This window comes from Bacillus sp. AM 13(2015) (assembly GCF_001518755.1).
Taxonomy (GTDB): domain Bacteria; phylum Bacillota; class Bacilli; order Bacillales; family Bacillaceae; genus Bacillus; species Bacillus safensis.
In genome coordinates this window covers 1-56,851 of sequence record NZ_LKCP01000091.1, presented here as the reverse complement: position 1 = coordinate 56,851, position 56,851 = coordinate 1, and the positions used below count along the sequence as shown (strand labels likewise).

61 protein-coding genes, 1 other RNA gene, 4 pseudogenes and 1 riboswitch are annotated in these 56,851 nt (G+C 40.9%); of the genes and pseudogenes, 15 read left to right on the top strand and 51 right to left on the bottom strand.

Annotated elements, in window-relative coordinates; all coding sequences use genetic code 11:
* Positions 1-11 precede the first annotated feature (11 nt).
* Positions 12-677, top strand: a complete 666-nt coding sequence (locus AOQ70_RS18005) for a DUF4397 domain-containing protein (RefSeq protein WP_059377792.1) — start codon at positions 12-14, stop codon at positions 675-677.
* 30 nt (positions 678-707) lie between these two features.
* Here AOQ70_RS18005 and ypmT read toward each other — a convergent pair whose 3' ends face one another.
* From ypmT to ilvA, 7 genes are all read right to left on the bottom strand, one after another.
* A complete protein-coding gene (ypmT, locus tag AOQ70_RS18000; RefSeq protein WP_024422723.1) occupies positions 708-905 on the bottom strand; it encodes a protein YpmT in 198 nt (65 codons plus the stop codon).
* 24 nt (positions 906-929) lie between these two features.
* Positions 930-1,496, bottom strand: a complete 567-nt coding sequence (locus tag AOQ70_RS17995; RefSeq protein ID WP_041085768.1) for a YpmS family protein — start codon at positions 1,494-1,496, stop codon at positions 930-932.
* A 10-nt stretch (positions 1,497-1,506) separates the two neighbouring features.
* Positions 1,507-2,268 (bottom strand): SGNH/GDSL hydrolase family protein, encoded by a 762-nt coding sequence (locus AOQ70_RS17990; RefSeq protein WP_058838922.1) that lies wholly within the window; start codon positions 2,266-2,268, stop codon positions 1,507-1,509.
* Between the two features lie 69 nt (positions 2,269-2,337).
* Positions 2,338-2,928: an SCO family protein gene (locus AOQ70_RS17985; RefSeq protein ID WP_058838899.1), complete on the bottom strand. Its 591-nt coding sequence runs from the start codon at positions 2,926-2,928 to the stop codon at positions 2,338-2,340.
* Positions 2,929-2,951: 23 nt separating this feature from the next.
* Positions 2,952-3,794, bottom strand: a complete 843-nt coding sequence (locus tag AOQ70_RS17980; RefSeq protein WP_024428148.1) for a DegV family protein — start codon at positions 3,792-3,794, stop codon at positions 2,952-2,954.
* Positions 3,795-3,981: 187 nt separating this feature from the next.
* The gene (locus AOQ70_RS17975) at positions 3,982-4,233 is read right to left on the bottom strand and encodes a YpmP family protein (protein ID WP_059377786.1); all 252 of its coding nucleotides are present in this window, start codon (positions 4,231-4,233) and stop codon (positions 3,982-3,984) included.
* A 36-nt stretch (positions 4,234-4,269) separates the two neighbouring features.
* Positions 4,270-5,538 (bottom strand): threonine ammonia-lyase IlvA, encoded by a 1,269-nt coding sequence (gene ilvA / locus AOQ70_RS17970; RefSeq protein WP_025093104.1) that lies wholly within the window; start codon positions 5,536-5,538, stop codon positions 4,270-4,272.
* Positions 5,539-5,719: 181 nt separating this feature from the next.
* Here ilvA and AOQ70_RS17965 point away from each other — a divergent pair, with 181 nt between their 5' ends.
* Both AOQ70_RS17965 and trhA read left to right on the top strand, forming a co-directional pair.
* Positions 5,720-6,673 (top strand): sigma 54-interacting transcriptional regulator, encoded by a 954-nt coding sequence (locus AOQ70_RS17965; protein WP_059377783.1) that lies wholly within the window; start codon positions 5,720-5,722, stop codon positions 6,671-6,673.
* Between the two features lie 14 nt (positions 6,674-6,687).
* Positions 6,688-7,326 (top strand): PAQR family membrane homeostasis protein TrhA, encoded by a 639-nt coding sequence (gene trhA, locus AOQ70_RS17960; RefSeq protein ID WP_024428144.1) that lies wholly within the window; start codon positions 6,688-6,690, stop codon positions 7,324-7,326.
* 36 nt (positions 7,327-7,362) lie between these two features.
* Here the strand turns inward: trhA and AOQ70_RS17955 are convergent, their stop codons facing one another.
* The 12 genes from AOQ70_RS17955 to AOQ70_RS17900 all read right to left on the bottom strand — a co-directional run bounded on the left by AOQ70_RS17955 (position 7,363) and on the right by AOQ70_RS17900 (position 18,219).
* A complete protein-coding gene (locus AOQ70_RS17955) occupies positions 7,363-7,986 on the bottom strand; it encodes a lysophospholipid acyltransferase family protein (RefSeq protein ID WP_059377780.1) in 624 nt (207 codons plus the stop codon).
* A gap of 19 nt (positions 7,987-8,005) precedes the next feature.
* Positions 8,006-8,491 carry a type 3 dihydrofolate reductase gene (folA, locus tag AOQ70_RS17950; protein ID WP_059377778.1) on the bottom strand — a complete coding sequence of 162 codons (486 nt, stop codon included), beginning with the start codon at positions 8,489-8,491 and terminating at the stop codon, positions 8,006-8,008.
* A complete protein-coding gene (locus tag AOQ70_RS17945; protein ID WP_041085780.1) occupies positions 8,488-9,282 on the bottom strand; it encodes a thymidylate synthase in 795 nt (264 codons plus the stop codon). The genes folA and AOQ70_RS17945 overlap by 4 nt, the downstream gene beginning before the upstream one ends.
* 103 nt (positions 9,283-9,385) lie before the next feature.
* A complete protein-coding gene (locus tag AOQ70_RS17940) occupies positions 9,386-9,913 on the bottom strand; it encodes a phosphatidylglycerophosphatase A family protein (RefSeq protein WP_047203262.1) in 528 nt (175 codons plus the stop codon).
* Positions 9,914-9,931: 18 nt separating this feature from the next.
* Positions 9,932-10,549, bottom strand: coding sequence for a YpjP family protein (locus tag AOQ70_RS17935; protein ID WP_059377775.1), 618 nt, complete (start codon positions 10,547-10,549; stop codon positions 9,932-9,934).
* A 283-nt stretch (positions 10,550-10,832) separates the two neighbouring features.
* Positions 10,833-11,621, bottom strand: coding sequence for a class I SAM-dependent methyltransferase (locus tag AOQ70_RS17930; RefSeq protein ID WP_059377773.1), 789 nt, complete (start codon positions 11,619-11,621; stop codon positions 10,833-10,835).
* 66 nt (positions 11,622-11,687) lie between these two features.
* A complete protein-coding gene (locus AOQ70_RS17925) occupies positions 11,688-12,122 on the bottom strand; it encodes a BrxA/BrxB family bacilliredoxin (protein ID WP_039179382.1) in 435 nt (144 codons plus the stop codon).
* A gap of 81 nt (positions 12,123-12,203) precedes the next feature.
* Positions 12,204-13,880 carry a dihydroxy-acid dehydratase gene (gene ilvD, locus AOQ70_RS17920; protein WP_024422739.1) on the bottom strand — a complete coding sequence of 559 codons (1,677 nt, stop codon included), beginning with the start codon at positions 13,878-13,880 and terminating at the stop codon, positions 12,204-12,206.
* A 307-nt stretch (positions 13,881-14,187) separates the two neighbouring features.
* A complete protein-coding gene (locus AOQ70_RS17915; protein WP_059377771.1) occupies positions 14,188-15,324 on the bottom strand; it encodes a conserved virulence factor C family protein in 1,137 nt (378 codons plus the stop codon).
* 30 nt (positions 15,325-15,354) lie between these two features.
* A complete protein-coding gene (locus AOQ70_RS17910; RefSeq protein WP_058838891.1) occupies positions 15,355-15,978 on the bottom strand; it encodes an HD domain-containing protein in 624 nt (207 codons plus the stop codon).
* 1 nt (position 15,979) lies between these two features.
* Complete coding sequence (locus tag AOQ70_RS17905; protein ID WP_039179391.1) at positions 15,980-16,462, bottom strand: glutathione peroxidase; 483 nt, start codon at positions 16,460-16,462, stop codon at positions 15,980-15,982.
* Between the two features lie 74 nt (positions 16,463-16,536).
* Positions 16,537-18,219 carry a formate--tetrahydrofolate ligase gene (locus tag AOQ70_RS17900; protein WP_047203256.1) on the bottom strand — a complete coding sequence of 561 codons (1,683 nt, stop codon included), beginning with the start codon at positions 18,217-18,219 and terminating at the stop codon, positions 16,537-16,539.
* A gap of 139 nt (positions 18,220-18,358) precedes the next feature.
* On the opposite strand from AOQ70_RS17900, the pseudogene metA reads away from it, so the two are divergent.
* Together metA and AOQ70_RS17890 are read left to right on the top strand one after the other, a co-directional pair.
* Positions 18,359-19,266, top strand: a pseudogene (metA, locus tag AOQ70_RS17895) (homoserine O-acetyltransferase MetA).
* A 227-nt stretch (positions 19,267-19,493) separates the two neighbouring features.
* Positions 19,494-20,645: a diglucosyl diacylglycerol synthase gene (locus AOQ70_RS17890; RefSeq protein ID WP_024422744.1), complete on the top strand. Its 1,152-nt coding sequence runs from the start codon at positions 19,494-19,496 to the stop codon at positions 20,643-20,645.
* Between the two features lie 33 nt (positions 20,646-20,678).
* Here the strand turns inward: AOQ70_RS17890 and AOQ70_RS17885 are convergent, their stop codons facing one another.
* Complete coding sequence (locus AOQ70_RS17885; RefSeq protein ID WP_059377768.1) at positions 20,679-21,380, bottom strand: AIM24 family protein; 702 nt, start codon at positions 21,378-21,380, stop codon at positions 20,679-20,681.
* Positions 21,381-21,643: 263 nt separating this feature from the next.
* Between AOQ70_RS17885 and cspD the strand changes: the two genes are divergently transcribed.
* Positions 21,644-21,844: a cold-shock protein CspD gene (gene cspD / locus AOQ70_RS17880; protein ID WP_024422747.1), complete on the top strand. Its 201-nt coding sequence runs from the start codon at positions 21,644-21,646 to the stop codon at positions 21,842-21,844.
* Between the two features lie 51 nt (positions 21,845-21,895).
* Here the strand turns inward: cspD and AOQ70_RS17875 are convergent, their stop codons facing one another.
* From AOQ70_RS17875 to AOQ70_RS17865, 3 genes are all read right to left on the bottom strand, one after another.
* Positions 21,896-22,078, bottom strand: coding sequence for a hypothetical protein (locus AOQ70_RS17875; protein ID WP_039179402.1), 183 nt, complete (start codon positions 22,076-22,078; stop codon positions 21,896-21,898).
* A gap of 169 nt (positions 22,079-22,247) precedes the next feature.
* A complete protein-coding gene (locus tag AOQ70_RS17870) occupies positions 22,248-22,430 on the bottom strand; it encodes a zinc-finger domain-containing protein (protein WP_024422748.1) in 183 nt (60 codons plus the stop codon).
* Position 22,431: 1 nt separating this feature from the next.
* Entirely contained in the window at positions 22,432-23,103 is a 672-nt protein-coding gene (locus AOQ70_RS17865; protein ID WP_041085800.1) for a ribonuclease H family protein, read from the bottom strand.
* Between the two features lie 94 nt (positions 23,104-23,197).
* Between AOQ70_RS17865 and AOQ70_RS17860 the strand changes: the two genes are divergently transcribed.
* Genes AOQ70_RS17860 through AOQ70_RS17850 form a run of 3 tightly spaced genes read left to right on the top strand, consistent with a single transcriptional unit; the run spans position 23,198 to position 24,452 of the window.
* Positions 23,198-23,887, top strand: a complete 690-nt coding sequence (locus AOQ70_RS17860) for a queuosine precursor transporter (RefSeq protein ID WP_059377765.1) — start codon at positions 23,198-23,200, stop codon at positions 23,885-23,887.
* 1 nt (position 23,888) lies between these two features.
* Positions 23,889-24,284 carry a reverse transcriptase-like protein gene (locus AOQ70_RS17855; RefSeq protein WP_039179411.1) on the top strand — a complete coding sequence of 132 codons (396 nt, stop codon included), beginning with the start codon at positions 23,889-23,891 and terminating at the stop codon, positions 24,282-24,284.
* Positions 24,285-24,326: 42 nt separating this feature from the next.
* Entirely contained in the window at positions 24,327-24,452 is a 126-nt protein-coding gene (locus tag AOQ70_RS17850) for a hypothetical protein (protein WP_003215584.1), read from the top strand.
* Positions 24,453-24,655: 203 nt separating this feature from the next.
* On the opposite strand, the gene AOQ70_RS17845 is transcribed toward AOQ70_RS17850, so the two are convergent.
* The 8 genes and pseudogenes from AOQ70_RS17845 to AOQ70_RS19825 form a co-directional block, all read right to left on the bottom strand.
* Positions 24,656-25,543: a 5'-3' exonuclease gene (locus AOQ70_RS17845; protein ID WP_058837920.1), complete on the bottom strand. Its 888-nt coding sequence runs from the start codon at positions 25,541-25,543 to the stop codon at positions 24,656-24,658.
* A 277-nt stretch (positions 25,544-25,820) separates the two neighbouring features.
* Entirely contained in the window at positions 25,821-26,084 is a 264-nt protein-coding gene (locus AOQ70_RS17840; RefSeq protein ID WP_041085809.1) for a YpbS family protein, read from the bottom strand.
* Positions 26,085-26,125: 41 nt separating this feature from the next.
* Positions 26,126-29,722 carry a dynamin family protein gene (locus tag AOQ70_RS17835; protein WP_059377760.1) on the bottom strand — a complete coding sequence of 1,199 codons (3,597 nt, stop codon included), beginning with the start codon at positions 29,720-29,722 and terminating at the stop codon, positions 26,126-26,128.
* Positions 29,723-29,853: 131 nt separating this feature from the next.
* Positions 29,854-29,940 carry a Fur-regulated basic protein FbpC gene (locus tag AOQ70_RS19605; RefSeq protein WP_226340839.1) on the bottom strand — a complete coding sequence of 29 codons (87 nt, stop codon included), beginning with the start codon at positions 29,938-29,940 and terminating at the stop codon, positions 29,854-29,856.
* A gap of 85 nt (positions 29,941-30,025) precedes the next feature.
* A complete protein-coding gene (locus AOQ70_RS17830; RefSeq protein ID WP_034623498.1) occupies positions 30,026-30,535 on the bottom strand; it encodes an isoprenylcysteine carboxyl methyltransferase family protein in 510 nt (169 codons plus the stop codon).
* The gene (locus AOQ70_RS17825; protein ID WP_059377758.1) at positions 30,532-31,632 is read right to left on the bottom strand and encodes a type III polyketide synthase; all 1,101 of its coding nucleotides are present in this window, start codon (positions 31,630-31,632) and stop codon (positions 30,532-30,534) included. The genes AOQ70_RS17830 and AOQ70_RS17825 overlap by 4 nt, the downstream gene beginning before the upstream one ends.
* Positions 31,633-31,959: 327 nt before the next feature.
* A pseudogene (locus AOQ70_RS19470) lies at positions 31,960-32,273 on the bottom strand (transposase); the annotation flags it as partial.
* On the bottom strand, positions 32,263-32,424 hold the full coding sequence (locus AOQ70_RS19825) for a hypothetical protein (RefSeq protein WP_186366067.1): 162 nt from the start codon (positions 32,422-32,424) through the stop codon (positions 32,263-32,265). The gene AOQ70_RS19825 and the pseudogene AOQ70_RS19470, both read right to left, overlap by 11 nt.
* 295 nt (positions 32,425-32,719) lie before the next feature.
* Between AOQ70_RS19825 and AOQ70_RS17820 the strand changes: the two genes are divergently transcribed.
* Positions 32,720-33,574 (top strand): polysaccharide deacetylase family protein, encoded by an 855-nt coding sequence (locus tag AOQ70_RS17820; RefSeq protein WP_059377755.1) that lies wholly within the window; start codon positions 32,720-32,722, stop codon positions 33,572-33,574.
* Positions 33,575-33,754: 180 nt separating this feature from the next.
* Here AOQ70_RS17820 and pbuX read toward each other — a convergent pair whose 3' ends face one another.
* From pbuX to AOQ70_RS17765, 12 genes are all read right to left on the bottom strand, one after another.
* The gene (gene pbuX / locus AOQ70_RS17815) at positions 33,755-35,074 is read right to left on the bottom strand and encodes a xanthine permease PbuX (protein ID WP_059377752.1); all 1,320 of its coding nucleotides are present in this window, start codon (positions 35,072-35,074) and stop codon (positions 33,755-33,757) included.
* Complete coding sequence (gene xpt, locus AOQ70_RS17810) at positions 35,071-35,655, bottom strand: xanthine phosphoribosyltransferase (RefSeq protein ID WP_024422759.1); 585 nt, start codon at positions 35,653-35,655, stop codon at positions 35,071-35,073. Before xpt ends, pbuX begins: the two co-directional genes overlap by 4 nt.
* Before the next feature lie 117 nt (positions 35,656-35,772).
* Positions 35,773-35,872: riboswitch (purine riboswitch) on the bottom strand.
* Positions 35,873-36,008: 136 nt separating this feature from the next.
* Positions 36,009-37,514, bottom strand: a complete 1,506-nt coding sequence (locus AOQ70_RS17805) for a carboxypeptidase M32 (RefSeq protein ID WP_058837925.1) — start codon at positions 37,512-37,514, stop codon at positions 36,009-36,011.
* 123 nt (positions 37,515-37,637) lie between these two features.
* Entirely contained in the window at positions 37,638-39,575 is a 1,938-nt protein-coding gene (locus AOQ70_RS17800) for an ATP-dependent DNA helicase (protein ID WP_059377749.1), read from the bottom strand.
* Positions 39,576-39,650: 75 nt separating this feature from the next.
* Entirely contained in the window at positions 39,651-39,848 is a 198-nt protein-coding gene (locus AOQ70_RS17795; RefSeq protein ID WP_024422762.1) for a hypothetical protein, read from the bottom strand.
* 105 nt (positions 39,849-39,953) lie between these two features.
* Complete coding sequence (locus tag AOQ70_RS17790) at positions 39,954-41,108, bottom strand: THUMP domain-containing class I SAM-dependent RNA methyltransferase (protein ID WP_059377746.1); 1,155 nt, start codon at positions 41,106-41,108, stop codon at positions 39,954-39,956.
* 108 nt (positions 41,109-41,216) lie between these two features.
* An RNA gene (rnpB, locus tag AOQ70_RS17785) (RNase P RNA component class B) lies at positions 41,217-41,603 on the bottom strand.
* Positions 41,604-41,663: 60 nt separating this feature from the next.
* Complete coding sequence (gpsB, locus tag AOQ70_RS17780) at positions 41,664-41,969, bottom strand: cell division regulator GpsB (RefSeq protein ID WP_012010336.1); 306 nt, start codon at positions 41,967-41,969, stop codon at positions 41,664-41,666.
* A gap of 75 nt (positions 41,970-42,044) precedes the next feature.
* Complete coding sequence (locus AOQ70_RS17775; protein WP_029706022.1) at positions 42,045-42,587, bottom strand: DUF1273 domain-containing protein; 543 nt, start codon at positions 42,585-42,587, stop codon at positions 42,045-42,047.
* A 48-nt stretch (positions 42,588-42,635) separates the two neighbouring features.
* Positions 42,636-42,875: a CotD family spore coat protein gene (locus AOQ70_RS19465; protein ID WP_073206049.1), complete on the bottom strand. Its 240-nt coding sequence runs from the start codon at positions 42,873-42,875 to the stop codon at positions 42,636-42,638.
* A 316-nt stretch (positions 42,876-43,191) separates the two neighbouring features.
* Positions 43,192-44,439 carry a ribonuclease H-like domain-containing protein gene (locus tag AOQ70_RS17770; RefSeq protein WP_059377743.1) on the bottom strand — a complete coding sequence of 416 codons (1,248 nt, stop codon included), beginning with the start codon at positions 44,437-44,439 and terminating at the stop codon, positions 43,192-43,194.
* A gap of 24 nt (positions 44,440-44,463) precedes the next feature.
* Positions 44,464-46,710 carry a DEAD/DEAH box helicase gene (locus AOQ70_RS17765; protein WP_059377740.1) on the bottom strand — a complete coding sequence of 749 codons (2,247 nt, stop codon included), beginning with the start codon at positions 46,708-46,710 and terminating at the stop codon, positions 44,464-44,466.
* Positions 46,711-46,870: 160 nt separating this feature from the next.
* Between AOQ70_RS17765 and AOQ70_RS17760 the strand changes: the two genes are divergently transcribed.
* Positions 46,871-47,989: an NADH-dependent flavin oxidoreductase gene (locus AOQ70_RS17760; protein ID WP_231730903.1), complete on the top strand. Its 1,119-nt coding sequence runs from the start codon at positions 46,871-46,873 to the stop codon at positions 47,987-47,989.
* Positions 47,990-48,042: 53 nt separating this feature from the next.
* On the opposite strand, the gene AOQ70_RS17755 is transcribed toward AOQ70_RS17760, so the two are convergent.
* The gene (locus AOQ70_RS17755) at positions 48,043-48,549 is read right to left on the bottom strand and encodes a PTS sugar transporter subunit IIA (protein WP_039183169.1); all 507 of its coding nucleotides are present in this window, start codon (positions 48,547-48,549) and stop codon (positions 48,043-48,045) included.
* Positions 48,550-48,718: 169 nt separating this feature from the next.
* On the opposite strand from AOQ70_RS17755, the gene AOQ70_RS17750 reads away from it, so the two are divergent.
* Positions 48,719-49,138 carry an Hsp20/alpha crystallin family protein gene (locus tag AOQ70_RS17750; RefSeq protein ID WP_059377733.1) on the top strand — a complete coding sequence of 140 codons (420 nt, stop codon included), beginning with the start codon at positions 48,719-48,721 and terminating at the stop codon, positions 49,136-49,138.
* 20 nt (positions 49,139-49,158) lie between these two features.
* Here AOQ70_RS17750 and AOQ70_RS17745 read toward each other — a convergent pair whose 3' ends face one another.
* The 3 genes from AOQ70_RS17745 to AOQ70_RS17735 form a co-directional block, all read right to left on the bottom strand.
* Positions 49,159-49,614, bottom strand: coding sequence for a YppG family protein (locus tag AOQ70_RS17745; protein WP_059377729.1), 456 nt, complete (start codon positions 49,612-49,614; stop codon positions 49,159-49,161).
* Between the two features lie 108 nt (positions 49,615-49,722).
* On the bottom strand, positions 49,723-50,103 hold the full coding sequence (locus AOQ70_RS17740; RefSeq protein WP_228280239.1) for a YppE family protein: 381 nt from the start codon (positions 50,101-50,103) through the stop codon (positions 49,723-49,725).
* A gap of 49 nt (positions 50,104-50,152) precedes the next feature.
* Positions 50,153-50,386, bottom strand: coding sequence for a DUF5446 family protein (locus AOQ70_RS17735; protein WP_224928722.1), 234 nt, complete (start codon positions 50,384-50,386; stop codon positions 50,153-50,155).
* A gap of 197 nt (positions 50,387-50,583) precedes the next feature.
* Between AOQ70_RS17735 and sspM the strand changes: the two genes are divergently transcribed.
* Complete coding sequence (sspM, locus tag AOQ70_RS17730; RefSeq protein WP_039179471.1) at positions 50,584-50,688, top strand: acid-soluble spore protein SspM; 105 nt, start codon at positions 50,584-50,586, stop codon at positions 50,686-50,688.
* Between the two features lie 24 nt (positions 50,689-50,712).
* Here the strand turns inward: sspM and AOQ70_RS17725 are convergent, their stop codons facing one another.
* Entirely contained in the window at positions 50,713-51,669 is a 957-nt protein-coding gene (locus AOQ70_RS17725; protein ID WP_059377727.1) for a DUF2515 domain-containing protein, read from the bottom strand.
* Positions 51,670-51,715: 46 nt separating this feature from the next.
* Here AOQ70_RS17725 and recU point away from each other — a divergent pair, with 46 nt between their 5' ends.
* Both recU and AOQ70_RS17715 read left to right on the top strand, forming a co-directional pair.
* Positions 51,716-52,351: a Holliday junction resolvase RecU gene (gene recU, locus AOQ70_RS17720; RefSeq protein WP_058837936.1), complete on the top strand. Its 636-nt coding sequence runs from the start codon at positions 51,716-51,718 to the stop codon at positions 52,349-52,351.
* A 19-nt stretch (positions 52,352-52,370) separates the two neighbouring features.
* A pseudogene (locus tag AOQ70_RS17715) lies at positions 52,371-55,083 on the top strand (PBP1A family penicillin-binding protein).
* A 37-nt stretch (positions 55,084-55,120) separates the two neighbouring features.
* On the opposite strand, the gene AOQ70_RS17710 reads toward AOQ70_RS17715, so the two are convergent.
* The 3 genes and pseudogenes from AOQ70_RS17710 to AOQ70_RS17700 all read right to left on the bottom strand — a co-directional run.
* Entirely contained in the window at positions 55,121-55,630 is a 510-nt protein-coding gene (locus tag AOQ70_RS17710; RefSeq protein WP_059377725.1) for a YpoC family protein, read from the bottom strand.
* Positions 55,627-56,289, bottom strand: coding sequence for an endonuclease III (gene nth, locus AOQ70_RS17705; protein ID WP_024422776.1), 663 nt, complete (start codon positions 56,287-56,289; stop codon positions 55,627-55,629). The genes AOQ70_RS17710 and nth overlap by 4 nt, the downstream gene beginning before the upstream one ends.
* 17 nt (positions 56,290-56,306) lie before the next feature.
* A pseudogene (locus tag AOQ70_RS17700) lies at positions 56,307-56,851 on the bottom strand (DnaD domain-containing protein); the annotation flags it as partial.

The following is a 56,851-nucleotide window of genomic DNA, read 5'->3' as shown; positions in this document are numbered from 1 at the left end:
GGATTGATGACATGCAGCAGCTCTTTTATCATGACTTTCCATATCGGCCATTCACTGCCGCCTATGAGCATCTTCAAAGCAGCCCTTCATCAAAAGCCTTTATTCGATTATTTCACGCTGCACCAGATCTCAGTGAGCTCGCTGTTTATGTGAACCAGAAGCAGCTGATGAAAACAATGCCTTACAGCCATTTGACCGCTTATATGGAGTGGGATGAGGGAATGTATGAAATAGAAGTGTTCAAACTGGCTACAAATGAAAAAATTCTTCATTCTCGCATTCAATTTAAGAGCGGCCAGGTCTATACACTCTGTATCACAGGTGCTCGTGCAGGCTTTGCACTGCTGACTGAGCAGCAGACTACTTTGATCAAACAAGAAGACCTGTCAGCACTTACATTTGTACAGCTGTCTCCGGACCTTCCTTCTATAGATATATATGAACGAGACCAAGGGATCGTATCGAAAGAGCTTGATTATGTAAACAGTACCCACATTCATCATTTCTCCCCGAATAAATATCATTTTGAATTGAAAGCCGCCGGCACTCAAAGTGTACTGCTTGATATCCCCAAAGTTCATTTGCAAACAAAGCGCGCATACCTGATTCTGCTTCATGGATTTGCTAACGGAGAGCCAGAACTTATGGCGAAGGTCGTCTTGTCTCGGCAAATATAAAAAAGAGCCTTTCCCAATGGAAAAGGCTCCTTACGAGACATCTTCAGCTTTTTCTTGCTTTTGAAAATCAAAAGCAAGAATCATCGTGCCTAGAAATAATGCACAGTAGGCAATATTTAAGTAAAACTGATCGATATTTTCTGCTTTTAAAGCATTGGCAGCTGTTATGCCAAAGTACGCAGCAAATAAAAACGACAGTAAACTAAAATATTGATAAACTCGCTTCATGATTTCACTCCTGACTCACACGTTCTATTGCTTTGGATGATAATATGAGAATTCAATTTCATCGTTCTGTAGATCAATTTTGTTCGCTTTGACATACATATCATTCGTCAGCGGCATTTCTGAAAGGCGCACTTCAACCGTTTTTTGATCCGGTTTTACATGAACGAATTCTGGCAGCTCATAGAACTGACCCATGTAGCTTAAAACAAAACTAATTGGAATGCTCAATTGTCCAATTGAAAAGTCATCCACTTTCAAAAGCACATCACCATTATCTTCAACAGTTGGCGTAAATGAGACGTTTGCATCAATCGTTGAAGAGAAAGCTTTAATTGCGCCTGTTACTTTCACATCTTGATCGATCGCTACATGAAAGTCTGGCATATCATTTGATCCTTGATTTTTCAAATAATCATTCACAAAGCTGGTGAGCGATTCTTTTGAGCTGGATATATTAAAAGCATATTCGCTTTTCACTTCTTTGGTTGAAGCGGATTGACCGCCTGGCAGCAGCATTAAAATACCGCAGGCAATCACAATCAATAGATTGATTGCAAGTAAAATAAAAAATAAGCTTTTCCATTTTTTCATCTATTTCACCCTATTCCTTCGGCAGTCCTTCTTTTTTCACTTCGGAGAATAAACGATTTGCCATAAGAGAGTACCCCTTTTGGTTTGGGTGGAAATCATCATCTGCCAGTAATTTTTCATCAGAACCTTCTTCAAATAAGTCTGCTACATTGATCATATCCGCATTGCCGTCTTTTTTGAGTTCCTTTTTGGCAGCGGCATTCCAGTCTTTGACGACTTCATCAATATCTCGCAGCTCAGACAAACTGAACTTAAAAGGATTGTACATGCTGACATACATAATTTTCGCATGGCCATTCTGTTCTCTCAGTTGAGCAAGAATGGTTTTAAAGCGCTCCTCAAAAGGACCCTGCTCTTTTTTAAAAGGAGCAAACGTCAAATTAAGCACATTTTGACGGACAACATGCATGAGATCATTCCCGCCGATTGTAAAGAAAATATAATCAGCGTCTTTCAGTCCGTCCTGCACCTTTTTTTCTTTTAATCTTTTTAACAAATCTACTGTTCTACTGCCTTTAATGGCATAGTTTTTTAATGTGACAGATTGCACGCCGTCGACCGCTTCTATCTTGTCACGGGTCATGCCTGCATAGCCTTTTTTATCTTGATCTCCGATTCCTTCTGTTAAGGAATCTCCAACCGCTGCGATGGTAATATGTTCTTTTACGTTTTGTGTGTCTTCTAGTTTATCCTTTATGCCAGCCTCTTGCGCGGAACATGCAGAAAGAACAAAAGCTAGAGACATCACAATCAAAATCAAACGAGCCTTCAAACGATGATGTCCCTCCTTTTTCTGATTAAAAAAGTGTATCATGTTTTCGCCCATTTGAACATCCTTATGCTAGCTTCGGTTCAGCGTTTTGATGTCCTTGATGATATCATCATAAGGTGTGTTTTGCACGCCATCATAATTTTTCATCACTTTCCCTTCTTGATTAACAAGGAAAAACAGGGACTGATGAATCACTTGGTCTTCATCTTCAGGTTTTTTGACAATGGTCTTAAAGCTTTTCATTGCGAATTTTTCGATTTCTGACTGTGAATACCCCGTGAGAAAATCCCAATTTTTAAAGGACAATGGATAGGCTTTTGCAAATTCTTTTAGCTTTTTCGGTGAATCGACCTCTGGGTCCACACTAAAGGAAATGATATGCGCATCCAATTTTTCTTCTTTTATTCGTTTTTGCAGCTCTGTCATATGAGCGGTCATCGGCGGACAGATCGTTTCACAGCTTGTGAAAATAAAATCTGCTACCCATACTTTCCCCTTCAAATCTTCCAATGACACCTTTTGACCATCTTGGTTTTCAAACTCAAACGGCTCTATTTGATAATTTAACGCATCTTTGATTTGTCCATTTGAACATGAGACTAAAAGAAGCACGCTTATGATCATAAGCGCACCAAGTGAGGCTCCCCTTTTTCTATCCATGATATGCCCATCCCCTTTTTCCATCAATCGGTATAAAAAGTAAAACCTATTGCGCCCTTTCCGGTATGACACGAAATAATCGGTGTTGTGTAGGCGATGTCAATCAGTGCTTCAGGTGTATGATCAAGCAGCGCTTTTTTTAGCTTTTCAGCGAGTTCTAATGCATCTGCATGTGCGATCCCAATGGCTTGAACTGTTTTTCCCTTCACCGCCTGTACATACTGTTTTGTCAGATGACGGACAAGCGCAGAATAGCTTCTCACATTCGCTTCTGGCGTATATACCCCGTCTGTTAAGCTGGCAATTGGTTTGATGTGAAGTAGTGAGCCGATCAGCGCCTTTCCTCTTCCAATTCTGCCGCCTTTGACGAGATTTTCTAATGTATCGATTGTGACATATAGCTTTGTTTGAAGACGGATTTTATCTAATTCTGTGATAATGTCTTCACGGCTTGCACCCTTTTTGGCTAGTTCTGCTGCTTTGATGACTTGAAATCCTAATCCATAGGAAATAAAATTCGAATCAATCACCGTGATGTTTCCATCTACCATTTTCGAAGCGCTTTCAGCAGTTTGAACAGTACCACTCATCCCGCCAGTTAAATGGATACTGATCACTTCACTTCCATCTGCCGTCAGCTTTTCATATAATTCGACGAATTGACCGATCGCAGGTTGAGACGTTTTCGGCAGTTCCTCAGCGGCCTCCATTTTTTCAATAAATTCATCTGGCTGTATATTCACTCGGTCAATATAATCAACTCCAGAAATGGAGATATTGAGCGGAATCACGTGAATGGAAAGATCATTGATTTTCTCTTGCGGAAGGTCCACAGTTGAATCTGTTACAATTTTAATTTGTTTCACTATCGTCTCATCCTTGCTGTCTTAGTCTTTACTTATGATATTACCTTATTTCCTGCACACTTGAAAACAACTGACTTAACGTTTTTGAAATTGTCACATTTTCTTCTTGTCACGAAAAAAATCCTTGCCAAACTGAGCGGCAGCCATTTCAAAATGGCTGCTTCCCCCTTTTGACAAAGATTCCTGCTTACGCATTGTGTTTCAGTGTAGGCTCCTGATAGATCTGTTCATATGTGCTCCACTTGACGTTACGTTTCACATCCTCTCTGAAAGAGTACACAGTTCTCTTTCCATTAGATACATAGACTTTTTTCAAGAAAGCTTCAAGTCTAAAGGTGAGCATGAAACGATACGTCTCATCTCCCTTTAGAACAGGGACTTCTGTTACCTTGATCTGAGCTCCATCCATCCGTCTAAAACATATTGTTTTGAGCAGCACAAACGATCAATCCTCTTTTCCAATTATCTGTTAAGCCTAAATAAATAGGTGGAATAAATCTTGATCTTTATTCACTTCAACATAGTGGAAGCCTTTTTTATCCATCCGTTCAATCAGCGCGGCATAGTCATCTCTTTCTTTCAATTCGATGCCAACAAGCGCAGGGCCTTTGCTTCGGTTATTCTTTTTCGTATATTCAAAGCGTGAGATATCGTCATTTGGTCCTAACACTTCATCTAAAAATTCTCGAAGTGCTCCTGCTCTTTGCGGGAAATTGACAATAAAGTAATGTTGAAGCCCTTCATAGATCATTGAGCGTTCTTTGATTTCCTGCATTCTGCCGATGTCATTATTTCCTCCACTGACAATGCAGACAACATTTTTGCCTTTAATCTCCTCGCGATGGGCATCTAATGCTGCGATCGGCAATGCGCCTGCCGGTTCTGCTACAATCGCACATTGATTATACAGCTCCAAAATTGTTGTACATACTTTCCCTTCTGGTACTAGACTGATTTTATCGACAACAGACTGAAGCGATGTAAACGTCTTTTCGCCAATCCGCTGAACCGCTGCTCCGTCCACAAACTTATCAATCGAATCAAGTGTCACAACCTCGCCCTTCTCATGTGACGCATGCAGTGAAGCTGCGCCAAGCGGTTCGACTGCAATGATTTCGGTTTCTGGTGAGATATTTTTGATATATGTACCAACACCAGATAACAGACCTCCACCTCCGACACTTGCAAATAAAAAGTGAGGCTCCACTTCGATATCGTTTAATATTTCGACAGCAGTCGTTCCTTGTCCTGCCATCACATCCAAATCATCAAACGGATGGATAAATTCGCGCTTTTCTTCATCTCCGCATTTTACGGCTTCATGATACGAATCATCAAACGTATCTCCGGTTAAAATAATTTCAACATATTCTTTTCCGAACAGCTCCACTTGGGATACTTTTTGCCTTGGCGTCGTAGCAGGCATAAAAATTTTCCCGTGGATGCCTAAATATTTACAAGAATAGGCAACACCCTGTGCGTGATTTCCAGCACTTGCACAGACAATGCCATTTTCTAGTTTATCTTTTGGAAGTTGGCTCATTTTATTAAAGGCGCCTCTTAATTTAAAGGAACGAACTACTTGAAGATCCTCTCTTTTTAAGTAGACATTACATTCATATCGTTCAGAAAGTCGCTCATTTTTTTGAAGTGGTGTATGAATGACTACATCCTTCAAATTTTGATGGGCTTTTAAGATGTCTTTCACTTGAATTAGCGTATTTTCTTTGAGCAACGGTTTCATGTACAAGATCCTTTCTCTTTAACCTTATTTAATTTGTCATTATAACATGAATATTCAAAAAATAAACCAATAGATCACGGATCCATCATAAATTTTATAAACTTTTTCGTTTTCCTGTACATTTGTTTTAATTGGGTGTTACAATTGAACCAATTAGAACCACAAAGGAAGGAACCACCTCATGACCACACAATCGTTCACGTCTATTTATGGAGATCATCAAGACATCAAGCATGCCATTCATCTGGCAAAACAATTTTCGAAAAACGAACAGCCGGTCTTAATAACAGGAGACACCGGCACAGGCAAAACACTATTTGCCCAAGAAATGGCGAACGCAGCAATGACACACATGTATTGCCCCATCTTGAATGAAGAAATCTTACAGAAAGCCTTCACAGAAAAAAACAATCAAATTCTTTATTTAGATGAGGTCGCCGCATTAAGTATTCCTATGCAGCACAAGGTCATTCACTTTCTAGAAACATCACCTGCAACAAAAGTAATCGCTTCTTCGTCTTTATCAATAGAGGCACTCAGGGTTTCTTCTACCTTTTTACCCGAGCTGTTTTATCGTTTGAATGTTCTTCATTTGGCCCTTCCGGCTTTAGCTGAACGAAAAACAGACATTCCTGTGTTAACAAATGCTTTCTTTCAAGAGCTGAACATGGCTCCTGACATTGATCCAAGTGTTTGGGAAGCCTTGCAGCAGTATCCATTTGAAGGAAATGTGCAAGAGCTCAAAAATATCGTTCATTACGCTGCATCCATACTCGAGGGCCACACGGTATTTTTACATCATTTACCTCCCTTTGTGTTAGCACCTCTTCCCTCAGCCGTAAAAGGTAAAAAGGAAGAACACCAGCTTACACTAATGGAAAAACAAGAGTTTGTTTTCTTGCTGGAAGCCATTAAATCTCTCAATGAAAAAGGAGAAGCAGCAAGCAGACGCATCTTGTCTGAACTAAGCAAGCAAGGAGACATTCCGCTCACCCCTCAGCAGGTGAGAAACCGCTTAGATGATCTTGAGAAAAAAGCATACGTGACGAAAGGAAAAGGCAGGGCCGGAACGAAGATTACACTTGAAGGTCTTTCATTCCTGAAGTCGCTTGATGGTTATATACCGGTTCAATAAAAGGAGGACATCCATTGTTTACTGTAAAAGAAGAAATTGCAAACGCCATTACACATGGCATTGGTGTTATTTTATCCATACCAGCTATTGTGTTTCTCGTCTTATTCGCTGTTCAATACGGCACCGTCACAGATATTATCAGCTTTTCGATATTTGGTGCATCCATGCTGCTGCTCTATTTAAGTTCAACCTTGCTTCATAGCATTCGGCACAAAAAAACAAAAGATATTTTTGAAATCCTCGACCACTCGGCTATTTATGTATTGATTGCTGGTACATATACACCCTTTTTACTTGGACCACTAAAAGGTGCACTCGGCTATACGCTCCTTGCGATTGTATGGGCGCTTGCTGCTGGTGGGATTGTCTTTAAAATCTTTTTCGTCAAACGCTTTATTATCGTATCTACCCTCGTCTATTTATTAATGGGCTGGATGATTATCATTGCCATCAAACCGCTTTATATCCAATTAACAGGTGCAGGATTTGGACTCTTACTGTTAGGCGGCATATTATATTCAGTCGGAACCATCTTTTATATTTGGCGGAAAATCCCCTATCACCATGCGATTTGGCACAGCTTTGTTCTCGGCGGCAGTGCATCGATGTTCTTCTGTATTTTATTCTATTGCGTAAACATTCCTGCTGCATGAAAAAAACCAGCATCCACTATTCGGATGCTGGTTTTTCTATGCACGCTTTTGTGCGTAATCACTGATCATGACAGGAGCTTTAATATGAATATCGACATTAACAGGACGCATTCTCTTCACGAACTTCCCCATTAAAAGACGATCCGTTCCGCTCGTTTCAATCGGTACAAGCGGACAATCGAATTCTTCAGCAAGCGCCTCTGCAATATGACGATACTCTTCTGAAAGCAGTAGACTCTGCCCAGACATGATTCTTTCCTTTGCTTCTTCTAATAAAACCTCATCCGTTTGATTCTGGTGAATGACCGCCATTTTTTTCAACCATTGTTTTAAAATCGGATACCGAAAGAGCTTCGGCTTTGCCATAAAAGCAACTGGCTGCTCAAGGTGGCCGATCAATAATGTCGTCGTGACTGGATTCAGCTCTTTTGTGACATAAATAACCGGGCAGTCTGGCAGCTTCTTTTGCTGATGAATGGTCATGACTGATCCTGATTGATCAATACATCCCCGGGCAAACCTTTTTGCATGCTCATGAATGAGATGCATTCGTTTCGTATAGGAAATGCGTGGATCCGTTAATTCATGATCGTACAAATGCCTCATACTTTTTAAAAAGGATACAACAACATAAATCGTTAAAAACCAATAACGAAACAACCGTACTCCTCCTACTCACTTATCCTTTTTTGTCATAGACGACAAATTCATAATTGTAGGGGTTCTTTTCGTCACGATGGCCTTTTTCGCGTGATACAATCGTCCATTCGTCTTCATTGTAATACGGGAAATAACGGTCTCCTTCAAACGCATGGTGAATGTGCGTGATATAGAGACGATTCGCATATGGCATCATCTCTTCATACAGCTTAGACCCGCCAATAATAAATAGCTCTGTCTCGCTTTCCGCAATTGCCAAAACGTCAGCAATTGAATGAACAACCTCGCATCCTTCTGCTTTAAAAGAAGAACTTGTGGTCAGCACAATGTTTCGGCGGTTAGGCAGTGCTCGTCCAATCGATTCAAAGGTTTTTCTGCCCATGACAATCGTATGTCCGCCTGTGACTTTTTTAAAATACGCTAAATCTGCTGGTAAATGCCAAGGCATTTGATTATCTTGACCAATGACTCTGTCTTCTCCTGTCGCCACAATCATGGAAATCATACACTGACTTCTCCTTTAATATGCGGATGCGGATCATAGTTCTCAAGCACAAAATCATCAAACGTAAAATCAAAAATGCTCTTTACATCTCTTGTGATGCGAAGCTTAGGAAGCGTGCGTTCCTCACGCTCTAGCTGCATTTTCACCTGTGGAAGATGATTTTGGTAAATATGAGCATCTCCAAGTGTATGAATAAACTCGCCTGGCTCAAGATTTGTGACTTTAGCAATCATCATCGTTAGAAGAGCATATGAAGCGATATTAAATGGCACGCCTAAAAAGATATCTGCCGATCTTTGATATAGCTGGCAGGAAAGCTTCCCGTTTGATACGTAAAATTGAAACAGACAATGACAAGGAGGCAGCGCCATTTGATCAATTTCCCCCGGATTCCAAGCACTGACGATCAGTCTTCTTGAATTCGGGTTGTGCTCAATATCATGGATCAGCTTTGTGATCTGATCCACGGTCTCGCCGTCTCCACTCGCCCATGATCTCCACTGCGCTCCGTACACACGGCCCAGCTCTCCATTTTCATCTGCCCATTCGTTCCAAATCCGAACACCATTTTCTTGAAGATATTTGACATTTGTATCACCTTTTAAAAACCAAAGCAACTCATGAATGATTGATTTCAGGTGTAATTTCTTTGTTGTTAAAAGAGGAAATCCTTCCTGTAAATCAAATCTCATCTGGTAACCGAACGTGCTGATTGTACCTGTACCCGTTCTGTCACCTTTTTCATCCCCGTGCTGTAATACATGACGGCATAACTCTTTGTATTGTTTCATTTTTTTCATCCTTTATTTATGTTCTTGTTGTAGTTTACCTTATTTCTGCTTTTGTTGAAACCAAAAAAACATGCCTGCATGATGAGCAGACATGTTTTTCTTTTTATACTTGATTCACTCGTTCCTGCTCTTCATCTTTAATATCTTGGTGTGAGTGAGCAATGCGGCTTGCAGCTGCTGCGGCAAGTGCAGCGACTAGGTCATCAAGGAAAGTATGCACTTCACCTGGACGGCCCTCATCTAATTCACGAATAATACCAAATTTCTCTTTATCTAAATAACCGAAGTTGGTCAAACCGATTGATCCATATACATTGACAATGGAAAGCGGAATAATCTCATCAATTCCATATAGCGGCTCATCTGTTTCAACTAAGTGCTGTAAAGGTTCTGGCAAAAGTTTTTGTTCTGCCAGCTGATCAAGGGCAAGTCCTGTTAAAACTGCATGGACAATTTCTCTTTTATTCAGCACTTTTTCAACATTTTCAATACAGACACTAAGTGGAAGGTTTGGATGATATTTTTCTTGGAGCTTCAGCACAATGTGTGCGATATCTTCAATTTTCACTCCGCGGTCGTTTAACATTTGTTTTGTAATCTGCACCATTTCGTTCATTGTATATTTTTTCAATTGGCATGACCTCTCCTTCTAGTGGCTCATCCAGCTCGGCGGGGTGTTTTTGTCCCAGTAAATATTACCGAGTTCATGATGCGTCTGGAATCCATCTTCTGCTGTATGGTAATGAAAGTTAAACCAATATCCGCTGTGAGGCGGCTGATCTCTTCTGACATGGAAACGGAGCAAATCTTCTCCGGTCTTGCGGTTGTAAATGTGGAAGATTTTTTCGCCATTTCCACTTGAAGGCTGATCAGTTAAAACAACATCTTGAAATTTTTCGTCATCTTTGAAATTTGTTAAATAGTCGGTTAACACTTGTTCAATCTTCGGCTGAATCTCTTCTCTGTACTCGTCCTCAATGACAGGTGTGATTTTACGGCCAAATTTGAGAAAGGATTGATTTTCTGCATTTGACAGCACCTCTTGCTTATATTGCTCAAAGGGATCTGTCTGCTCTTTGCTTTCCTCTTGCGTTAGTTCCCAGCTGCGCATTTCATCTGATGTATCATAAACAGCTGTATAAGGCGTTTTATCAGATGAAGAAAGTTCAGAAGGCTTGTCTGTCATCAAAGCCGACGGAGGAGAGACTAAACCAAAAGTTGCAATCGTAAAGAGCACAACAAGCGTTTTTCTCATCCACATCTTCATGATATCTAATTCCTTCCATAAGTTATCATACTGCTATTCTAGCATATAATGAATTTTCAGTCATTCAATTTGGCCATCGATTTGAGACTTTCTTTTTCATAATAAAACGTTTACAATGGTAGCAAAGGCGACTAAAATTTGGGAGGAATGGGTATGCTTGAAGGGTTTTTCATTACGGCTTCCTTGCTGACGTTATTTTATTTTGTCTATATGGAGATTACAGATTAAAAGCCCTAAATAAGGGCTTTTTTAGATGATTGACAAGGAATTCAAGAATTGTCTATTAGTGAGGGCTTTTTTCTTTCTCAATATATCCATAATGAAATTGAGCTGTTTTTCGTTTTAAAACGTGAAATTGATAGGAATCTGCTAGAAATCGGGTGCTTTTCCAATGATCTTTTAAAACTACCCTTTTTCTCGCCACTCTCAGTGCTTCTTGGACGGCTATTTCGTGGTCAAAGTGGTGCTCTGCTGCATGACGTAGCGGAGCGATACTTGCAGATTCTTGAATTGTCTCCTCAAACATCGGATCAAAATAGACGACATCAAATGAACCATCAGAGAGCTTCTTTAGCTGCTCGATACTGTCTCCACTTACAACAGATATCCGTTTCATCGCTTCATCTGCCTCTCTTAACCCTGTCTCCCATGTGTTTAGTCCTTCTCGCACTAGCAATGCTGTCATGGGATTCTTTTCGATACCAACGACCCTTCCCTTCGTACCTACTCGCATGCTGGCTGTAATGGCATCTGATCCTAAGCCAAGCGTACAATCCAAAAAGGAATCGCCAGGCTGAAGCTGCGTGGCTTCGATTAAAGGATCCTTTTCTCCGCGCATGAGCCGCTTCACCCTGAACATTGCTGAGCTTGGATGAAAGAAAAACTTTTCACCATTTGGCTGATACCATTCGAATCTTTCTTTCCCCACAACAAGGACGTCTCCTCGTTTTATCGCAAGCTGCTTGACAGATTGTTTGCGCCTCTCTACATACTCGCCGTGTAAATCCTCTGCAAGGGCTTTTGCTGTTTCAATCGTTTGTTCATTTGCTCTAAAGCTTGTTGTGATAAGCATGCGGTTCCTCCATCATGATCATGAAAAAATGCCCTGATTTGATCACAGGACATTTCAACATGTGTATTAGCAATGTTTTTCGAATGCAGATAAGACGTTGTTCATGATGTCTTCCATTTCATGACCTTCAATTTCGTCACGCGGAATAAAATGAACAAGTTCATTTCCTTTTAAAAGTGCCATAGATGGAGACGATGGCTCTTCGCCTGTGAAGTATTCTCTCATTTTTGCCGTTGCTTCCCTGTCCTGGCCAGCAAAAACTGTGACAATTCGATCTGGCGTTTTTTCTGCCTTCATCACAGCTTGTGTAGCAGCTGGGCGTGCTAAGCCGGCAGCGCACCCGCATACAGAATTGACAACCACAAATGTCGTTCCTTCTCTTTCTTGCATCGTTTGTTCTACTTCTTCTTCCGTTGTTAGTTCTTGAAATCCTGCACTTGTCAGCTCTTGACGCATCGGTACAACGAGCTGGCGCATATATTCTTCATATGCCATTGACATAAAAAAGCCCCCTCTATAATCCTTATGTTGTGAATAAAGGATACTATAGAGAGAGCCAATTTTCAAATGTTCGATATCAGATTAAATTTTCATGATTCCGCCTGTATTGGCTGATGTCACAAGTTTTGAATATCTAGCAAGATAACCTGTTTTTACTTTTGGCTCAAAGCCTTTCCAGTTTGCTTTTCTTCTTTCCCATTCTTCCTCTGGAACATCTACGCTTAAAATACGCTGCTCGATATCGACAACAACATGGTCACCATTTTCAACAAAGGCAAGCGGGCCTCCCTCAGCTGCCTCTGGTGAGACGTGTCCAATAGACAATCCGCGAGAAGCGCCGGAAAAACGTCCGTCTGTAATTAAAGCAACCTTTGGTCCAAGTCCCATACCGACGATTTGTGAAGTAGGTGCAAGCATTTCAGGCATGCCAGGTCCGCCTTTAGGTCCTTCGTAGCGAATGATGACAACATGTCCTGCTTCTACTTTTCTATTAATGATGCCTTCAAGGGCTTCTTCTTGGGATTCAAATACGATCGCAGGTCCCTCATGGCGTGTGATCCCGTCTTGTACCCCGCCCGTTTTAATGATGGCTCCATCTGGCGCAAGGTTTCCAAATAAAACGGCTAAGCCGCCTTTTTCAGTAAATGGCTTGTCAATTGGATAGATGACGTTATAATCTTTTACCTCATGTCCCGCAATGTTCTCGCCGAGCGTTTTCGCAGTAACGGTCATTGTATCTAAATGAAGAGCGCCTTCTTTTTTAGACAATTCATTTAGTGCCGCTGTAACGCCGCCTGCTTCATGTAAATCCTCAATATAAACATCTGAAGCTGGAGCAAGTTTCGATAAATGAGGCACACGTTCTGCTACTTCATTGATACGTTCAAGTGAATATTCAACACCTGCTTCATTCGCAATCGCCAATGTGTGAAGAACGGTATTGGTTGAACCACCAAGAGCCATATCTAATGCAAATGCATTATCAATTGCTTTTTCAGTGACAATATCCCGTGGTTTAATATCTTTTTTGATGAGCTCCATGAGTTGTTTTGCAGACTTCTTCGCAAATTCTCTTCGCTCTGGTGATGTCGCCAAAATTGTTCCATTTCCAGGAAGAGCAATCCCGAGTGCTTCTGCCAAACAGTTCATTGAGTTAGCTGTAAACATACCTGAACAAGATCCGCAGGTTGGACAGCCAAACTGCTCTAATTCATTTAATTCCTCTTCATTGATTTTACCTGACTGGTATGCACCAACACCTTCAAATACAGAAGAAAGAGAAATTTTTCTGCCATCACTTGTTCTACCCGCTTCCATCGGTCCGCCGCTCACAAAAACAGTCGGAATATTCACGCGCATCGCTGCCATCATCATTCCTGGTGTGATTTTATCGCAGTTAGGAATACAAACCATTCCATCAAACCAATGAGCAGATACAACGGTTTCTACAGAGTCAGCAATGATTTCACGGCTTGGCAATGAATATCTCATCCCGATATGACCCATGGCAATTCCATCATCGACGCCAATCGTATTGAATTCAAATGGAACGCCGCCAGCTTCACGAATGGCTTCTTTCACAATCTTCCCGAATTCCTGAAGATGGACATGTCCTGGGACAATATCAATATAGGAATTACATACGGCAATAAATGGCTTGCCGAAATCCTCATCCTTTACCCCCGCTGCTCTTAGTAAGCTTCGGTGAGGTGCTCTGTCGATTCCTTGTTTAATCATATTACTGCGTAGTTCTGCCATCTGTTTAAAAAGCCTCCTATACTACAAGTCTTGTTGACTGCATGATTTTGAGTTGATTTTATTTTACAAATTTTCTGTTTATTTAGCCACCTATGAATGACTGATGACTAACATGGCTGCTGAAGCAAGCGCTCAGCAAGGTTCGTGTCATAAAATCTGACCTCCAATATTCTATATTGGTACTACTATATAGAGTTTTTTCGCATATTTCAACAATATTCAAAATAATTTTTCTAAAAAAATTTTTCTGTCTATCTTTTTTAGAAAAACAAGCTGCTTTTCATTGGCAGCTTGTTCATTTTTCTCATCATTCTGATGCATTCTTTCTACTTTCTGTCATTTGCTTCCACACAGAGCCTTTCGCTTCTTCTCCATGCTCAATGCGCTCAATCGCCATTTTGACTTGAAGACTGACTTCAAACTCAGGGTCTTGCTCTGCTTCTTTTAATGCTTCAAGTGCCGTTTCGTCCCCTTCTTCATAAAGGAACATCGCTGCACGCCAGCGGACGAGCTTACTCGGGTCCTTTAATGCTGCGATCATGGCTTCGGTAGCGCTAGGGTCACCAAGGTCAGAAATACAGTCGCCAGCCGTTCTGCGGACCGTCACTGTTTTGTCCTCGAGCCCCTTATATAAAATAGGCAGAATGGCAGGATCTTCAATCATGCCAGCATTCACAACGGCTTGTCTGCGAATAGACGTTTTTGGATCCTCCATTGCTTTCATTAAAACAGGTATATCCTTTTGCTCTGGCTGCATTTGCTCTAAATGGGCAAAACGTTTTTTCCAATCTTCCTCTTGCAGCATGTCTTCTGTTACATCATATGCTTTTCGGTTCACCTGTCTATCTACAGCTTCCTTCCCTTCTTTAACTGCCTCTGTTAATCGGGCTAAACGCTCATCATCGTAGGCTGCTTGCAGCTCCTCTGTGACTTCCTGACCGATATCAGCAAATTCCCCAAAACGAACGCCGTGTTCTTTCCACACACGTTCAAACACGACATTGTCTGAGCTGCTTCTAAGCTTTAAAATGGCTGCTTGAAAACGGTCAGGCATGCCAAACCGCTCTTCTCTTTCACCGTCTGACAGTTTGACCTGCATCGGAATCCCATTAAACATTTGGACAAATACTTTCACTTCACCAAATGTGTCATCGCCTGACTGCGAACCTTCTTGAAGGCCTTCTGTTTCTTGTCCAAAGGCTTCTCTGACCTGCTGTAAAATACCCTGCCAGTCAAACTTTGCATTTCGCTCGACCGCTAAGAAATCTGCGACATGATAAACCCCTTTTACACCTTCAATGCTTAAAATACGCTTGATCATTTCTGGGGCTTCGTCTTTTTGATCCTTTTTGTAGTTGTTGCTTTTACCGCCGGCAAGTGCTTCTGTCAAAATAACCTTCATGGTATTCGGACTTGGCGTCGGTTCTATGGCTGTTATTTTCATTGATATATCCTCCTTACACACATAAAGACCCTACTCATCTGTAAGGCCGCATTCTTCTTTCCATTTCTTGATAAATAAAATCATCAATTCATGCCGCTCATCAGCAAGCTGCTTCCCTGCACGAGTGTTCATCAAGTCTTTTAATTTGAGCAGTTTTTCTTCCATATGCTTTAGCACAGAGCCCTGCTGCGTGTCCTTTGTATAATGGGGCTCACCTGTTGCGCCAGCATACGTAAAAACTCTAGCGATACCGCTTGCTCCTATCGCATCCAGCCTATCCGCATCTTGAACAATAGTCCCTTCTAACGTCATCGGCCTAAACTGCTTATGCCGGTGACGAAAAGACATCGTTGTAATGATGTCCATGATGTAGCGGATATCCCTCGTATCCAATTCCCACAAAAGGAGCTGGTGCTCAAGCTGCTCCTTAGTGACTTTCCATTCACTTGACAGCTTTTCATCAATGACATCATGTACAATTGCCGCCATTTCGATGATAAAGAAAGAGCCGCCTTCCTGATGTGCAATACGGACGGCAAGCTGGCGCACACGAGCAACATGAGCCGCATCGTGTCCAGTTGGTTCATCCTTCAGCCTGTCTGAAACAAAGGAGGCAGCTGCCTCCAATTGTTTTCGCTGCATGACTGTCAGCATCTTATTTGTCCAACAGAGCGATGATTGAGCTTTCTAATTCTTTTGGTGGCGTTTTTGGAGAGAATCGTTCAGTGACTTCTCCGTTTTGGTCAACGATAAATTTTGTGAAATTCCATTTCACTGTTTTTGTCCCAAGCACACCTTTCGCTTCACTTGTTAAATGCTTGAACAGTGGGTGCGCCTCTTCGCCATTAACATCTACTTTCGCAAACATAGGGAAGGTCACTCCATAATTCAAAGAACAGAATTCTTGAATGGCTTCTTCTCCTTCTGGCTCTTGGTTCATAAATTGGTTACACGGAAATCCTAAAATTTCAAGGCCCTTTTCATGATATTGATCATATAGCTCTTGTAATTGTTTAAATTGAGGAGTCAGTCCACATTTGCTTGCTGTGTTTACAATAATGAGCACTTTTCCTTTGTATTCTGCCATCGATTTTTCCTGACCGTTAATGGTCTTGACCTGAATATCATAAATTGACATCTCATAGCCTCCTAGGATTCACTTTTTCCTATCGTAACATGCTTCTTTTAGAAAATCGCTTTTTATGCTCCCGTTTAAAAGAGTCCTGTCACACTGCCGTCTTCTAATAAATCCATTTCGAGAGCCGCAGGTTTTTTAGGTAATCCAGGCATTGTCAAAATGCTTCCGGTTAAGGCCACAATAAATCCTGCTCCTACAGATGGCTTTAACTCGCGAATCGTAATGGTAAAGCCTTTAGGTCTGCCGATTAAAGCTGGATCATCCGAAAGAGAATATTGTGTTTTTGCCATACAAACCGGCAAATGAGCCCAGCCGTTTTCCTCAATGGCAGCCAGCTGCTTTCTTGCTTTGGATGTGAGCGTGACCCCATCTGCCCCGTAAACCACTTTGGCCACTTTAGATAACTTTTCTTCTATGGAATCGTTCTCTTCATACAAATAGGTAAAGTTGTTCTTTTTCTTTTCAATGAGTTCCGCTAGTTCCTCGGCAAGAGCTGTCCCGCCTTCGCCTCCTTCTTCCCATACATTCACGGCTTTAACTGGATGGCCATGTTTGCCGCACCAATCTTCTATCGCTTGAATCTCTTCTTTTGTATCCGTAATAAAACGGTTTACCGCGACAATATATGGAAGACCAAAAGCTTGCACGGTTTCAATATGCTTTTCTAAATTATGTATACCTTCTAAGACGGCGTGTGCATTCTCTTCTTTGAGTTCGGTTTTCTTCATTCCGCCATGCATCTTTAATGCTCTCACTGTCGCCACAATGACAACTGCACCAGGTTTGAAATCACCAGCTCTTGTTTTAATGTGAAGGAACTTTTCTGCTCCAAGATCTGCTCCAAATCCAGCTTCTGTTACGACATAATCAGCTAATTTTGCTGCCATTTTGGTTGCAATTAAACTATTGCATCCATGTGCAATATTGGCAAAAGGACCGCCATGGACAAGTGCTGGGGTTCCTTCAATCGTTTGAACCAGGTTCGGCTTGAGTGCGTCTTTTAAAAGTAACGTCAGGACACCTTCATATCCAAGTGCTCCCACTGTGACTGGCTCGCCTTCTTGATTATAGGCAACAACAATAGAAGAAAGACGTTTTTTTAAGTCAGATAAGTCTTCTGCTAAACAGAGGATCGCCATCATTTCGGAAGCAACTGTAATGTCAAATCCGTCTTCTCTAGGATACCCATTTAACTGACCGCCAAGTCCGACAACGACTTGTCTTAATGCACGATCGTTTAAATCAAGCACCCGCTTCCATACAATGCGGCGCGTGTCGATGCCGAGTTCATTTCCGTGATGGATATGGTTATCAATAAAAGCAGATAAGGCGTTATGTGCAGATGTAATGGCATGAAAATCTCCTGTGAAATGAAGATTGATTTCTTCCATTGGCAGCACCTGTGAATATCCTCCGCCCGCTGCCCCGCCTTTAATCCCCATTGTAGGACCTAATGATGGCTCACGCATTGCAATGATCGCTTTTTTGCCAATTTTTTCGAAGGCTTGACCAAGGCCGACTGTTACCGTGGATTTCCCCTCACCTGCTGGCGTTGGGTTGATGGAAGTGACAAGAATCACGTGTCCTTCTTTTTGTTCCTTTAAACGGTCAAAAATAGTCAAAGATATTTTCGCTTTTGTGAAACCATAGCATTCTAATTCTTCGTCATGTAGTTGCAGCTTTGCTGCGATGTCTTGAATTGGTCTCAGCTTAGCCTTTTGGGCAATGTCAATATCTGATAAATGCTTTGTGATCATAACAAAACGGCCTCCTTTTTTTACAGAAACAGCATTCTTTTTTGCTCTATTTTTCATTGTAACATAATTGAAACATTGAAATATCGCCAGAAAGTTCCTATAATGAAGTGAAATTAGCTTTGGTTCAGGGGGTGGCGAGTTGCCTATTAACATACCAGTTCATCTGCCGGCAAAACAAATACTAGAGAGCGAAAATATTTTCGTCATGGATGAGACAAGGGCATTCAAGCAAGATATCCGTCCTTTGAATATCGTGATCTTAAATTTAATGCCAAAAAAATACAAACTGAAACGCAGCTGCTGAGAATGCTCGGAAATTCTCCTTTACAAGTGTACTTTACGTTTTTGATTCCAAGTACACATACACCGAAGAATACGTCGAGAGAGCATCTAGATGAATTTTATACGACCTTTGAAATGATTCGCCATAAAAAATTTGATGGAATGATCATCACTGGCGCACCAATTGAGCACTTACCTTTTGAAGAAGTTTCTTATTGGAAAGAGCTGCAGGACATTTTGGACTGGAGTAAAACCAATGTGACGTCTACCCTTCATATTTGCTGGGGTGCACAGGCAGGTTTATATCACCATTACGGGATTGAAAAGATCAAGCTTCCCGAGAAAAAATTTGGTGTATTTGAGCATATTGTGAAAGAGAAAAAAGAAAGATTAGTCAGAGGTTTTGATGAAGTATACTATGTCCCACATTCTAGGCATACAGATATTAATACAGAACAATTAAAAAACACGCCGAATTTGAAAGTCTTGAGTATGTCTGAAGAAGCAGGTGTTTGTTTAATTGTTTCAGATGATGATAAACAAGTATTTTTAACTGGACATCCTGAGTATGATACAGATACATTGATGCAGGAATATGAAAGAGATTTGTTGAAACATGATACAGTCCAAAAACCTGTCCACTATTTTATAGAAGATGGTGACACATTAATCCCAGTAAATCGTTGGAAAGCCCATGCAACCTTATTGTTTATGAATTGGCTTAATTATTATGTTTATCAAGAAACACCATACGTTTGGGAATAAAATAGACTGTGGTCTGATGATAAATCGTCAAAATGTGTTAAAATACAAATGGCTCTGTCTTCCATTATCAATTGAATCTGTTTGTTTTTTAAAATTAGTTTAATTCTTTCGTAACGAATGATATGCTCTAACTGTTTATATGTTATCTTTATGTATATGTAGACCTATGAGATTAATAGTTTCGTACGAAGTTTTGTTGTTGTTGATTACATTTGAGGTGAATATTCTTGAATACCAATAAAAAAATATTAATCTTGACCGCAAATTATGGAAATGGACATATGCAGGTAGCAAAAACACTGTATGATGAATGCAAATCCCAAGGATTTGAACATGTTGTAGTTTCTAATTTGTATCAAGAATCGAATCCCATTGTGTCAGAAGTGACTCAATATTTATACTTGAAGAGCTTTTCCATTGGGAAACAATTTTATCGCTTGTTTTATTACGGTGTTGATAAAATTTACAATAAACGCAAATTTAACATTTATTTAAAGATGGGAAATAAGCGTCTCGATGAATTAATTCAGTTACACAATCCAGATATCATCATTATTACATTCCCGATGATTGTTGTACCAGAATATCGAAACAAAACAGGTAAAGTGATTCCGACTTTTAATGTCATGACCGATTTTTGTCTCCATAAGATTTGGGTACATGAAAACATCGACCGATACTATGTTGCAACCGATTATGTGAAACAAAAATTAGTGGAAATCGGCACACATCCAAGCGATGTCAAAGTGACAGGTATTCCTATTAGACCACAGTTTGAAGCCGACGTGCCAAAATCGATGATCTATAAAAAATATGGATTATCATCCGACAAAAAAGTACTTCTTATCATGGCTGGTGCTCACGGTGTACTAAAAAATGTGAAGGAATTATGTGAGGCGCTGCTTCTCGACAGTGAAGTACAAATTGTTGTTGTATGCGGAAAGAACGCCGCACTGAAACAATCGCTTAGCGTTCTTGAGCAGGCACACCCAGATCAATTGAAGGCGCTTGGATATGTGGAACAAATTGATGAATTGTTCAGAGTAACAGATTGTATGATTACAAAACCAGGCGGCATTACTTTAACAGAAGCAACTGCAATCGGTGTCCCAGTCATTCTTTACAAGCCTGTCCCTGGCCAAGAAAAAGAAAATGCTCTTTTCTTTGAGGATTATGGCGCTGCTATTGTCATTAACAGACATGAAGACATTTTAGAATCTGTGACCAACTTGCTGCAGGACGAAGAAAAATTAGAAACAATGAAACAAAACATGAAAAAACTGCACTTAAAACAATCTTCTCAAACCATTTTGGAAGATATCGTCGAGCAGTCAGATCTCATCATGAATAACAAAACATATGCTCGCGCATTATCATAAAAAGGTGTCCGTCATTGACGGACACCTTTTTCTTTACCCTTGATTTCCATTTGTTGTGTATACTTCTTCAAACGGCTGAACGACAACAAAGCCGCTTCCGCTAAACTTCATTTGAATGGACTCTCCGCTTCCCCTGCCAATAAAGGTTTTAAAGGAAACATCTGTCACAAATTCAGTTTTTAGATCCCCTGACCACGCAACAGTCGCATTCGGATCTGTATAAACAGAGTCACCAGGCTGAACAATGAGCGTCAGCGGCTCATAATGACTTGTGATTGCAACTAAGCCCGGCCCATCTAATTTGACATTAAATAATCCGCCTGCAAGCATGCCTGATACCTTTTTCATCAATTTGATATCCCAGCGGACAGACGGTTCAAATGCGAGCAGGTCGTTTCCATTCACAAAAATAGATTCCCCTTGGGCCAAACGGAGAATTGAGATTTTTTTGCCTTGATCTGCCACATATAATTTCCCATCACCTGTCGCCTTCATTAGTGAGGTGCCTTCTCCCGAGAGCATTTTTTTGAACATCTTTGAGACGCCGTGCTCAAAAACACCCTCACGTTCAAATTTGATTTTCCCTCGATAGGAAACCATGGAACCTGTTTTTGCCCAAATGGTGTCAGTCAAATTAATTTCTAGAAGCCTTGATGTTTCAAGTTCAAAGACCCCTTCTCCTTTATCTTCTTGCTGCGTATTCTGAATAAATTCTTCAAGTGTATAACGATTCATGATTGCACCTCTTTCTGTATTTTTTTTATATACGGACAAGCTGCACGTTAGGTTCCGAAAAGGACGTTTTATTTTTCATTGTTATTCACCAAAAAAACAAAAAAATCAAACATTCTGCTCAAAATTTGGCTCGCCTGCTTGACGCGTTACTTTTGATGGTGTATAGTGGAACCATCATTTAACAACTGTAAAGTCGTTAGGTGATGAAAATTTTTTTTAGTATGCCCAAAAGGTGTGCTACAGTACTAGGAGGAAAAAGCAATATGCAAAACGGTAAAGTAAAATGGTTCAATAATGAAAAAGGTTTCGGCTTCATTGAAGTTGAAGGCGGAGACGATGTATTCGTTCACTTCACAGCTATCGAAGGTGACGGGTACAAGTCTTTAGAAGAAGGACAAGAAGTTTCTTTTGAAATCGTTGAAGGTAATCGTGGACCTCAAGCTGCAAACGTAACAAAACTTTAATCAACTAAATCAATGATGAAACGACAAAATAAAGAGAGGCATATGCCTCTCTTATTTGATTTTCAGCTGAATTTCAATGGCTAAAATATTTTGCTTCAGTCGTTGTTCAATTTCAGAAATATCTTTTTCGAGAAAAGGTCTTCCCTTCTTTGCTACATCTACTAGCTGCTCTAGATCGCTGTATACCTCTTGAAATGTTCGATGTAATACCGTTTCGAAATCCTTATTATTCATGCCGGCCTTCCCCTTTTCCTCTATTATCCGTCACTTAGTCAAAAAGTAACTCAACCAAAACTTTCTATAGTTATATCGGCTCATTTTTCAGAATATGTTCTTTTTTAACACATTCTATCCGTTTTTTTTCACGAGCGGATGTTTGAGTAAGGAAAACCGGGGCAGCCGCTTACTTTTTAAGCAGCGTCTGTCCGTATTCTTTTATTTTCTCTCCTACTGTGCATTGCTGAATACAAAAGGAGTGGGCGTATTTTTTGCCATATTCTTTTCGAAAGTGCTTCTTAATCAAGCAATCTGAACAATACGTGTCTTGGAGATCCGTCAATTCTTGTACTGCTGTTTTTTTATCCACATTATTCAGCTCCGTCTGCTTCTAATTTCAATTTACTTTCAATTGGGACGTCTGCAAGTATCTGCCTTGCAAGCTGATCCGCTTCTGCATTTTGTTTACGATCGATGACTTCATATGTTGGCGTAAGCCTCAGCTCCTTTAAAGCCGCTTCAATCCGGTCGAGCCATTTGTTATGTATATCATCATAACAAGGCCATTCTCCTTTTAATTGATTCATGACAACTAATGAATCGCCTCTAATCGTGACAGAATTTCTGCTTGCCCCAAGGTCTTTCAAAGCTTTTACTGCCTCAAATAAAGCTGCATACTCCGCTTCATTATTGGTGATTCCTTGGAAGGGCTGATTTTTTCTCAAACGATAAGCATCTTCTCCGAGCTTATAGTAGACGACAACCCCAAGGCCAGAGTCGCCTGTTTCTTTGTGAAAACTTGCATCAAAATAGACCTGAAGCTGATCAGGTTCAAGCTTTAGTTCTTCATTTAGCTTTTCAAGTTCTTTAATAGACCACATCGCCCCTTTTTCATCTTCAAATGATAGGAGTGACTGTGGTTCTTTTTTATCGATATGTTTTGCTAAAAGCAAGGCCTCTTTTAGCTCCATCCAATCTTCTTGGAAAAAAGCAATGGACCCAATCGATTTCACTTTCATTGTATAGTGCGCTCTTAATTTCATTGATCACATCGCCTTCCCGTGCTTTTAAGGTAAACGTTCGTTATGCTATAATCAAAAAGTTACATTTTACAATGAGAAAGGAAGTTCATGTCACTTGTTTAATGAAGGTATTTGGATCTTATTTGCGATCATTAATTTTATCATTGTTCTTCTATTTTATAAAGGATTTGGCAAGATGGGCCTTTTCGTCTGGATTGGCTTTGCGACGGTTGCAGCAAATTTACAAGTGGTCAAAACCGTTGAATTGTTTGGCTTAACGGCAACACTTGGGAACATTTTATATGGCAGTGTGTTCTTTGCAACGGACGTATTGAATGAAAAATATGGACAAAATGAAGCGAGGAAAGCTGTCTGGATTGGCTTTGCCACCCTTTTAACGCTAACCGTTGTCATGCAGGAGGCTTTGCTTTTCAATCCCGCTCCATCTGACATTTCTCAAACATCGCTCGAAACGATATTTGGCTTTATGCCAAGGGTCGCACTTGGCAGTCTTGCTGCTTATATCATCAGTCAAATGTTAGATGTTTATGTATATTCGTTTATTCGCCGGATATTTCCTTCCGATGGTGCGCTCTGGGTGCGCAACGCTGGAAGTACGATGATCAGCCAGCTGCTTGATACACTGATCTTCACAACCATTGCCTTTCTTGGCACCTATCCATTTCATGTATGGATCGAAATCTTCATCACGACTTATGTGATTAAATTTATCGTTGCCGCGATTGGGACACCATATGCGTATGCAGCGAAAAGAATGGTTCCGCTTGATGAAAGGGTGAAATAAATTGCCAGCTGAAATATACATTGATGGTGCTAGCGCAGGAAATCCAGGTCCTTCTGGTATCGGCATTTTCATTAAATATGATGGAAAGGCAGAATCTTTCTCGATTCCTCTCGGATCAATGAGCAATCACGAAGCAGAATTTTCCGCTCTCATTGAAGGGATGAAAATCTGCGTAGAAAAAGGACTGCGTTCCGTTTCGTTTCGAACAGATTCACAGGTAGTTGACCGTGCGGCCAATGCAGGATTTGCTAAAAATCCAGCCTTTCAGCCTTTTATAAAAGAGATGATCGAGCTTCAACGGCAGTTTGATTTATTTTTCATTAAGTGGATTCCAAGCAAGGAAAATCAAGTAGCTGATCAGCTCGCTAGAAAAGCGATTCACCTTTCTAAAGGATGAATCGCTTTTTTTCGGTTATGCTAATGTATGAGGTGATACTGATTGGATAAAGAGAATAAAGGTCGTGTCACAAATGGGACAACCCCACAAGGTGATGCGCAAACAAAAGATAAGCAGCCACTATCTCAGCTCGAAAATAGAGCGAAGAAAAGCAATACAAAAAGATGACCTTAGAGATCAGCTTAGCTGATCTCTAACAAAGGGCTAAAATGATTTTTATTTTAGTCCTTTGTCTTCTTTTCAGCGTGATAGAAAACCTTTGCAGTCTAGGAAGGGCGAGTACCGGAGCGGAGCGAATTTGACATTCGTGAGCACCGGAGCGCAGACCTGACAACGAATGCGAGGGTTTGTCTTTACGCTGAGAGATCGGCTTAGCTGATCTCTATTTTACTTAATCGATTCACCATCGGTTCAATTCCTTTGATTTGATGGTAACGCAGCATGGCAGCAGCCCGTTCTTGATTGATGTTCATCTTCGTCTCATCAATTGGACAGCTCAGCGGGACATCACATTTGATCTCTGCCAATAGACGGGAGAGCTTCAAATCTTCTAATCCTGCTTGCATTTTCTTTTGCTGTGCGGCCGTTAGTTCATGAACATTTTCTAATAATCCATCAATGGTTTGATATGTTTGAATAAATTTTAATGCTGTTTTTTCTCCGATTCCTTTGACGCCTGGGTAATTGTCACTTGAATCCCCCATAAGTGCTTTCATATCGATCAGCGCCTTTGGAGAGATGCCCATTTCCTCTTCAAATAAGGCTTTTGTATAATGTTTATAGTTCCCGATCCCTTTTTGCATCAAAGCAACAGTCACTTGTTCATTCAATATCTGCAGCAAATCTCTGTCGCCAGTTAGAACCGTCACACGTGCTTCATTCTGATAGACTGCTGCCAGCGTACCGATACAATCATCTGCCTCAAATCCCTTTAAACCAACGTTTACAATTCCTAGCTCCTCTGTCGCTTCTTTTGCTAAATCGAATTGCGGAATGAGCTCGACAGGTGCCTCTCCTCGATTTGCTTTATAATCTTGAAACAATTCATTTCGGTATGTTTGGCTTCCCATATCCCAGCAGCAAACAATATGAGTTGGCTCAAATGTCTGAACAGCGGTTAATAAATGCTTCAAATAGCCATTTACTCCATTCGTCGGGACGCCGTGATCATTTATCATAAAATTGCGATGGACAGCCGTTGCATAGAACGATCTGAACAGAAGCGCCATGCCATCAACAAGCAGTACGTGTTTATTCATTCTTATAAACTCCCTTTTTCAAAACAATACTCCTATTCTATCACAGAACATAGAATTCGACATAAAAAAGGCGCCCTCTTCTTTTGGAAAAGAAGTGGCACCTTTGGATTATTTTTGACCGTATTGCATTTTTTTCGATTCTGCTTCTGCGTAGGATGGCATCTCTTTTTGTTTCGGGTTACGCTCATCCTGCTTTTTTGCATGCTGCTTTTTTTCCATCATCATTCCCCTTTCTCGGTTCACTTGTTAAGATGACCAAAAAAGAGAAAGTTACTCTTTACTTCTGTTTTCTTTCGACATACTCCCTGACCATATCAATCGTTACATGCTTACGCAGCGGAACAATACCGCCTCGTGCAAGCTCATTCATCTTCGAAGTAATCGCATTGATATCGTCAGTTGTAAATGGTTCGTTTTGCTCACACTTGAAAACAGCAGTCTCTATTGCCTGCTCTCTTTTTTGCTCAAGCGCAAGAAACGACTTGATATGAGCATTCTGTTTTTGTGAATGTGCGGAAATCTCTTCGTGTACGCTCGTCATTTTTTATCAACTGCTTTCTTTTTTCTATAGTCTATCATGAATCAAATGGTTTTCAACTGCTTCTTCCATTCATTTGTCTGCTTGTATACTTGTTCTATCATCGCCTGCTCTTTCGCATCTGTCGTCAAGCTCATGATAAATGTTTGTTTTTGTTCATTCAGCTGCTTGAGCGCTTCTGTTTCATATCTTTCAGTAAAGGTCTTCACCATCATATCGTATCTGCTCTGTAATTCTTCTTTTTCTTTATCTGCCCATTTCGTCGTTAATTGGAAAAGGACATCTCGAATCGCTTCAATAAACGCTGCCTTCCCGTTCTGTTCAAAGAAAGCTTTCGCTGATTTTTGCTTCTTTAAGAGCGGCTCAAACGGCGTCAGGTCCGCTTCCACTTCAATTTGTTTCAGCTCTGCATTTTTCTCATCTGGAGGCGACAGCCGGAGAGAAAAGTAAGGATCTTCTGCACATGCAGCCTGCAATCCTTTCTCCCACTCCTCTTTGAAATATTGAGTGATAAACGATTCCATTCGAATATCAAGCGCCTTAAGCTCCTGTACAAATTCAAATTCATAATCCTTTAGCGCCTGTTCAAGCGCTTTTTTCAGCTCCTGCCTGAAGTCCCCTTGAGATATTCCAGGATAAAAGGCTGTCTTTAACAGATCATTTGCATAAAGTGACAAGCGCTGAACAATGTGGTAAAGCTGTTCGTGCAAGTCCTTTTTCACACTTTCTGTCACTAGCTTAGATCGTTTAATATGGCTCATTTGATCAACGATCACTTCATAGGATGTGTCTATCTTTTTCTTTTCTGCTTGCTTTTCATCTTCTGACTGATGCAGCGTCTCATGCAGCTTGTCGACTGTTCTACATAATGTACTCGCTTCAAAATACAGCAGCTCAATCGCATCTTTCGTTAATTCTTCCTCAATAAAATAGTCGAGCTGTGTTCTTAGCTGTGCATACTGGTTATAAGGCGACTGACCCTTTCCTTCGATCTCTTCCTTACTGGATACATGATGAAGGTTTGGATGCCGGATACCTTCTTTTGTGAGCTCATTTTTCACATAGTCAAAGACAGTTTCAAGCTCTGTTTGATCCTTTGCGAGGTCAGCTGCATTGATAATAAAAAACATTTTATCCATGCTAAATGAATCTTTTACAAGCCCGAGTTTACGTAAAAATGAACGGTCTGCTTTTGAGAAAGAATGCTGGTAGTAAGTTAAATAAAGAAGGGCATCAGCATCCTTCATATATTGAAAGGCAATCTCTGTATGACGTTTATTCATACTGCTGGCGCCTGGTGTATCAACAATCGTCAGTCCTTTATCTGTTAAAGGTGTACTTAAATACACCGTCACTTCCTTCACCACACAAGAAACAGCCTCTTCTGCCACATATGGCTTCAATTCTTGCAGGGTGACATTGTGCGGCGTTTGTTTTTGAATGGAATCACGGAACTTTTCATGAGCGTTTAAAAAATGTTCAACAATGATGCGGTGATCCTGTTCAAGCTCTCTTTTTTTCAGCGTTCGTTCGAGTTTGGCTTGAAACGTATCTCCCTTTTCTTCTGTTATAGAAAAACCGAGAATTTGATCGAGCTCTTCTAATATTTCCTGCTCGGTTTTGAACACCACTTTCACACTTTCATGCGGATGGTCTTCTGTCGGCCGCGTCAGCTTATTGATCGTGGCCGTCGTTGGTGTAGGAGATGATGGCAGCACCTTTCTCCCAACTAGGGCATTGGCAAACGACGATTTCCCTGAACTAAAAGCACCGAATAAGGCGAGTGTAAATTCCTTCGCTTGAAGCCGCTTTGTTCGTTGTTCAAAGGACTTTCTTTGAGACTGAAGCGCGTTTAATGGCATTAACATTTGAGAAAGCTGCTCAAACTGGTCAATCGACTGCGCTGTCGTAATATGCTGTGATTGACGCATTTGATCAAGCTCTGTCTGCTGCTGATTTTCTTTCTCGCTTTCTTCCGCATGAGTGGACGTATGATTCTGATTTAGCTCGTCATGCTGCATCCGATGTTTTTTCACATAAAACCAATCATCTGTGATCTGCTCATTTGTTCCGTTTTGCCATATATCCCATACATGCTCAATATCTCTTCTGATTTGATCATTTTTTTCCATGCTTTGCTCGAGCGCTTGGAGCTCCTGTGCTGCCTGGGCCCACTTATCTTGTTGCTTTCCCTTTTCATTCATGAGCTGGGTTTTCAGCGTCTCGGTCATTTGTTCAATCAATGGTATTGCTTTCTGTTTGGCCTGTCTTTTCAGTGCTTCACCAGCATCTTTTGCATATTGCAAAACGTATTCATTTGAAAATGTCGCACCATGATGGATGACGTTTTCAAGCAGTGATTCTTCCACAGGTGTTTCAAATGCCATCACTTGATTTAATAGCTCTTCACCAAGCTGATGTTTCTTGACTTCTTTTTTGAGCAGCTCAGCAATATGCCAGTCCACTTCAGCTTTCATTCTTGCTTTGACATCTGCTAAGAAATCGTTCGCCCGCTTTTCTTTTTCCTGCTCAGTTTTATTTTTAGCGAACAGCAGTCCTACCTTAAAGCCAGGTGCTTTCGATTCAATATAGTCACTTGCAAGCTCTCTCATTTTAAATGGGGTTAGGTTTGCATTTTTTAAAATATTCTCGACTTCAAAAGACACTTCGTCTTCTAACTGTTTTGCTCCATTTTCAATAAAGCTGCTTTTCGCTTCAAGTTCCTTGACTTCTCTTCTTTTTTCTTGAAGCAGTGAATCAAGATCCTCTTCTTGCAGCTCTTCTTTTAATGAGTCAATATGTTCTTTTAAAACATTCTCTATTTTCTGCTCGGTATAGGCGCGAAGTGATGCTTTCGGCAATGTTTGTAATTCTTGCAGTTTCTCGATTAAACGAATCATTTCGTTTCTTGGATTCGTCTCATCGGTTACAGATGTAAAGTATAAATGTTCTTCTTCAATGCCCTCTTTAAGAAGCATATCAACTACTTGATTTTTGTAGTCTTCAAACGCTGTCTCATGCTCATCATGTCGATCGACTTGATTTACGATGAAATAAAGATTTGGCACTTTCTCTTTAATGGAGCGAATGAAACGAATGTTTTCTTCCGAATGAACATGGTTGTAGTGCACGACATAAAAAAGAGCATCTGCTTGATGTAGAATAGACGCGGCAGATAAGAAATGGGTATGATCCGTTGAATCAATTCCAGGCGTATCAATCAGTGCCACCTTTTCTTCCAATCCTCTATAGTCCCCGCTAATTTCCACCATTTCAATCTGTTCCCCGTCCTTACAAAAACGCTGAACTGCTTCTTTATCATAAGAACCGCTCATTTTTGCAAAACGGCCATCTGAGGTGTGAAGCTTTACTTCACTCTCCCCTTTCCTCACGACGACCAAGTTTGCACTTGTTGGAATCGGACTCGTTGGCAGGATGTGATCATGAAGCAGATGATTCACAAGTGATGACTTTCCAGCTGAATAGTGGCCGGTAAATGCGATATACACTTCTTCTTCTGCTTCCTTTTTGATAATCGATGCAAGTTTGGCTGCGCGTTCATGATCATCCCTTTTGAGAAGGCTTTGATATAAAGCACCTGTAGTTTGAACGAGCGAATCTCGAATAGACAAGTCTTCCATGACGATAAACCCCTTTGTTTTTAGAAAAGTCAGTTATGTATGTGATACCATTTTACACAAAATCAAGAGATTTTTCTTCTGATCTGAGGAAATAAAAAAAATCTGCTGCCCGATCAGCCGCAATTGACTAATCAGGAAGCAGATTTTTTAGAAACACCTTTTAATACGAAGCCAATTAATAGGCTGTATACACAGACCGTACCGAGTAAGAAAACCATTGTCATGTGATCACCGTCCATCCTTCGTGATTGAGAATGCTTATCATTAATGAAAGTGTATCACAATTGATAATGATTTTCAATATTAATTTAACAAATACTGATTGAGCGCTTTCTCTTCTGTTTGAATTCTCACAGCCATCATCCATGCATTTAAACATGTGAACAAAATAGCGGTAAAATAGGCATTAAATAAAAGCGGGATCAGCATAAGCTCAATCGCCACCACGACATAGTTAGGATGCTTTAACCAGCGATAAGGTCCTTTTTTTACCATCATCGCATTTGGTACAACTAAAATCTTTGTATTCCAATACGTTCCAAGAGAGCATAATGCCCAATATCGAATAACCTGTGTAGCCAGCAGGAAAACGAGCAACACAAGAAAATAGCGCGACGGCGGCCTGTTTAACCCCCATACCTCAACCATGAGTGAGAGAAAAAAGCCCGCATGCATAGCGACCATATAAGGATAATGACTTGCACCAAATTCAATGGCACCGATCGCTTTCACTTTCTTTTCATTTCTTTTAGCCACAAGCATTTCAATAAGCCGCTGACACACGAAGAAACCAATGACGAGCCAAATGATCATGATATGACCTCCTCCCATTTCATGAGCAGCAGCTCTGATGAAAATCCCGGACCAAGCGCTCCGCAAAGACCGATATCTCCCGCTTCAGCGGATTGATGTTCAAGATAATGCTTGATCACATACAAAACTGTGGCAGAGGACATATTTCCGTGTTGTCTGAGTACTTCTTTTGATGAAAAAAGCTGATCTTCTTGTAAGGATAGACTTTTAATATAGGCATCGATCACTTTTTTCCCTCCAGGATGGGCAAGAAAAACCGATAGTTCTTCTACAGAATACCCTTGCTGCTCTAAAAATTGATCGACTTGCTCTTTTAACCAGCCGGAAATAATGGAAGGAATGTCACGGGAGAAAATAACCTGAAAGCCGTCACTTGTAAATTCCCAGCCCATCACATCCTCAGACTCTTTCATTGTGACAGATTGTGTACCAATCACTTTAGGGACTGTTTTTAGATGGGTGTATTCTGATACACCTTTTTCTCCAGTTAAGAGTACCGCTGCTGTCCCGTCTCCGAACAAAGATGTACCGATTAAATTGCTTTTTGATTGATCTTGCGGCTGAAAGGTTAAACTGCACAGTTCGCAGGCGACAACCAGTACCTTCGCTTCTGGAAATGCCCTTATGTATTCGTAAGCCCGGGTCAACCCCGCCGCTCCGCCCCCGCATCCTAAGCCCCAGATCGGCACTCGTTTCGTATAAGGCGAAAAAGGGAGAACGTTCATCAGTTTTGCATCAAGGCTTGGTGTCGAAAGTCCGGTGCTTGAAATAAAAAACAATGCATCGATTTCTTCAAACGGAATCGGTTTTTTCAGGAATGCCTTCTCATGAAGACAGTGTATGACCGCTTCTTTTGCATGAGCCAATGCTTTTTCCAAATAGAGGTTGTTTTTCTCCTCAAAAGAGTGGTGCGTCTGATACCATTCAATTGGCTGCACAAACTGTCTGCTCTCGATTTCTCCATTTTGAAAAGCTCTGAGCAGCCGGTCGATATCTTTAAACGATCGTTTAAATTGGGATCTAGCAAAATCAGCCGCCTTTTTCTGATCCACATGATGTTGTGGCAGACTCGTTCCAACAGAAAGAATGTACGCCATCGGCTTCACCTCTTTTTTCGATTAATATCCCCTATCGAAAAAAGGATATACATGCCAAAACGTCACAATTCAGTCAAAATATTTTCCTTCGTCTAACTTTTTGTCTTGACGACAATTGATAAATATTGGATAATATAGGTGAAAACATGATGTAGTTTTCCTCCTTCACAGGTTCGTTCAAAGCCAAGCGAACCTGCTTTTTTTATGCAAAAAAACACTTCTATAGAGAAGTGTTTAGACCGTAGAACCCCCCCTTTTACTTTAAATAAAAGTGGGGTTTTCACTATCATTATAAAGGGTTTACGCTGGACATAGTGTTTTCCATGTCTAGTTAGCTAATTTTTTAAGATTCATGGCAGCGAGAGTAAGCATCGCTTGCATTGAAATTTTTTTAGTACACGAAGTTTCGCCCAACGCATACTATGCTTTTCTTTTGCATCCGCAAAGACGCGTTCTTTATTTCTCTCCGCTTTGCATAGTTGCTTTTATTTATTTCAGTGAGTCTTAGGTAGTTTGCTTCATCTAGTCTTGCCAAATATGCGATGAATTTGCTTGGTATGATTTTGACTTTGTGTACAGTTATCTAGAAAAGAACTAGTTTTACAAACCTCTGAACCGGACACATATTGTTTAAATCCTTCGTTGTACGGTAAGAGAGAATTTGCCGATATCTTCTTTATTTTGTAGTGGTACGAGCTTTTCTCTATGTTTTTTGAGATTAATCGCCTCTGTCTCCACTTTCCACATAAGCACCCTTTTTTCAATGAAATCGTCATTATACAACACTTTCATAAGGAATCTCCCTTTCGCTTCGAATTAATGGTCACATCTGCTGCTATCTTAGCGTATAAATATTAACGTTTCGATCATTATTCAGAATGATTTTATTTAAACATGAATGGATCACCTTTTTTTGCTGATCAACACAAAGTAACAACCATAAATTTCTAATTCATTTGAATTTTCTATATAAAAAGGATTTTTTCCACTATATACATAATCAATATGTGTACCAAGAAAAACAGTGAAAAAAGAAAGAATCTACAACATGGTTCGGCTCAAAATTTAATTGACTGGAGTGATTGTAATGAAAAAGGTTTCCAAAAAAAAGACACCCTACAACATGATACTTCTCTCAAAGGTAATTGGTTTAGTGCTTCTTACACTGTTTCTCTTTTTTATCTGGGATATGTCTAAACCCCATTTGCAGGCGACAAATGGGCAAGCAAAAAATGTTGCCAGCAGTGACTTCCGTGACACAAGCATCAGTCTGAAAGCAAAAAATCAGTCTACAAGAACATTGGATACACATTTTAAGACCAATCCAAACCAACAGGCAACGAATAAAACAGTCTTTTTAACATTTGATGATGGTCCTTCTGCTACATCAAATCAGCTGTTAAATGTATTAAAAGCACATCACGTGAAGGCAACGTTCTTCATGCTTGGACCGCAAATCCAAGCACACCAATCAACTGTGAAAAGACTTTATCAAGAAGGACATCAATTAGGTCTTCATGGCATGACGCATGATATAAACCTCTTTTATCAGAACAGCGAGTCTCCCGTAAATGAAATGAGAGAAGCTCAGCGTATTCTTGCCTCTGTTACAGGTGTCTACAGCCGTCTTGTAAGAACCCCCTATGGCAGTGTTCCAAATTTAACATATCATCAAAAAGTACGTTTAAACCAAAATGGCTTTATTTACTGGGACTGGACGATTGATAGCCTTGACTGGAGATATAAAAACTCACAATATGTTCCAGAGGTATTGAATCAATTGCAAATGTTTGAGAAAAATAAACCATGGGAACCAAAAGTTATATTAATGCATGATCAACCCTCTACCACAAACTATTTAGATAGCCTGATTATACAGCTAAAAGCAAGGGGCTATACATTTGCAGTCATTAACGAAACAATGCCGCCGGTACAGCATTAATAGTGCTAATCACAAAAAGCCCGTATCCAAAAGATGCGGGCTTTCAGCTTGTAGACAAACCCTCACACGCTCCTTCCTAGGATCAAAGGTTTTTTATCAAGCTAAAAAGAAGACAAAGAGCTAAAAAAAGGTCATTTTAGCTCTTTGTCCATAATCTGAATCCCTCTCCAAGAGAGGTGTTTACATAACAGATTGCTTAGGTTCTTCTACCAGGTCATGCTCGGCTTCTTTTTTAAAAGGAATCATGTGATAAATAATATGAAGCAAAATAGCGGTAAAGCTTCCAGCCACAATACCGTTACTTGTTAATAATTTAATCGAGTCTGGCAGATGCTCAAACATTTGCGGCACGACGGTAACACCTAAGCCGATTCCCACGGAGCAAGCAACGATTAGCAAGTTCTCCTGCTTTGCAAAATCTACGCGCGAGAGCATTTTAATACCGTATGCAATGACCATACCAAACATGGCAACCATTGCACCGCCAAGAACCGATTTTGGAATAATCGTCGTAAAGGCAGCGATTTTAGGAAAAAGACCAAATAACATGAGTAATGCCCCTGTTACGACAATGACTTGGTTTTTCTTGACTCCAGTTAGCTGGATCAACCCAACGTTTTGTGAGTAGGCTGTGTACGGAAAAGCATTGAAGATTCCACCTAATAACACAGCAATCCCCTCTGCCCGATAGCCTTTAGCCAAATCTTTTTCTTTTAATGAACGGTTTGTTAAATCACCTAGTGCGAAATAAACGCCTGTTGATTCAACTAGTGACACAATCGCAACTAACGTCATGGTCATGATCGGTGCAAATTCAAAGGTCGGCATCCCAAAATAAAATGGCTCAATCATGCGGAAAACCTGGGCGTTTGCCACCTCAGCTGTTTCCACTTTTCCCATAAACGCAGCAACTGCTGTCCCAAGGAGAATACCAATTAAAATGGCGATCGCCTTCATAAACCCTTTCGTGAATCGATAGAGCAGTACAATGATAAACAGTACAAGGAAAGCGAGCCCTAGATTTTCAAAAGAACCATAGTCCGCACTTCCTTCTCCTCCTGCCATATTGTTCATCGCTACAGGAATGAGGGTGATCCCAATAATGGTGACGACAGAGCCTGTGACAACAGGCGGGAAAAATTTCACAAGCTTCCCAAAGAAAAAAGAAAGAAGAATGACAATACAGCCAGAAGCGATAATACTGCCATAAATAGACGAAATTCCATACTTAGAGCCAATCGCAATCATGGGCGAAACCGCAGTAAATGTACAGCCTAATACAACAGGCAGACCTATTCCAAAGAAGCGGTTTTTCCATACTTGAAGCAATGTAGCAGCCCCGCACATGAAAATATCCGCAGAGATGAGGTAAGTCAGCTGTGAAGGCGTGAGCCCAAGTGCATCTCCAACAATGAGCGGTACAAGAACAGCACCTGCATACATTGCCAGTACATGCTGAATGCCCAGCGAGAGCGTTTTGACTTTTTTAGCGGTACTCATGATTGTACCTCCCGTACAAACGTGACTTTCCCTTCCTCAAGTGATTCAATACGTGCGAGGGACTCGACGCGGTAGCCCATTTGCACAAGCGCATTTCTTCCAGGCTGGAATGATTTTTCAATGACAATGCCAAATCCGGCTACTTTCGCCTTTGCCTGCTTTGCAATCGCTGCAAGTCCTTTCGCAGCTTCACCATTTGCTAAAAAATCATCAATGATTAACACACAATCGTTTTCACTCAGATGCGTATTTGAGACAGCAATCGTGCTTTCTACTTTTTTCGTAAAAGAGTACACACTGGCTGTTAACAGGTTATCCGTTAATGTGAGTGATTGACGTTTTCTTGCAAACACAACAGGGACTTGAAGAGCAAGCCCAGCCATCACAGCAGGTGCGATGCCTGAAGATTCGATTGTGATGATTTTTGTAATGCCATCATGCTTAAATAATCTAGCAAACTCTTGCCCAATCTCATGCATTAACACAGGATCAATTTGATGATTTAAAAAAGCATCTACCTTTAACACTTGATTTGACAGAACGATTCCTTCGTTCTCAATTTTTTGACGTAACAATTCCATCATTTTTCCCCCTAGCATATTGGCAAACATTCGATTTTTTGCATAAAAAAAGCATTGCTGCCCATGAGGAGCAAGCAATGCGAAAACGATCCACGGATCTTCAGCTCAAACAAGAGCTGTTTCATTTTGCTCACTCATAGTCGGACCGTATCGGTGTCCGGTAGAAACTTGCGTGCCATCATCACGCGATTATATGAGTGTTATAGTGTTCAAATTATAACAAGATTTCAGACGCTTGGAAAGCACTTTTATAGAAAAATACCGAACTTAAATAATAGATCAGAACAAAATGTTCGTTTTTAGAATATTCAAGCATCAAAAAAGCACCCTTCTCATGAAAGGGTGCCCTTCTTTTATGATAAATACAGTTTCGTATATTTATCCGTTAAGTAGTCGATTAAATATTGAACATTTAATTCTTCGCCTGTTGCATCTTGAATGATTTCAGATGGCTTTTTCCGTTTTCCATGCTGATGAACATGTTCCGTCAGCCATTCTTTTATCGGTGCAAAAGACCCATTTTGAATTAGCTCATCAAAATTTGGTAAGTCTTTAATCATTTGTTGTTTTAATTGCGCCGCATACATATAACCAAGGGCATATGAAGGGAAATAGCCAAAACTTCCATCAGACCAGTGAACATCCTGCAAGATACCGAGTGCATCATTAGGAGGCGTAATGCCAAGATACGCTTGATATTTTTCATTCCAAAGTGCAGGTAGATCTTCAACTGCTACTTCTTCATTGAAAATCGCTTTCTCAATTTCATAGCGGATGATAATGTGAAGCGGATACGTCAGTTCATCGGCTTCAATTCGAATGTAAGTCGGCTTCGATTCATTCACTGCATGCACAAAGTCTTCTAAAGATACATCTTTAAATTGCTCAGGAGATGCTTCTTGCAGCTTTTGATAATACGTTTTCCAGAAATCTTCGTGTCTGCCGATAAAGTTCTCAAAGAAAAGAGACTGTGATTCATGGATACCCATTGAAGTGCCATCACATAAAAGCGTTCCGCTCAGTGCTTCATCAATGTTTTGCTCATAAATCGCATGACCACATTCATGAATCGTGCCAAAGATCGCCATTCGAAAATCATGCTCATCATAACGGGTCGTCACACGCACGTCACCTCTGCTTAATGTCACTGCAAATGGATGGACGGTTGTATCAAGGCGGCCTGCGTCAAAGTCATATCCTAATTCTTTTAAGAAAAAGAGGCTCAATTCCTTTTGTTTATCGATTGGAAAGCTTTTCGATAAAAATGAAGTATCCGGCTTATTTGGTGAAGCTTCGATTTTTTTCACAAGAGGAACAATGGCGTCACGAAGTGCACCAAATTTTTGATCAAGCTGTTCAACCGTCATATCTGGCTCATAGTTATTGAGCAGCACATCATAAGGCGTTTTTTTCACGCCCCAATATTGGATGAAACGCTTGTTAAAGTCAATAAGCTGTTTTAAGTATGGTGCAAAGAGTGAAAAGTCTGATTTCTCCCTTGCTTCTACCCAAACATGCTCTGCTTTTGATTGCAAAATCGAGTATTCTTTAAATTCTTCTTTCGGAATTTTACTGTTTTCATCATACTCTTTTTGTGATAATTCGAGCGCCTTCTGTGTATCTTTTGTGAGCTCATCTCGATGTTTGTTTAACTCGTGAAGAAGATCTCTCATTTCGTCAGAAGTCTTCATATTAAAAATATCACTTGATAATTGACCGATCGTTTCCGCTCTAAAATCCGCACTTTTTTTAGGCGCTTGTGTTCTAGAATCCCAATAAAGTAAATGGAGCGCCTCTGTATAATGGGCGATTTTCCCTAGTAATTGATAAAACGCTTTCTCAGTTGCTTCAAGACTCATGCGTTTGTTCCCCCAATCAATAATATGTATGTACGTTTCAAGGCTACTTCAATGAATGTTCTTTTGTCAATGAAAAAGGAGGACACACAGCGGTATCCTCCTCCTTTACAAGTTTTCAGCTATTTAAGATGTAATGATGGGCTTCACTGGCAGGACGGATTCAATTTTACTTTGAAGTGCTGTATCTTCCTTACGATCAAAATAAATATGAATGCTTCCTGCGTCTTGGCTTGTCCGGATCAGTCTTCCGATCCCTTGGCGTAAGCGAAGCAGCATATACGGAAGGTCAACTTCAGCATGTGCATCCTTTGCTTCATTTCGTTTCGCTTCAAATACCGGATCATGCGGCGGATAAGGAAGTCCCCAGATGATCACATTCGTTAATGATTCACCTGGAATATCAAGCCCTTCCCACAGATGAACTGAGCATAACACGGATGTCTCATCAGCTTGGAACTTTTGAACAATCGTGCTGATTTCCTCGTCTCCCTCAAAATATACGTCAAACGGCAGTGATTCATTTGCTGCTTCAAGCTGTTTTCTAAAGAAATGGAGTTCATCAAATGAAGGGAATAGAATCAGAGATCGTCCTCCATTTTCTTTCAGCTGAGTGATCACTTGCTGTGCTTTTGCCTCTTGCTCAGCGATCTGCTGAATTCCATGGAAATAAATCTTCATTTGTTCATCGTAATCATACGGCGAAGCGACACTCATTGATAAGTAATCTTTAATCCCAAGACTTTCAGCTAAATAATCAAAGGATTGATTCTCAGACAATGTAGCGGAAGAGAAAATATATGGTCTTTTTTGCGAGAAGACTTTTTCGCCAAGTACCTCTGCAACCGTCTTCGGCATCACAACAAATGTTGTATCTAATTCTTGTTTTTCCAGCCAGCTAATGGCATTTTTTTGATAAAGCGATAGAGAATACGCCATTTGTTCAATGTATTCTTCCACAACAGATAATTCGTATTGATCGATCGTATACATTTCAGATTCAAACACGAGCGCTTCTCCGATTTTTTCAAGCAAGTCACACAATTCGCTTGCAGAACGCTTTACCTCATCGACACGCCCAATTTCAAGCCGGTGCGAGCCTTTGACTTCTTTGGCATGTGTTTTTAAGAGATAAAAGAACTCATCGTTTGTTGCAAGTGCATCTTCAACAAGCTCTGCAAATTCTTCGCGTATGTCGTTTTGCAAAAGACGCTCCAAAAATGTTTCAAGCGTTGATTGCTTCACTCGGTACGTTAAGGCTTTTTGTGCGGCAAACTCGAGAAGATGTCCTTCATCAAATACGACGGAGCTATGCTCAGGAAGCAGCGGAAGCTGTCCCTCACGTTTTCGGGATTCCTTCGTCCACACATGCTCCATGTAAAAATCATGTGAACAGATGATGAGATCTGTCGCTTTCCGGTAATGATCTCTTGATAAATTCAGACCGCAGCGATGGCGCATATCGCACGTCAGGCAGTCCTGAAATGAGTCATAGCCAATTCGTGACCATTCATCATTTGATAACTCTGGATACTCTTTTCGATCGCCATATGGATAAAAGGTTTGCATACCATGTGATTCATGAACAAATGAAGGCAGTGATTCATAAATATCGAGCCACTTTTCATCATCTTCACGCTGCATCGTTTTCTCTAGCTTCTTTAAGCATAAATATTGATCATGCGATTTACTTAATCTCGCATCTATTTGAATATCAAGGTGATTGGCAATTTTATAGATATCACCTTCTTGTTTAACGAGCTGTTCAATTAACGTTTCGTCTGCACATGCAATAATCGCAGGCTTCCCTGTATACCTTGCATATGTGACGGCAAATAATAGATAGACGATGGTTTTGCCTGTGCCTACCCCAGCTTCGGCAAACATCACACTTTTTTCTTTAAAGGCTCTTTCTAGCTGAAAAGCCATGAATATTTGTTCATCTCGAAGATCAAAGCCCTTTTCTGGCAAAATGTCATAAAACACATCACCAATCCAGTTGCCCAGTTCTTCGTAAAAATTGTGTTCTTTTGATAATGAAAAAGGCAAACGAGATGCTGTCACCTGCTTCAACCCCCAACTTTTGAATCATTCAGACATTCAATAGTACCATTTACGCTGGGGAAAAACAATCTTTTTTTATGAGCGCAGGCGATGTTGATAGCTTTCCTTCATTAAAAATGCATGCTCAGAACGTTCTATGTATGCCTGAGCCAGTGCCAAATCTTCGATGGCTGCCGTAAGCTGAGCAGATTGTCCACCTTCATGCCCTTCTATTTCTTGAGCAGTCGAAGCGAGTGCTTTTTGGATTAACTGAATTTGATCATAATGAATCATGAAGACACCTCTTTTTTTAAAATCAAGTTCAGTTTATTCCGTCTCGCTTAGAGTTATACCTTTTCAGCACAAAAAAGCCGCACCTTCTTTCGGTGCGGCCATTTATTACGATTCGGTTGTTTGTTTTCTAGGCGGGCGTTTTCCCCAATATTGATAATAGTCTGTTTTGATAAAACCGTTAAACAGCTTTCTCTTTTTCGTCGCTTTTCTTCCGAAGCATTCTTCGAATTTTTCGTGTGACGTTAAGATGTAAATGGACCAGGTATCTAGGTTCTTAAATGCTTCACCCATTCCTTGATACATTTTTTCAACTGCTGGTTTATCACTCAGTCGTTCACCGTAAGGAGGGTTTCCGACAATCACACCATACTCGTCTTTTGTTTGAAAGTCTTTTACTTGCATTTGTTTAAACTCAATCAGTTCACTTAGTCCTGCTTCTTCTGCATTCATTTTTGCAATGTCTACCATACGATGGTCGATATCACTTGCAATAATGCGGAGCGGCTGGTCATAGTTTGCTTTTTCTTCTACTTCTACACGCGCTTTGTTCCATACGTCTTCACCGATCCATTCCCATGATTCAGAAGCAAAATCCCGGTTGAATCCAGGGGCAATGTTTTGTCCTATCATCGCTGCTTCAATGGCGATTGTTCCTGATCCGCAGAAAGGATCAACAAACGGACGGTCAGGTGTCCAGTTCGTTAATAGGACGAGCGCAGCTGCAAGCGTTTCTTTAATAGGTGCTCCGCCTTGATCCATGCGGTATCCACGTTTATGAAGACCTACACCAGATGTATCAAGAGTAAGCACAGCTTTATCTTTTAAAAGAGAGATCTCGATTTTATATTCAGGGCCCGTCTCTTCAAGCCATTCAGACTGAATGTTGTAGGAGGATTTCAGCTTTTGCGCGATGGCTTTTTTGACGATGCGCTGGCAGTCCGGAACACTGGCAAGCTGAGATTTCACAGATTTCCCGATGACAGGAAACGTACTGTTTTTTGGTAAAAAAGCGGCCCAGTCAATCGCTTTCGTCCGTTCAAAAAGCTCATCAAATGTTTTTGCCGAAAATTCAGCAACTTGTACCTTAATCCGGTCTGCTGTACGCAGCCAAAGGTTTGCACGGCAAATCGCAAGCGCATCCCCCTTGAAAATCACTTTTCCATTGTCGACTGTGCACTCATAGCCAAGGTCTCTTACTTCTTTTGCAACAATTGCTTCAATGCCCATCGGGGCTGTTGCGATGAGTGTATAGGTTTTCATTGATTTATCACCTGTTTTCTCGTCCTTTTATGTATTCAAGATAAAAGCTCTCCATATGTTGAAATAGGAGAGCTTTGTTTCATCATGTTTATTATAACGGATATAACGTTCTGTAAGCCATGTTTTGTTCCATCGTACTGCAAACGGCAAATGCCTCGTACTCAGGTGGTAATCATCTATCTACAGAATTCTCTGTCCTTCTCTCCGTTTAGTTCCTTTGAGAAAGTTCCCCTACCAAGTTTGGGTTTCTCGCTCGAGGGGTTTACCGCGTTCCACTCTCACCATTTCTAGTGAGACTTCGTCACTGTGGCACTTTCAAGGATACTTTGCCATATCCTAAAAAGGACGTAGGCATTTTTCCTGCCGTCAGCCTTTCCCAGGCTGCCCTGGCTTATTTTTTCGCCAGGCACGAACACTACGGGCATCTCAGCACCGTGCGAGCATGGACTTTCCTCTGCAATGCCCTAAATAGCATTACAGCGATTACCCGAACGTTAATCAATAAGCGTTATTATAAACGACAATGACATCTGACACAAGCTTTTTCAGCAAGACTCAATCATAAAGTTTGCTGCCAAAAACGTGTTTCTCAAGGTTCGATAGTCTTTTTAAAATATCAAAGTTTGTTGTATTAGACTGTGCAGGCTGTCTTTTCCCCTGTTCAACAGCCTCTTCAAGCTGTTTTGACAAGTGGAGGTTTTCTTGTTGAAGTTTTTCGATTTCTTGGTTGAATGTCTCATAGTCTTTAATGACCATATCTAAAAATTTATCGACTTCTTCTTGTTTGTACCCTCTGACACCTGTTTTAAATTCTTTTTCTAAAATTTCTTTCGCAGAAAGCTTTACTTTATCAGCAAGCATCTTTTTCACCTCATATCGTGAATTCATAGTATATTTTTTCAGAAATACGTGACGTTGTCAAATTTTCTCTTGCTTTTAATCAAAAAACGGATCTTCCGCCTCAACCTGCGCTCTTAGATCATCCATTGTGATGTACATAATGGGGTAATCGGTATAGGCTTCTGCTTCTCTAATCATATACTTCGGCGATCCCTCATGCTCGGGATCATATAAGACGAGAAGTCCATCTGTTTTTTCAATAAAAAAGCGGTTCTTTTGTTTAAATTGTGCCGGACTTTCATACGGTCTATGCGTGACACTTTCTACAAAATCGGCCTGTGCAAGAATTCCTTCATACAATTCTTTGTTTTGCTCATTCCAGCGCTCTTCCTGTTCATAAAATGGCGTAATGACTGCAAGTTTTAACGCTGGATATTCCTCCTGAAGCTCAAACACCACTTCGGCTGTCCAGATTTCTGCGCCAAGCTGGCCTGATATGAGCACCCATTCCAGACCTTCTTCGATAAGGGCTGTCAGCCTTTTTTGAAGCTCCGCTTTTATGTATTGAAGTGCAGGCTCGTCTTGCTTGAATATCCCAAGCTCAAACGGCTTGTACCCTGTGACAGCAATAATTTTCATTTCTTCACCTGCTTTTAAAAAATGGGACTTATAAAAGTCCCATTCACTTTATCTGTTACAGCAAGGTCCACCGCAGTTAAAGTGTTGATGTGTTGTCGGGTCCACCTGAGAAAACGTATGCGGGAAGTAGTGAACATGTTTGAAATTATGGTGGTGAACATTTGTCACATGCTGCGGGTGGATATGCGGCACAATTGTTGTTGACTCGCTGTGTGTACAGCAATGATTCGTCGGATGAACAATTGGCTGTGTAACATTCGGATGGCAATGATGATGATGATGGTACATGTAGCATTCCCCTCTCCTTTATTTTCTTACATTAACAATGTATGAATCAAGAGGTGTACATGTACTAATGCATTAACCTATTTTAAAAGTTGGCAAGAAAAATATCTTTATAGTTCGAAAACACAAAAGCGACCAAAATGACCACAAGAAAAAACAAGTAGAAAAGACCCTTATACATGCTATACGCTCCTCATTCAATATCTAACGTTATTTTACAGGATTCGCGGCCTTTCTACAATAAAAGTGCTAAACATTTTTTATTTTCGGCCGAGAGCCGAACGTTGTCATTTTTTGCGCTTTCCCGGGTAATAATATTTCATTGCCCAGCTTTTCTCAATAGCCGTTTTTTTCGTTTCTCAAGCTCTTCCGTGTCTCGCTCGCTTAACGATGAGAAAGATAATAAAGATTCGGTGATGGAAAGAGCTGACCTTGCATCTTTTTGGCGATGCTCTTTACACTTCGCAAGCTCTATACCTGCTTTTAATGCTAAATGGACATCACTTGATTCAAATAATGTTTCCCAAATTCGAACTGCTTCATCCCACTCGTTTAGCCGTTTATATTGTAAGGAGAGATCATAAGCTGCCTGATTGGCATGTTCAAAATCAGCACCTGTTAATTCCCGCAAATGCTTCGTAGCTTCCTGTACATCTCGATGCGCAAGATGCCACCTAGCCAGCGCGTATTTCTCATCGTGCTCCTTTACCGCATCCATAGATAGGATTTTTTTGGATAGATGGATGTAGAGGCTGATTAACGAAAGGACGTCTAATTCATTATGAGTCAAAATCCCTTCGATGAGCTTCGGATTTTGTTCCTTTAAAAAATGAAAATAGATCATCGGTGCCAAAAAACCTGGTGTGTCGCCTTCCCGGTGAACGTGCAGCTCTTCTTTTTCAACCACAGACAGCGCCATTCGTTCATATTTATGCTTCCACAATCGTCTTGAACCATGCAGAAGATCAAAGTGGCCAAACTCTGGAAGCGCAGGGATTTGATCTCGCAACAAAGTATGTCTCGTTTTCACTTGCGGCCAATCGAATGATTTTCCATTATATGTAACAAGCGATTCTACGTTCACTTCATCGAGAAAGCTTTTATAAAGAGCCGCTTCATTTCCCGGATTTGTGAGCAGGTGCTGTTTCACCACTACTTTGTCAGCAAAAACCCGCGCATGTCCAAGCAAGAAAATCATATTTCCCGTCCCGCCAGATAATCCTGTTGTTTCTGTATCAAAGAAAAACAGTTCATGCGGTTTGTAACCTTTAGCAGATAGTGAATGCTGGATGCCGCTTTTGTTCCAAGCCTCGATGATCTTTGGCAGTTCCGCAAACGAATAGAGTCCATGCTTGTCATCTAATGAATAGGTGACTTCTCGAATGAGACAAAAGGAATCCTCAAAGTGATATGGAGCTGCACCCAGTTGCTCCCATTCCTTTAAAAATGGGATTTTATCAGCCGTCACAGGCTGGGGCTTTCCTTCCACTGCTTTTTGCCGTTTTTCGTTTGGCTGGTTGTGCGATAAGTGCTTCTTCATTCTATTTAATTTCCCTTTTAGTGACATGAGTAGCTCTCTTCCTCCTTCCCCTTAAAATACAGACATCAATTCAACAATGCTGCTTTTTCCGCTCACCTCTTTCATTTCCATGCCAATGCAGGATGGACAGCCGTTCTCACAGCGGCACCGCTCTATCAGCTGAATGGCTGCACCTGCTATTTCATCGAAACGAGCTTGGACCTCTTTGCTTAAGCCAATTCCGCCAGGGTAGTGGTCATATAAAAAGACTGTCGGTTTACCGGTATGTGCCGCTTTAATTTGTGAAACAACATGAATATCTGAACGGTCACACATCACAAAGGCTGGTACAATGTGCTGAAGAACATTTGCGATGCCGAGCAGCAGCTGTTCAAGTGTTTTCTCTTCAAATCTCCGCTCTGCTTCATGTAATTCAAACCAGGCCGCACTCGTATGAATTTCTTCTTCAGGTAAGTGAATTGGACCAGAGCCTATATTTTCACCAGTGCTGAGCCGAATTTTTTTAAAAATTGTTGGCATTGCGTTGACAGTGACATCACCGTAGTGAACAGATACCGCTTCTTTCTCTGTTGTCTGATCGATTTCAAGCACCTTGAGCTGAACAGCTAAATTAGCATCTGTATAGTATTCTACATCCACTTGTTTCACATAAGCCTTCAGATGCTCGTAATCTAGCTTTTCTACTTGATACTGAACCCCTTCATGTAAATAAATCGCTTCATCATGCAGCAGTGTCATCGCACTGAATCGATCCATCTCTCCAACAATTCGGACATTCGCTACATCTGATTGATCCACAATCACTACATTTTCCTGGCTTGCAGACCTCAGGCTGATGCCATGTGCTGGGAACGATTGATCTGACCAATAATACCGGTTCCCGCTAAAATGAAGAACTCCTTCTTCGTGTAAGTATTGCAAAATATCTTCTACTTCCATGTCGCCAAACTGTTCATCTGTCCGAAATGGCAGCTCGTAGGAAGCACATTTTAGATGATCCACTAAAATAATGAGATTTTCAGGATTGATTCTGGCTGCTTCAGGCGGTCTATTAAAGAAATATTCAGGGTGTCTGACAATATATTGATCAAGGGGTGAGGAGCTTGCCACCATAATAATAAGCGCCTCCTCATGACGCCTTCCAGCACGTCCTGCCTGCTGCCATGTACTCGCTACACTGCCAGGATACCCCGTCATAATGCATACCTTTAGCTGACCTATATCTACCCCTAATTCTAGGGCATTCGTACTGACGACACCTAAAATGTCTCCTTCTCTTAATCCCTTTTCAATCACGCGCCGCTCTTTTGGCAAATAGCCTCCGCGATACCCGCGAATCGATTTTGGACCGATTTCCTTTTTCACAAGCTCTTGAATGTGACTTAAAATCACTTCTACTCGTACTCTGCTTCTAGCAAAAACGATCGTTTGAATTTTTTCTTTTAAAAATGTTTTAGCCAATTGGTTGACGACAGTGGCAGCGCTTTGTCTAATATTTAATGGTTTATTCACCACTGGCGGGTTATAAAACACAAAATTCTTTTTACCGCTAGGCGCTCCGTTTCGTTCAATAAGATGCACCTTGCTCCCTGTGAGCTGCTGCGCCAGCTCTTTTGGATTCGCAATCGTTGCTGAAGTGCAAATAAACACCGGATCACTTCCGTAAAATGCACAAATTCGCTTTAGCCTGCGAATCACATTGGCCACATGACTGCCAAACACACCTCGATATGTATGAAGCTCATCAATGACAATATACTTCAAATTCTCAAACAAGCTGACCCATTTCGTATGATGAGGCAAAATGGCTGAATGCAGCATATCTGGGTTTGTGATGACAATATGTCCTGCTTGTCTCACTCGCTGCCGAATGGCTGGTGAGGTGTCACCGTCATATGTTTCACTATGAATCGGAACATCCATCTCGTGGATGATCTCGTTAAGTTCACTCTTTTGATCCTGCGCGAGCGCTTTTGTTGGGAATAAATAAAGAGAGCGGTTTGTCTGGTCTTCTGCAATCGACTGAAGAACAGGCAGATTGTAGCAAAGCGTTTTACCTGAAGCTGTTGGTGTAACCGTTACAACATGTTCACCATCCATTACTCGTTCAAAGGCTTCTTTTTGATGAATGTACAGTTCTTTCACGCCTCGTTTTTCAAGCGCCTTTTTTAGCCTGTCGTCCACTCTTTCAGGAACGGGAGAGGTCTGTGCAGGCTTTGCTTCAATTTCATGCCAATGCTCTACCTGTTCGTCTTTCTTTAATTCTTCTATCAGTTCGTTCATTGTTTTCTTTTTCATATTGCTTCCACCTCTCATTCTAGTGTACCGAATATTTGTTTGCATGACTAGGCGGCAATTTTTTGATGCTGGAGTTATGAGCAAATACTTTGAACTGTTGTAACAGTATCCATTACACTTCTATAGTGAAATGATTTTATCAAGGAAGAAGATGATCAGAGTGAAAAACGAATTTAAGCCTTTATTTGAACCATTTACGTTTCCTGGAGGTGCCTCTATTGATGGTAGGTTAGTGGTTGCTCCAATGACACACTTTGGTTCTCATGACGATGGCACCATTTCAAAAGACGAAATTGATTTCATTACAGCTAGATCAAGTGAAATGGGTATGGTGATTACAGCATGTGCGAACGTGACTCCAGATGGGAAGGCATTTGAAGGACAGCCTTCTATCGCAAGAGATGAAGATATACCAGGTCTGAAAAAACTGGCTTCAGCTATCCAGGCAAAAGGAACAAAAGCCATTATCCAAATTCATCACGGCGGCTCTCAGGCTCTCCCTCATTTAGTTCCAAACGGTGATGTGGTTGCGCCAAGTGATGTGTTCAAAGATGGAAAACAAATTGCACGCGCTTTAAAAGAAGAGGAAATTACTCATATTATCGACTCCTTTAAAGAAGCGGCAAGACGAGCGATTCAAGCAGGGTTTGACGGCGTGGAAATTCACGGAGCAAACGGTTATTTATTACAGCAATTTTACTCACCGCATAGCAATCAGCGTACAGACCAATGGGGAGGAAATGAAGAAAAACGTCTAGCTTTCCCTATTGCTGTTGTAGATGCAGTCAAAGAGGCCATCAAAGAACATGCAGCTAAACCGTTTATCTTTGGATACCGGTTATCTCCTGAAGAACCTGAAACACCTGGTTTAACAATGACAGAGACGTTTACATTAGTGGATGTTCTCAAAACAAAAAACCTCGATTATTTGCATATCTCTTTAATGGAGATTGGCTCTAAAGCAAGACGAGGCGCAGATTCTAATAAAACACGTATGGAACTGCTAAAAGAACGCTGCGGCGATACTCTTCCGCTTATTGGAGTAGGCAGCGTCATTACAGCTGAAGATGCTCTCCATGCTTACAATCAAGGGATTCCTCTGATTGCTGTCGCACGAGAGCTGATCGTCGACCCAGATTGGGCTAAAAAGATTAAAGAAGGCAGAGAAAAAGAGATTGAAACCGTCATTAAACGCAGCCAAAAAGACAAGTATCTCATTCCAGAAGGTTTGTGGTCTGTCATGGAAGCGAGTCAAGGCTGGGTTCCAATGGAGGATTAATATCCTCAATAAAAAAACTACCCTATTAACGGGTAGTTTTTTCTATTCATGGATTATTTCATTTTCACTGTAAAGAGCTTGGACATCTGCTTTTCTACAGAGCCTTTTGGTTCTTTATCAAGTCGTTCGACTAGGTCACCATTCATAATCACAATCGGTGTCACTGTACTTGATGCTTTCTCTTCAATCAGTTCTAAATCACACGTAATGAGAGGGTCACCGATTTTCACTTTATCCCCTTCTTTAATGTGCGCTTCAAATCCTTCACCATTTAACCCAACTGTTTCAAGCCCGATATGAATCAGAAGCTCAAGCCCCGAGAGTGTTCGAATGCCAATTGCATGTTTTGTATGGAAGAGCTGAATGATTTCACCCTCTACTGGTGACACAATCGTCCCACTTTTTGGTTTTACTGCTACGCCGTCTCCCATCATCTTTTGAGAAAAGACGGGATCTGGTACATCAGTCATATCCATTAACTCTCCATCAACTGGAGAATAAATGACTTCTTCCTTTACATCATCTTGGTTTTTTCCGAAACCGAATAATTTTTTCAGCAATGTCAATTTGCTCCCTTCAAGCTTTGCTTCCTAAATCTATTTAGTGTAAGAAACTTTACGCCTATACACCTTGCTTCATTCAACACTATTTAATCATAATTTTTTCCTCTCATCAATTGATAACCGCCTGAGCCCTTTCTGCATAGGCTGTAGATGAGAGGTGATTCGAATGAAACAAGATGGCGAAAACAAACATGAATTGCTGGCAAATGAAAATATGTTATATGAAGCGATTGAACAATTTTTTGCATCCTCCCCGTTTCACGAGATATTAAATAGTGCGGAGGCACTCATGACCACATCGCAATCACTTGCATCAATTACGACTGATGTGACAGAAGATGAACAGAATGTGTATATCGAGATTCAATTTCCAGACCATTTTGTCGAAGGAGACATTGCGCTAGAAGTAAAAGCTCAATATTTACACTTATCAGTGCAGGAAAAAATTAAAACGGATACGACTTCCTCGTATTCAAGCTTTACAAAAACCATTTTAATGCCGGCAAAAATAGATGAAACGAAAATGAAAAGTGTGTGGAAAGATCAATCGCTTCGTGTATCTGCGCCAAAGCAAACAACCCAATAGATCGATCTATTGGGTTTTAACTATGCTTTAAAAATGCTTGTAAATCCTTTCGCCAATGAGCCTACTTGATTCATTGTACTCATCATTTGGCCAGCTGTATCAAACATTTTGTTAAAATCGTATTGCCCATTCGTCTTTTTGAATTGTGACAGCACACTTTTAAACTGAGATGGCTGCTGTTTTTGCGGTCTTGGCAAAGGATAAGGGTTCATAGGCTGCTGCATGGGCATCATGCCTGGCGGCTGCATTTGCGGTGGATTCATCGCTTCAGGCGGCTGCATTTGCGGCACGTTTTCTTGGTATCCATAAGGCGGCTGATAAACAGTAGATGGTGCCTGGTTCATTCCACCTTGATATGGCGGCATGAAATAGTCTGGAGGCTGCGGAGGCTGCTGCTGCTGCATCTCTGAATACGGAAAAGGCCTTTGCTTGAATTGATTGAATTCATAAGGCTGCTGGTTTGGATAAGGGAACATCTATCTCGCTCCTCTCGCTCTCAACACATATTGATGTCACTCATATATTATGATCAAAAGCAGAAGATGTGCCTAAAGAAGTCATAAGAAAAACGCAGCATTATGTCTTTAGCTGCGCTGTTTGATTTCTTCTATTAAAAGGTTCAGTGTGTAAACCACTGACTCAACTAAATTTTTTACACGGGGTGCGTGCTGTTTGCCAAAATAAGATTGCAGGACAACCTCTTTACCATTTTCTTTAACGGCTTCAAGCTGTTCTTGGTGTAAATATCTAGGTTTGACTTGTTGAACAAAGGAGATAGCTGCGGTGAGCCACTCTTCCATTTTCTGATCAAATGTATCAACGGCTGGCTGAATATCCGTATAAAAATCATACGATGGGTACTCCTCTTCAGCCTTTCCCTTTTGGTACTGCTCATACGCTTTTTCGATCCATATTCTCAAGTTTTGTGTATGTTCAAGTAATGTTTGATTATCCAAAGTGTTCACCTCTATGAACCATCCTATCAAACGTTTACCTATTGCTCAAATAGAAAAGCTATCCGGCGTGATATGCCGGTCTTGCCGCCAGTTTATACTCGGCTGCATGAAGCTTCACTTCACAGTCCTTTACTTCTGATTCAAGCCGGTCAATGATTTGTTCTTGCTCTTCTATCGCTGCACGTTTTGTCTGATTCACAGCAAGAGACAGCTCTGCTTCCACCGCATCAATTTTTCGCTCGATTTCCTCTAACAACTGCATAATGGATTCTTTTGATACAAATTCGCTCATCATCAGATTCCTCCTTTATCGTCTCTCGTTACATTCTCTTTTCTTTCTCACCCTCCTTCACACATGACAAAACTAGAAGCAAATCGCCAATCTAAGTGTTGATAAGCGCTATTTCTTCCTTTTCGACAGATGCTTGTCCTTCTTTGTATGATTGCGTCCGATTGTGTAAATTCTAAGGACAAAAGGAGGTAGATTTCATGAAAAAGAAGCCAGCACCAAAAGAGCAAAATCCAAAAGGGAAAGAAAACAGTACAGATCAGCTTGATAAAAAGCTCGGCGGTCCTAATCGTCCATCTACGTAAAAAAAAGCAGGCACCCCCTGCTTTTTATTTATGCAAAAAATAGTGCTCTAATGAGAAAAGAAAACGAAGCTGTCTTTTTTTATGAAAATACCAGTCCGTCAGCTCAATCTGCTTTGGCAGCGGCTCTGCCTCAAATAAAGATGGACTCAATTTCTTTTGAAACCAATCTTCCCTTTGATCGTCTAATGAATGTGTCATCACCGGATAAACCGTTCGAAGAAAAGGTGTTGACCTTCTAGCGATCCCTAAAAACGGCTCAAAATCAAACCGAGACCCAGTATGCGGAACGGTATGCATAAAATGATAAAAATCCGAAAACAAATCGGCTCGAAATAATAGTTTCGCTAGTTTTTTACCTAATGTAATGCGTTCCTTTACATTGGAAAACTTCCGTATGGTTAAGCCGTACAAATGCCCGTCCACCGTTGGAAAAACAACGGTTTGGAAATGTCCCCACTCGCTGAAAAGATATTGAATCGAGTGAAAAACATTCTTTTTCAGAAGAGGATTTTGTATAATAGGAGATTGTATAGTATATTGTTCATTTATGATGAGTGCATAAAGCAGACGCTCTGTGTCATGCTTTAGCCAAAAATGTTCCCACTCAGCGCTCATAAAACGAGACACGGAGAAATAAGGCAGCAGATGAAACAAAGGTTGACTGCATCTCTTAGACCATTCATACAAAAGAAGCTGAGGATAAGCATCCGAAAAGATCAGCCAATTCGCTCTTTCATATGCTGTGAAAAAAAGGTGCCCCTGCTGATCCGTTAAACCTGGATGGAAGAGTTCGCCCTTTAAATCTGTCATTGACCACCCTGCATTTCTTGAGACAAAGGAAGCGAGCAGCGACCATTTCATCTCTGGATGCCGGTCATAAAACCGCTTGTAAGCATTTGTCCTCGTCAGGTTGTCTTTATTTTTTGCTTTCGTTTCTCGCAAAATTTGCTGAGTGATGATGTGCTCTTTTTGGGACAACATGGTGATCTCTCCAATACAAAATGCATTAAAAGGAGGCTGAAACTTGATGATTCGGTATCCAAACGGAAAATCGTATCAGCCCATTCAACAAATTGGGACAAAAAAAAGAATCAGCGGCGAATCCTCTTATAGTAACCGCGGGATGACGCTTGAGGCTGATTTAAATGAAACGAACCAATATTATTTGGTCAACGGGATCGCAGTCATTCATAAAAAGCCTACCCCAGTTCAAATTGTGAATGTGGATTATCCAAAAAGAAGTGCTGCTGTCATTAAAGAAGCCTATTTTAAACAATCCTCCACAACAGACTATAACGGGGTGTACAAAGGCCGCTATATCGATTTTGAAGCAAAGGAAACCAAAAGCACTACCTCGTTTCCGCTCAAAAATTTCCACGACCATCAAATTGAGCATATGAAACAGGTTGAAAAACAAGGCGGCATTTGTTTCGTTATTATATCCGCTTTTGGCTCCGTTTATTATTTGCCCGCTTCAGATCTCTTTTTCTTCTGGGAGCGGCAGAAGCAAAACGGCCGTAAATCCATTAGCAAAGACGAATTAATGGAAGCTGGCCACATAATGACACTTGGATATTCGCCAAGAATTGATTATATTAAAGTAGTGGAGACACTTCATTTTTCGGATGAAAGCAAGCAGCAATTACGTTCGAAAAAGGTTTAACACGAAAGGTTGAGATGTGATGTCTGATCAATTTACAAGTCGTGAGCAGCGACGTAAAGCAAGTCAAGAAAACAATAAGAAGCAAAAGAACAAAAAAAGGCAAAAAGAAAGCAGGTCTATTTAAAAAAATATTTTTATCTTTACTCGTGATCGGTCTACTTTGTTTAGTTGCCGGAATCACAACTTTTGCCGTTTTTGCATCAAGCGCTCCTTCTATTGATGATAGTAAGCTTAAAACACCATACTCTTCAAAACTTTATGATAAAGACAAGAAAGTGTTTGCAGAAGTTGGTGCAGAAAAAAGAACGTATGTCTCGATAAAAGATATACCCGATGTGGTAAAAGACGCATTTATTGCGACTGAAGATGCACGTTTTTATAAGCACCACGGGATTGACCCAATCCGTATTGGCGGTGCCCTTGTAGCAAACGTTGAGGACGGCTTTGGCGCTGAAGGCGGAAGTACAATTACACAGCAGGTTGTGAAAAACTCCCTCCTGAGCAATCAAAAGACGTTAAAACGGAAAGTACAGGAAGTATGGCTCTCGATTCAGCTTGAGCAAAAATACTCTAAAGATGAAATTTTGGAAATGTATTTAAACCGTATTTTCTTCTCTCCTTATGCTTATGGTGTTGGGAAAGCAGCTGAACAATTTTTCGGAGTCACAGATTTAAATAAACTAACCGTTGCACAGGCTGCCACTCTTGCAGGTATGCCGCAGAGTCCTTCTGCCTATAACCCAGTGAAACACCCAGAGGCAGCGGAAAAACGCCGTAATATCGTTTTAAGCCTTATGAAAAAACAAGGCTATATTTCTGAAAAAGATTATGACGTTGCAAAAGCAACCCCTGTCAGCAAAACAGTTGTTTCAGCTAGTAAATATAAGAGCCAAAACTCTAGTAAGTACTCTGCCTACATTGAAGAAGTGATGGAAGAAGTACAGAAAAAAGCTAAAGTGGATGCATCAACTGATGGATTAAAAATCTATACATCACTTGATCGAAAAGCACAGGATCACCTAGATGATATCATCAATGGAGATTCAGTTGGATTTACGAAAGGTATGCAGGCGGGCGTTACCCTGCTTGATACGAAAAATGGTGAAATACGCGCCATTGGCGGTGGACGTGATGTACCAGCCGGCGGCTTTAACTATGCGACAGATGCAAAACGCCAGCCAGGGTCCACAATTAAACCGATCTTAGATTACGGCCCAGTCATTGAAAACAAAAAATGGTCAACATATCAGCAAATCGATGATGCACCATATACGTACTCAGATGGGACACCAATTAACAACTTTGATAGAAGACATTTAGGGAAAATGTCGATGAGAAGTGCTTTGGCACAATCACGTAACATCCCTGCACTCAAAGCATTCCAAGAAGCTGGTTCAGCGAATGCCGCGCAATTTGCGAATAATTTAGGCATGGACTTACCTTCTGATATTCCAGAATCTTATTCAATTGGTGGATTTGAAGATGGTGTGTCTTCATTAAAAATGGCTGGAGCATTTAGTGCATTCGGTAATAACGGATACTATAACGAACCGCACGCTGTCACATCTGTTGAATTTAATGACGGGACAAAGCTTGACCTTACGCCGGACTCGAAAGCAGCGATGAGTGATTACACAGCATTTATGATCACAGACATGCTGAAAACTGCTGTTCAATCTGGAACTGGTACACTTGCACAAGTACCGAACGTTCAAGTAGCTGGTAAAACCGGTACAACGAACTTCAGACAAGATGATATTAATAAATACAATATCCCTTCTGGCGGTGCGAAAGATTCTTGGTTTGTCGGTTATACGCCGCAATATACAGCAGCCGTATGGACTGGAATCGGTAATTCAAAAGATGCAGACGGTAAAATGTGGCTGACTGAATACGAGCAGCGTGTTGCCAAAATCGTCTTCCAGCGATTAATTTCTCAAATTGATGATGGAAGCGGCTCATTTGAAAAACCAGACAGTGTCGTCGAAGCTACGGTTGAAAAAGGTTCAGATCCAGCAAAATTAGCCGGACCGAATACACCAAGTGACAAAAAGACAACAGAATACTTTGTTAAAGGAACAGTTCCAACCAAAGTGTCTGACACATATGAGAAAAAAGAAGCCGATAAGCCTTCTGACTTAAAAGCGGTGTATGATGAAGAGAAAAAATCCATTACACTAACTTGGGGCTATTCTGACGACGCTGATGCTACATTTAATGTCAAGCAAGCGGTTGATAATGGCGGCTATAAAGAGATTCAAAACAGCTCTGCTAAAGAAGCGGTCATCTCTGATGTGAAGCCTGGCTCCACATATAAATTCCAAGTGACAGCCACTGTAGAGGATGTCACAAGTAAAGCGGCTTCTACCTTCCTCACCATTAAGGATGACGCTGATGAAGAAGAAAAAGCGGATGATGAGAATAAAGAAGAAGAAGAACCGCAGCAGCCTGACGACGAGCAGACAAACCAAACAGACGATAACAAAAATCAGCAGCCCCCTGGCACTGATGAGCAAAAGCCTGATGACAAAAAAGATCAGGATAAGGATAAAGACCAAGGCGGAAATACCGAAAACGGAAATAATGGTTCTTCAGATGATGGCTCAGACAGTACAAATGGGAACAGCAACTCACAAACTGATAATAAAGATAAAAAGAAAGATGATGCGAAAGCCAACGCTCAAAGTTCCAATTCGCCATCAAATTCTACTTCTCGTAAAGAAGATGAATAATGAAAAAGCACTTGCCTCCTTGGCAAGTGCTTTTTTTTTAACGCTGCTGTCTGATTTTCTTAAGTGCTTCATATTTTCCATACTGCTTTTTTAATTCCGTGTATAGCTCGTCCAATTGAATAAAGCAGTGATATTGAGTAGGTTTTAACAAAATGAACTCTAAACGTTCCGTCCAATTAATCGGAGCAACAGGAAATGTCTCTTGCTTGATAAGTTCCCATTCAAACGTTTGGACTCTCTCCCCTTTAATCCAGTAAAACATCGCAATCATACTGATGATTCCTTGCAGCATATCATCTTCATCACAGCGGGATTTCCTTGTTTGGAAACGAGGAAGCATTTTTTCTTTTAATTCGTTCCACAGTTCGAACATGACTGGAACAAATTCTTCTGTTTCCTGCCATGGAAGCTCGTCTGTTAAAGGTTCCGAAGATAGATCATATGCAAGCGGATTGGCTCTCAGTATATCTACTCGATCACCTTTTATCTCTACCTTTTTCTCTTTTAGCTTTTCGACATATGAGGTGAAAATAGCTGCCCCGCTCATGCCAGCTTCACCAGTCCTTTTTTCAACCTCTTCTGCCCTTCCCTGCACATATCAAGAAGCGGACACGATTCGCACTGCGGCCGCTGCGCCTTACAATGATATCTCCCAAAAAAGATCAGGCGGTGATGCGTCACAGACCAATCTTCTTTTGGCACCTTTTTCATCAAGGTTTGCTCTACTTCAAGCACAGAATCCTTCCAGCGGCAGATGCCTAGACGCTTGCTGACTCGTTCTACATGTGTATCTACTGCTATTGCCGGTACCCCAAAAGCGACTGAAACGACGACATTTGCTGTTTTCCGGCCAACCCCAGGAAGCTTGACAAGCTCATCCCTGTCCTTTGGTACTTCACCGCCATATTCTTCAATCAGCATTTTGCTCAACTTTTGAATGTTTTTAGCCTTATTTCGATAAAGACCAATCGAGCGAATATCTTGCTGCAGTTCTTCAAGCGGTACACTTAAATAGTCTTCTGGTGTTTTATATTTTTGAAATAACGTTTTGGTGACTTTATTTACAAGCACGTCTGTACACTGAGCAGAGAGCGCAACAGCAATCACAAGCTCAAATGGATTGGCATGAACAAGCTCACACTCAGCCTCTGGAAACATATCTCCTATAATATCTAAACACTCATTGATTTGTTTTTTTGATAACATGCCTTCTCCTTTATTGGTTATTGTTCCAGCCAATTATAAAAAGGAACTTGTCGTTTATAAGTGGACGTCTCTTCTTTTGAAGGTGGCGTTTTCTGCTGAGAACGGAAATGCTGGCTATGCTCTTTTGCTTCTTCCGCTGTTTTCAGCCCTTTCTTTTTCCACTCAAATAAAATCGATCAATATAACGGAAATTTAATTTCCCTGATAAAACGGCTTCTCTTAGCGCTAGCCGAATCATTTCAGCATCATGATGGTCTTGATCCATCCAGATCGAAAGTGTTTCTCCTTCAAGAGGAGACAGCGGTCTGCCGAATTCATCTTCAAATAAAGCATATAAAGATTTTTCTGCCTGCACATGTTGTTTTTGAGCTTCTTTCGCCTGTTTTGTTTCTAAAAAGTCATACAGCACGCCCCATAAAGGTTCTACTGAGTAACGGTCATGCTGAATACCAGACCTGTCTTCAAATGGCTGAATTGAGATAAATCCTTTTTGAATCAGATGCTGCACCATATACGCGCACTCTTCCGCTGATATGGTCATTCCATGAGAAAGCTCTTCAAA

What these genes read in the sequence shown, in the direction of transcription:
- AOQ70_RS17905 (WP_039179391.1), bottom strand. Translation starts at nt 16,462, where the DNA reads ATGTCAATTTATGATATTCAGGTCAAGACCATTAACGGTCAGGAAAAA.
- AOQ70_RS17820 (WP_059377755.1), top strand. Translation starts at nt 32,720, where the DNA reads ATGAAAAAGGTTTCCAAAAAAAAGACACCCTACAACATGATACTTCTC.
- sspM (WP_039179471.1), top strand. Translation starts at nt 50,584, where the DNA reads ATGAAAAAGAAGCCAGCACCAAAAGAGCAAAATCCAAAAGGGAAAGAA.
- AOQ70_RS17830 (WP_034623498.1), bottom strand. Translation starts at nt 30,535, where the DNA reads ATGATCATTTGGCTCGTCATTGGTTTCTTCGTGTGTCAGCGGCTTATT.
- AOQ70_RS19605 (WP_226340839.1), bottom strand. Translation starts at nt 29,940, where the DNA reads ATGGTTTTCTTACTCGGTACGGTCTGTGTATACAGCCTATTAATTGGC.
- AOQ70_RS19825 (WP_186366067.1), bottom strand. Translation starts at nt 32,424, where the DNA reads ATGAAAGTGTTGTATAATGACGATTTCATTGAAAAAAGGGTGCTTATG.
- AOQ70_RS17910 (WP_058838891.1), bottom strand. Translation starts at nt 15,978, where the DNA reads ATGCTGACAGTCATGCAGCGAAAACAATTGGAGGCAGCTGCCTCCTTT.
- AOQ70_RS17710 (WP_059377725.1), bottom strand. Translation starts at nt 55,630, where the DNA reads ATGAGCGGGGCAGCTATTTTCACCTCATATGTCGAAAAGCTAAAAGAG.
- AOQ70_RS17765 (WP_059377740.1), bottom strand. Translation starts at nt 46,710, where the DNA reads ATGAAAAAGAAAACAATGAACGAACTGATAGAAGAATTAAAGAAAGAC.
- AOQ70_RS17900 (WP_047203256.1), bottom strand. Translation starts at nt 18,219, where the DNA reads ATGATCACAAAGCATTTATCAGATATTGACATTGCCCAAAAGGCTAAG.
- AOQ70_RS17915 (WP_059377771.1), bottom strand. Translation starts at nt 15,324, where the DNA reads ATGAAAATAACAGCCATAGAACCGACGCCAAGTCCGAATACCATGAAG.
- AOQ70_RS17945 (WP_041085780.1), bottom strand. Translation starts at nt 9,282, where the DNA reads ATGAAACAATACAAAGAGTTATGCCGTCATGTATTACAGCACGGGGAT.
- AOQ70_RS17845 (WP_058837920.1), bottom strand. Translation starts at nt 25,543, where the DNA reads ATGAATAAACACGTACTGCTTGTTGATGGCATGGCGCTTCTGTTCAGA.
- AOQ70_RS17985 (WP_058838899.1), bottom strand. Translation starts at nt 2,928, where the DNA reads ATGGATAGAAAAAGGGGAGCCTCACTTGGTGCGCTTATGATCATAAGC.
- AOQ70_RS17835 (WP_059377760.1), bottom strand. Translation starts at nt 29,722, where the DNA reads ATGGAAGACTTGTCTATTCGAGATTCGCTCGTTCAAACTACAGGTGCT.
- AOQ70_RS17965 (WP_059377783.1), top strand. Translation starts at nt 5,720, where the DNA reads ATGACCACACAATCGTTCACGTCTATTTATGGAGATCATCAAGACATC.
- AOQ70_RS17795 (WP_024422762.1), bottom strand. Translation starts at nt 39,848, where the DNA reads ATGATTCATTATGATCAAATTCAGTTAATCCAAAAAGCACTCGCTTCG.
- nth (WP_024422776.1), bottom strand. Translation starts at nt 56,289, where the DNA reads ATGTTATCAAAAAAACAAATCAATGAGTGTTTAGATATTATAGGAGAT.
- gpsB (WP_012010336.1), bottom strand. Translation starts at nt 41,969, where the DNA reads ATGCTTGCTGATAAAGTAAAGCTTTCTGCGAAAGAAATTTTAGAAAAA.
- AOQ70_RS18005 (WP_059377792.1), top strand. Translation starts at nt 12, where the DNA reads ATGCAGCAGCTCTTTTATCATGACTTTCCATATCGGCCATTCACTGCC.
- AOQ70_RS17925 (WP_039179382.1), bottom strand. Translation starts at nt 12,122, where the DNA reads ATGTCAATGGCATATGAAGAATATATGCGCCAGCTCGTTGTACCGATG.
- folA (WP_059377778.1), bottom strand. Translation starts at nt 8,491, where the DNA reads ATGATTTCCATGATTGTGGCGACAGGAGAAGACAGAGTCATTGGTCAA.
- AOQ70_RS17825 (WP_059377758.1), bottom strand. Translation starts at nt 31,632, where the DNA reads ATGGCGTACATTCTTTCTGTTGGAACGAGTCTGCCACAACATCATGTG.
- AOQ70_RS17935 (WP_059377775.1), bottom strand. Translation starts at nt 10,549, where the DNA reads ATGAAGATGTGGATGAGAAAAACGCTTGTTGTGCTCTTTACGATTGCA.
- cspD (WP_024422747.1), top strand. Translation starts at nt 21,644, where the DNA reads ATGCAAAACGGTAAAGTAAAATGGTTCAATAATGAAAAAGGTTTCGGC.
- AOQ70_RS17750 (WP_059377733.1), top strand. Translation starts at nt 48,719, where the DNA reads ATGAAACAAGATGGCGAAAACAAACATGAATTGCTGGCAAATGAAAAT.
- AOQ70_RS17770 (WP_059377743.1), bottom strand. Translation starts at nt 44,439, where the DNA reads ATGTCACTAAAAGGGAAATTAAATAGAATGAAGAAGCACTTATCGCAC.
- recU (WP_058837936.1), top strand. Translation starts at nt 51,716, where the DNA reads ATGATTCGGTATCCAAACGGAAAATCGTATCAGCCCATTCAACAAATT.
- AOQ70_RS17775 (WP_029706022.1), bottom strand. Translation starts at nt 42,587, where the DNA reads ATGAAAATTATTGCTGTCACAGGGTACAAGCCGTTTGAGCTTGGGATA.
- ypmT (WP_024422723.1), bottom strand. Translation starts at nt 905, where the DNA reads ATGAAGCGAGTTTATCAATATTTTAGTTTACTGTCGTTTTTATTTGCT.
- AOQ70_RS17745 (WP_059377729.1), bottom strand. Translation starts at nt 49,614, where the DNA reads ATGTTCCCTTATCCAAACCAGCAGCCTTATGAATTCAATCAATTCAAG.
- AOQ70_RS17805 (WP_058837925.1), bottom strand. Translation starts at nt 37,514, where the DNA reads ATGAGTCTTGAAGCAACTGAGAAAGCGTTTTATCAATTACTAGGGAAA.
- AOQ70_RS17865 (WP_041085800.1), bottom strand. Translation starts at nt 23,103, where the DNA reads ATGAAATTAAGAGCGCACTATACAATGAAAGTGAAATCGATTGGGTCC.
- AOQ70_RS17995 (WP_041085768.1), bottom strand. Translation starts at nt 1,496, where the DNA reads ATGAAAAAATGGAAAAGCTTATTTTTTATTTTACTTGCAATCAATCTA.
- AOQ70_RS19465 (WP_073206049.1), bottom strand. Translation starts at nt 42,875, where the DNA reads ATGTACCATCATCATCATCATTGCCATCCGAATGTTACACAGCCAATT.
- AOQ70_RS17735 (WP_224928722.1), bottom strand. Translation starts at nt 50,386, where the DNA reads ATGAGCGAATTTGTATCAAAAGAATCCATTATGCAGTTGTTAGAGGAA.
- pbuX (WP_059377752.1), bottom strand. Translation starts at nt 35,074, where the DNA reads ATGAGTACCGCTAAAAAAGTCAAAACGCTCTCGCTGGGCATTCAGCAT.
- xpt (WP_024422759.1), bottom strand. Translation starts at nt 35,655, where the DNA reads ATGGAATTGTTACGTCAAAAAATTGAGAACGAAGGAATCGTTCTGTCA.
- AOQ70_RS17840 (WP_041085809.1), bottom strand. Translation starts at nt 26,084, where the DNA reads ATGACGAGCGTACACGAAGAGATTTCCGCACATTCACAAAAACAGAAT.
- ilvA (WP_025093104.1), bottom strand. Translation starts at nt 5,538, where the DNA reads ATGAAACCGTTGCTCAAAGAAAATACGCTAATTCAAGTGAAAGACATC.
- ilvD (WP_024422739.1), bottom strand. Translation starts at nt 13,880, where the DNA reads ATGGCAGAACTACGCAGTAATATGATTAAACAAGGAATCGACAGAGCA.
- AOQ70_RS17885 (WP_059377768.1), bottom strand. Translation starts at nt 21,380, where the DNA reads ATGAATCGTTATACACTTGAAGAATTTATTCAGAATACGCAGCAAGAA.
- AOQ70_RS17875 (WP_039179402.1), bottom strand. Translation starts at nt 22,078, where the DNA reads ATGAATAATAAGGATTTCGAAACGGTATTACATCGAACATTTCAAGAG.
- AOQ70_RS17725 (WP_059377727.1), bottom strand. Translation starts at nt 51,669, where the DNA reads ATGTTGTCCCAAAAAGAGCACATCATCACTCAGCAAATTTTGCGAGAA.
- AOQ70_RS17930 (WP_059377773.1), bottom strand. Translation starts at nt 11,621, where the DNA reads ATGCTTATCACAACAAGCTTTAGAGCAAATGAACAAACGATTGAAACA.
- AOQ70_RS17790 (WP_059377746.1), bottom strand. Translation starts at nt 41,108, where the DNA reads ATGAAAACCTATACACTCATCGCAACAGCCCCGATGGGCATTGAAGCA.